General features: G+C 70.6%; 49 protein-coding genes. 19 read left to right on the forward strand and 30 right to left on the reverse strand.

The genetic code is table 11. The annotated features are described in order from the left end of the window. The coding region (locus tag ACGFH8_RS29545) for an FG-GAP-like repeat-containing protein (RefSeq protein WP_393373473.1) at positions 1-300 on the forward strand (300 nt) is incomplete at its 5' end. Positions 301-372: 72 nt separating this feature from the next. Then, positions 373-1,035: a M15 family metallopeptidase gene (locus tag ACGFH8_RS29550; protein ID WP_393373475.1), complete on the forward strand. Its 663-nt coding sequence runs from the start codon at positions 373-375 to the stop codon at positions 1,033-1,035. A 243-nt stretch (positions 1,036-1,278) separates the two neighbouring features. Here the strand turns inward: ACGFH8_RS29550 and ACGFH8_RS29555 are convergent, their stop codons facing one another. The 7 genes from ACGFH8_RS29555 to ACGFH8_RS29585 all read right to left on the reverse strand — a co-directional run bounded on the left by ACGFH8_RS29555 (position 1,279) and on the right by ACGFH8_RS29585 (position 6,984). Next, positions 1,279-1,809: a hypothetical protein gene (locus ACGFH8_RS29555; protein WP_393373477.1), complete on the reverse strand. Its 531-nt coding sequence runs from the start codon at positions 1,807-1,809 to the stop codon at positions 1,279-1,281. A gap of 62 nt (positions 1,810-1,871) precedes the next feature. Continuing rightward, entirely contained in the window at positions 1,872-2,279 is a 408-nt protein-coding gene (locus tag ACGFH8_RS29560; RefSeq protein WP_393373480.1) for a biotin/lipoyl-containing protein, read from the reverse strand. 248 nt (positions 2,280-2,527) lie between these two features. Further along, complete coding sequence (locus ACGFH8_RS29565; RefSeq protein WP_393373483.1) at positions 2,528-3,061, reverse strand: hypothetical protein; 534 nt, start codon at positions 3,059-3,061, stop codon at positions 2,528-2,530. Between the two features lie 452 nt (positions 3,062-3,513). Further along, complete coding sequence (locus ACGFH8_RS29570) at positions 3,514-3,762, reverse strand: META domain-containing protein (RefSeq protein WP_393373486.1); 249 nt, start codon at positions 3,760-3,762, stop codon at positions 3,514-3,516. A 734-nt stretch (positions 3,763-4,496) separates the two neighbouring features. Then, complete coding sequence (locus ACGFH8_RS29575) at positions 4,497-5,144, reverse strand: ATP-grasp domain-containing protein (protein WP_393373487.1); 648 nt, start codon at positions 5,142-5,144, stop codon at positions 4,497-4,499. A 31-nt stretch (positions 5,145-5,175) separates the two neighbouring features. Further along, a complete protein-coding gene (locus ACGFH8_RS29580; RefSeq protein ID WP_393373489.1) occupies positions 5,176-6,051 on the reverse strand; it encodes an alpha/beta fold hydrolase in 876 nt (291 codons plus the stop codon). A gap of 402 nt (positions 6,052-6,453) precedes the next feature. Further along, positions 6,454-6,984: a hypothetical protein gene (locus ACGFH8_RS29585; protein ID WP_393373491.1), complete on the reverse strand. Its 531-nt coding sequence runs from the start codon at positions 6,982-6,984 to the stop codon at positions 6,454-6,456. A 229-nt stretch (positions 6,985-7,213) separates the two neighbouring features. Between ACGFH8_RS29585 and ACGFH8_RS29590 the strand changes: the two genes are divergently transcribed. After that, positions 7,214-7,654, forward strand: coding sequence for a VOC family protein (locus tag ACGFH8_RS29590; protein ID WP_393373494.1), 441 nt, complete (start codon positions 7,214-7,216; stop codon positions 7,652-7,654). 18 nt (positions 7,655-7,672) lie between these two features. Here the strand turns inward: ACGFH8_RS29590 and ACGFH8_RS29595 are convergent, their stop codons facing one another. After that, positions 7,673-8,167, reverse strand: a complete 495-nt coding sequence (locus ACGFH8_RS29595) for a GNAT family N-acetyltransferase (RefSeq protein WP_393373497.1) — start codon at positions 8,165-8,167, stop codon at positions 7,673-7,675. 263 nt (positions 8,168-8,430) lie between these two features. Here ACGFH8_RS29595 and ACGFH8_RS29600 point away from each other — a divergent pair, with 263 nt between their 5' ends. Both ACGFH8_RS29600 and ACGFH8_RS29605 read left to right on the forward strand, forming a co-directional pair. Next, entirely contained in the window at positions 8,431-8,634 is a 204-nt protein-coding gene (locus ACGFH8_RS29600; RefSeq protein ID WP_393373499.1) for a hypothetical protein, read from the forward strand. 49 nt (positions 8,635-8,683) lie between these two features. Then, the gene (locus ACGFH8_RS29605; protein WP_393373502.1) at positions 8,684-9,133 is read left to right on the forward strand and encodes a GNAT family N-acetyltransferase; all 450 of its coding nucleotides are present in this window, start codon (positions 8,684-8,686) and stop codon (positions 9,131-9,133) included. Between the two features lie 22 nt (positions 9,134-9,155). On the opposite strand, the gene ACGFH8_RS29610 is transcribed toward ACGFH8_RS29605, so the two are convergent. Next, entirely contained in the window at positions 9,156-10,064 is a 909-nt protein-coding gene (locus tag ACGFH8_RS29610) for an NAD-dependent epimerase/dehydratase family protein (protein ID WP_393373504.1), read from the reverse strand. 55 nt (positions 10,065-10,119) lie between these two features. Continuing rightward, a complete protein-coding gene (locus tag ACGFH8_RS29615; RefSeq protein WP_393373506.1) occupies positions 10,120-11,145 on the reverse strand; it encodes a trypsin-like serine peptidase in 1,026 nt (341 codons plus the stop codon). 172 nt (positions 11,146-11,317) lie between these two features. On the opposite strand from ACGFH8_RS29615, the gene ACGFH8_RS29620 reads away from it, so the two are divergent. Beyond that, positions 11,318-11,902: a hypothetical protein gene (locus tag ACGFH8_RS29620; protein ID WP_393373508.1), complete on the forward strand. Its 585-nt coding sequence runs from the start codon at positions 11,318-11,320 to the stop codon at positions 11,900-11,902. A 116-nt stretch (positions 11,903-12,018) separates the two neighbouring features. Here the strand turns inward: ACGFH8_RS29620 and ACGFH8_RS29625 are convergent, their stop codons facing one another. The 5 genes from ACGFH8_RS29625 to ACGFH8_RS29645 all read right to left on the reverse strand — a co-directional run bounded on the left by ACGFH8_RS29625 (position 12,019) and on the right by ACGFH8_RS29645 (position 19,021). Next, positions 12,019-14,850 carry a PQQ-dependent sugar dehydrogenase gene (locus tag ACGFH8_RS29625; RefSeq protein WP_393373510.1) on the reverse strand — a complete coding sequence of 944 codons (2,832 nt, stop codon included), beginning with the start codon at positions 14,848-14,850 and terminating at the stop codon, positions 12,019-12,021. Positions 14,851-14,936: 86 nt separating this feature from the next. Next, positions 14,937-16,181 (reverse strand): ThuA domain-containing protein, encoded by a 1,245-nt coding sequence (locus tag ACGFH8_RS29630; protein WP_393373513.1) that lies wholly within the window; start codon positions 16,179-16,181, stop codon positions 14,937-14,939. Between the two features lie 401 nt (positions 16,182-16,582). Continuing rightward, the gene (locus ACGFH8_RS29635; RefSeq protein ID WP_393373516.1) at positions 16,583-17,311 is read right to left on the reverse strand and encodes an alpha/beta fold hydrolase; all 729 of its coding nucleotides are present in this window, start codon (positions 17,309-17,311) and stop codon (positions 16,583-16,585) included. Positions 17,312-17,430: 119 nt separating this feature from the next. Continuing rightward, positions 17,431-18,240 (reverse strand): CPBP family intramembrane glutamic endopeptidase, encoded by an 810-nt coding sequence (locus tag ACGFH8_RS29640; RefSeq protein ID WP_393373518.1) that lies wholly within the window; start codon positions 18,238-18,240, stop codon positions 17,431-17,433. Between the two features lie 37 nt (positions 18,241-18,277). Further along, a complete protein-coding gene (locus tag ACGFH8_RS29645; protein WP_393373521.1) occupies positions 18,278-19,021 on the reverse strand; it encodes an SAM-dependent methyltransferase in 744 nt (247 codons plus the stop codon). Between the two features lie 31 nt (positions 19,022-19,052). Here ACGFH8_RS29645 and mug point away from each other — a divergent pair, with 31 nt between their 5' ends. Next, on the forward strand, positions 19,053-19,667 hold the full coding sequence (mug, locus tag ACGFH8_RS29650) for a G/U mismatch-specific DNA glycosylase (protein ID WP_393373600.1): 615 nt from the start codon (positions 19,053-19,055) through the stop codon (positions 19,665-19,667). 37 nt (positions 19,668-19,704) lie between these two features. On the opposite strand, the gene ACGFH8_RS29655 is transcribed toward mug, so the two are convergent. From ACGFH8_RS29655 to ACGFH8_RS29665, 3 genes are read right to left on the reverse strand one after another with little or no spacing between them, the layout of a single operon-like run. Next, entirely contained in the window at positions 19,705-20,193 is a 489-nt protein-coding gene (locus ACGFH8_RS29655; RefSeq protein WP_393373524.1) for a DUF5946 family protein, read from the reverse strand. Positions 20,194-20,226: 33 nt separating this feature from the next. Then, positions 20,227-20,745 carry an SRPBCC family protein gene (locus tag ACGFH8_RS29660; protein WP_393373526.1) on the reverse strand — a complete coding sequence of 173 codons (519 nt, stop codon included), beginning with the start codon at positions 20,743-20,745 and terminating at the stop codon, positions 20,227-20,229. Continuing rightward, positions 20,742-21,104, reverse strand: a complete 363-nt coding sequence (locus ACGFH8_RS29665) for a metalloregulator ArsR/SmtB family transcription factor (protein ID WP_393373529.1) — start codon at positions 21,102-21,104, stop codon at positions 20,742-20,744. The genes ACGFH8_RS29660 and ACGFH8_RS29665 overlap by 4 nt, the downstream gene beginning before the upstream one ends. An 89-nt stretch (positions 21,105-21,193) precedes the next feature. On the opposite strand from ACGFH8_RS29665, the gene ACGFH8_RS29670 reads away from it, so the two are divergent. Beyond that, complete coding sequence (locus ACGFH8_RS29670) at positions 21,194-22,294, forward strand: calcium:proton antiporter (protein ID WP_393373532.1); 1,101 nt, start codon at positions 21,194-21,196, stop codon at positions 22,292-22,294. Positions 22,295-22,310: 16 nt separating this feature from the next. Here ACGFH8_RS29670 and ACGFH8_RS29675 read toward each other — a convergent pair whose 3' ends face one another. From ACGFH8_RS29675 to ACGFH8_RS29685, 3 genes are all read right to left on the reverse strand, one after another. Continuing rightward, entirely contained in the window at positions 22,311-23,567 is a 1,257-nt protein-coding gene (locus ACGFH8_RS29675; protein WP_393373535.1) for an RNA polymerase sigma factor, read from the reverse strand. Positions 23,568-23,570: 3 nt separating this feature from the next. Next, positions 23,571-23,963 (reverse strand): YciI family protein, encoded by a 393-nt coding sequence (locus tag ACGFH8_RS29680; RefSeq protein WP_393373603.1) that lies wholly within the window; start codon positions 23,961-23,963, stop codon positions 23,571-23,573. A gap of 333 nt (positions 23,964-24,296) precedes the next feature. Next, on the reverse strand, positions 24,297-24,659 hold the full coding sequence (locus tag ACGFH8_RS29685) for a hypothetical protein (RefSeq protein WP_393373538.1): 363 nt from the start codon (positions 24,657-24,659) through the stop codon (positions 24,297-24,299). 160 nt (positions 24,660-24,819) lie between these two features. Between ACGFH8_RS29685 and ACGFH8_RS29690 the strand changes: the two genes are divergently transcribed. After that, entirely contained in the window at positions 24,820-25,563 is a 744-nt protein-coding gene (locus ACGFH8_RS29690) for a neutral zinc metallopeptidase (RefSeq protein WP_393373540.1), read from the forward strand. A gap of 120 nt (positions 25,564-25,683) precedes the next feature. Next, positions 25,684-26,334, forward strand: a complete 651-nt coding sequence (locus ACGFH8_RS29695; protein WP_393373605.1) for an HAD family hydrolase — start codon at positions 25,684-25,686, stop codon at positions 26,332-26,334. Between the two features lie 51 nt (positions 26,335-26,385). Here ACGFH8_RS29695 and ACGFH8_RS29700 read toward each other — a convergent pair whose 3' ends face one another. From ACGFH8_RS29700 to ACGFH8_RS29715, 4 genes are all read right to left on the reverse strand, one after another. Beyond that, on the reverse strand, positions 26,386-28,941 hold the full coding sequence (locus ACGFH8_RS29700; protein ID WP_393373542.1) for an ABC transporter permease: 2,556 nt from the start codon (positions 28,939-28,941) through the stop codon (positions 26,386-26,388). Then, the gene (locus ACGFH8_RS29705; protein WP_393373545.1) at positions 28,941-29,708 is read right to left on the reverse strand and encodes an ABC transporter ATP-binding protein; all 768 of its coding nucleotides are present in this window, start codon (positions 29,706-29,708) and stop codon (positions 28,941-28,943) included. Before ACGFH8_RS29705 ends, ACGFH8_RS29700 begins: the two co-directional genes overlap by 1 nt. Positions 29,709-30,056: 348 nt before the next feature. Next, positions 30,057-30,743 carry a response regulator gene (locus ACGFH8_RS29710; protein WP_393373546.1) on the reverse strand — a complete coding sequence of 229 codons (687 nt, stop codon included), beginning with the start codon at positions 30,741-30,743 and terminating at the stop codon, positions 30,057-30,059. A 217-nt stretch (positions 30,744-30,960) separates the two neighbouring features. Beyond that, positions 30,961-31,875, reverse strand: a complete 915-nt coding sequence (locus ACGFH8_RS29715) for a RecB family exonuclease (protein WP_393373549.1) — start codon at positions 31,873-31,875, stop codon at positions 30,961-30,963. Between the two features lie 77 nt (positions 31,876-31,952). On the opposite strand from ACGFH8_RS29715, the gene ACGFH8_RS29720 reads away from it, so the two are divergent. From ACGFH8_RS29720 to ACGFH8_RS29730, 3 genes are read left to right on the forward strand one after another with little or no spacing between them, the layout of a single operon-like run. Continuing rightward, a complete protein-coding gene (locus tag ACGFH8_RS29720) occupies positions 31,953-33,107 on the forward strand; it encodes a M50 family metallopeptidase (protein WP_393373552.1) in 1,155 nt (384 codons plus the stop codon). Continuing rightward, positions 33,104-34,102 (forward strand): tRNA (adenine-N1)-methyltransferase, encoded by a 999-nt coding sequence (locus ACGFH8_RS29725; RefSeq protein ID WP_393373554.1) that lies wholly within the window; start codon positions 33,104-33,106, stop codon positions 34,100-34,102. The genes ACGFH8_RS29720 and ACGFH8_RS29725 overlap by 4 nt, the downstream gene beginning before the upstream one ends. A gap of 46 nt (positions 34,103-34,148) precedes the next feature. Then, on the forward strand, positions 34,149-34,721 hold the full coding sequence (locus ACGFH8_RS29730; protein WP_355029057.1) for a hypothetical protein: 573 nt from the start codon (positions 34,149-34,151) through the stop codon (positions 34,719-34,721). 52 nt (positions 34,722-34,773) lie between these two features. Here the strand turns inward: ACGFH8_RS29730 and ACGFH8_RS29735 are convergent, their stop codons facing one another. Beyond that, positions 34,774-35,067: a ferredoxin gene (locus tag ACGFH8_RS29735; protein WP_357254249.1), complete on the reverse strand. Its 294-nt coding sequence runs from the start codon at positions 35,065-35,067 to the stop codon at positions 34,774-34,776. Between the two features lie 178 nt (positions 35,068-35,245). On the opposite strand from ACGFH8_RS29735, the gene arc reads away from it, so the two are divergent. The 6 genes from arc to prcA all read left to right on the forward strand — a co-directional run bounded on the left by arc (position 35,246) and on the right by prcA (position 41,523). Further along, positions 35,246-37,030 (forward strand): proteasome ATPase, encoded by a 1,785-nt coding sequence (arc, locus tag ACGFH8_RS29740; protein WP_393373558.1) that lies wholly within the window; start codon positions 35,246-35,248, stop codon positions 37,028-37,030. Between the two features lie 330 nt (positions 37,031-37,360). Then, positions 37,361-38,878, forward strand: coding sequence for a depupylase/deamidase Dop (gene dop / locus ACGFH8_RS29745; protein WP_357375010.1), 1,518 nt, complete (start codon positions 37,361-37,363; stop codon positions 38,876-38,878). A 104-nt stretch (positions 38,879-38,982) separates the two neighbouring features. Beyond that, positions 38,983-39,198, forward strand: a complete 216-nt coding sequence (locus ACGFH8_RS29750) for a ubiquitin-like protein Pup (RefSeq protein ID WP_184186930.1) — start codon at positions 38,983-38,985, stop codon at positions 39,196-39,198. Between the two features lie 6 nt (positions 39,199-39,204). Continuing rightward, positions 39,205-39,876 carry an endonuclease VII domain-containing protein gene (locus ACGFH8_RS29755; RefSeq protein WP_393373562.1) on the forward strand — a complete coding sequence of 224 codons (672 nt, stop codon included), beginning with the start codon at positions 39,205-39,207 and terminating at the stop codon, positions 39,874-39,876. Beyond that, positions 39,795-40,634: a proteasome subunit beta gene (gene prcB, locus ACGFH8_RS29760; protein WP_393373564.1), complete on the forward strand. Its 840-nt coding sequence runs from the start codon at positions 39,795-39,797 to the stop codon at positions 40,632-40,634. The genes ACGFH8_RS29755 and prcB overlap by 82 nt, the downstream gene beginning before the upstream one ends. Before the next feature lie 61 nt (positions 40,635-40,695). Next, a complete protein-coding gene (prcA, locus tag ACGFH8_RS29765; protein WP_393373567.1) occupies positions 40,696-41,523 on the forward strand; it encodes a proteasome subunit alpha in 828 nt (275 codons plus the stop codon). Positions 41,524-41,657: 134 nt separating this feature from the next. Here the strand turns inward: prcA and ACGFH8_RS29770 are convergent, their stop codons facing one another. Genes ACGFH8_RS29770 through rfbD form a run of 4 tightly spaced genes read right to left on the reverse strand, consistent with a single transcriptional unit; the run spans position 41,658 to position 44,914 of the window. Further along, complete coding sequence (locus tag ACGFH8_RS29770; RefSeq protein ID WP_393373569.1) at positions 41,658-42,968, reverse strand: lipopolysaccharide biosynthesis protein; 1,311 nt, start codon at positions 42,966-42,968, stop codon at positions 41,658-41,660. Continuing rightward, positions 42,965-43,666, reverse strand: a complete 702-nt coding sequence (locus ACGFH8_RS29775) for a glycosyltransferase family 2 protein (RefSeq protein WP_393317807.1) — start codon at positions 43,664-43,666, stop codon at positions 42,965-42,967. The genes ACGFH8_RS29770 and ACGFH8_RS29775 overlap by 4 nt, the downstream gene beginning before the upstream one ends. Continuing rightward, positions 43,659-44,030 carry a DUF2304 domain-containing protein gene (locus ACGFH8_RS29780; protein ID WP_393373572.1) on the reverse strand — a complete coding sequence of 124 codons (372 nt, stop codon included), beginning with the start codon at positions 44,028-44,030 and terminating at the stop codon, positions 43,659-43,661. The genes ACGFH8_RS29775 and ACGFH8_RS29780 overlap by 8 nt, the downstream gene beginning before the upstream one ends. Next, positions 44,027-44,914 carry a dTDP-4-dehydrorhamnose reductase gene (gene rfbD / locus ACGFH8_RS29785; RefSeq protein ID WP_393373574.1) on the reverse strand — a complete coding sequence of 296 codons (888 nt, stop codon included), beginning with the start codon at positions 44,912-44,914 and terminating at the stop codon, positions 44,027-44,029. Before rfbD ends, ACGFH8_RS29780 begins: the two co-directional genes overlap by 4 nt. Between the last annotated feature and the right edge of the window lie 91 nt (positions 44,915-45,005).

A 45,005-nucleotide genomic window follows, 5' to 3' on the forward strand; every position in this document is an offset into this window, starting at 1 on the left:
GACGGCGACGCCGACCTGCTCGCTCGCAATTCCTCGACCAAGGATCTGCATCTGTACCGGGGCAACGGTTCGGGTGGGTTCCAGTCCGGCACCGGTACGGCGATCAGCAACAACTGGGCCAACTTCGACCTGATCTTCTCCGTCGGCGACTTCGACCGCGACGGCGACGGTGACGTGCTGGCCCGCAGCTCCTCGACCAAGGACCTGCACCTGTACCGGGGCAACGGCTCGGGTGGGTTCCAGTCCGGCACCGGCACGGCGGTCAGCAACAACTGGGGCAACTTCGACCGCCTCTTCTGACCCGCACCGTAGGACGGGCCGCCGGGCTGTCGCCGGGCGGCCCGTCCAGCCGTATCCGAGTGGAGGACCGCTATGCCCCTGTTTCTGTCGGACCCCGCCGGGGGTGCCCGGCCCGTTCGCCTCGCCGAGTGCGGCGATCCGCTGATCGACGTCGCCGCGGTGGGCGCCCTCGCCGGATCGGCCCGGAACGGTCCCGGTCCGTACCTGCGCGGCGCGCTCGTGGACCGGTTGGTCGCCGCGCAGACCCTGCTGCCGCCGGGCCTGCGGCTGACCGTGGTCGGCGGCTGGCGTCCGGCCGGCGCCGGGCCGTGCCGCGTCGGGCGGGACACCCGGCGGCTCCGTCGGGCCGGACTGGTCGACCGGATCTCCCGGCGGGCACCGGTACAGGTCGACCCGCACCTCACCGGCGCAACCGTGGATCTCACCCTGCGTGATATCGCTGGCGTGGAGTTCGAACTGGGCAGCGGGCTCTACGCCCGGCCCGAGGAGTGCGACGGTTGTTGCCACACGGCCTCGCCGCAGGTGCCGCCCGAGCCGCGTGCCCGCCGGTTGCTGCTGGTCCAGGCGCTGACCACGATGAATTTGGTCAACTATCCGTCCGCCTGGTGGCACTGGTCGTACGGCGATCTGCACTGGGCGACGGTCACCGGTTCGGCGGTCGCCCGCTTCGGGCCGGTGCCGGGCCCGGTGCCGCCGACCGATTCCACCGGGACCGCCGTCCGTGCCACCGGGTAGCCGGTGGAGGAGGGGTTGCCGCGACATCCCCTTTCTGCCCCAGTCCGCCCGCAACCGCCGGTCCCGGTGCCGGCTGGCTGCGCGCGGTGGCGCCGACCGCCCATCCCCGGGATCAGTACGACGCCAACTCCAGCAGCGACGGAGGATGACCAACGTTGACCGACTGCGTCGCAGGTCGGGCGGCGTGACGCCCGTTTTGGTCGCCTCTGAACCGGGGCGTTGGTGTGCCGCCGTGCGTGCGTGTCAGTCAGGGGTTGAGCCGGCCGGCGCAAGGATGACCCGGTGAGTGTGATCTAGATGCTGGCTGACGGTGTACCTGCCGGTGGCGCCAACCTTCGGGGCCTGGCTGTTCCATTCCAGGGCTGACGAGCAATCTGCGAACCGCACCACGTACTCCCGGTTCGAGGTGAAGACGTGAGTGACGGTCGCGGTGACCACGGAGCCGATGGGGAAGCGCGTCTTGATGCACAGCCACTCCCGGTGGCTCAGGCTACTTGGCAGATAGGTCCGTGAGCGGAACTGCTCGTCGAGAGGAAGAAGACGGACCTGACCTGGCGTGTGCTGGAGAACCTCGAACGTCATCACTGCGCCAACGGGAGGCCAATCGGCCGGCTCGTGCGGTAAGACCACGACGTCGACGAAGCCCTCTGGCTCTTGGCCCAGATCCACCAACAACCCGATCGCTCCGGGCCTCGGTATGCGGACGACCTGACCCACGACGTGCGTGCCGACGGGGAAGCGACGGCGAGCCGTGTTGAATTGGTTCAACTCCACGCGCGGAAACCTCCTCGACCGCCCTGGATCCATGTCCCCGACGGGCAGAGCCTGCAACCGGCTCAGAACTCTATCTGCTGCTCGGCCACCGCTGACGGCCTCACGGCAAGCAGCGGATATCCGACCGGAACCTCATCGCCCTCGCCAACGAAAACAGCCGCAACCGTGCCGGCGGCTGTGGCCGGGATTTCTGTATCGACTTTGTCGGTCGATACCTCCGCTGCCGCGTCACCAACCTGCACCGGCTCGCCCACGTGCTTCATGATCCGGACAACTGTTGCGGTCGTGACTCCGTCGCCCAATTGAGGCATCTCGACCGCCACTGTATCCCTGGGCAGATCTGGCCACGCCGATGCGTCCACGGCGGCTCGCGGGAGGCGACGCCTGCGAGCATCGATTGCTAGGTTGATCACAGCCGCGAGGCCGACCAGTGGCGCGACGACGTTCCACACCTGATGCAGCAACCTCATACCGCAGATTGTGTCTGGTTCCTCGCATCCGCTGACAGTTCAGCGAGGGTGCCCCTGCCCCTGCTTGTGGCCTCCGGGGCCGGGCCGCTCGACGAGGACCAGGTCCAGGCCGTCGAACGCATGCTGGCAATCAGCGCCGGTCTGAGCCCATCGACCCCACAGGGTGAGTGACCAATCGATGCGACCGGCTGTAGCAGAGATGCCGAAGTCGGCGGGGACGGTCCGATCTGGACCGTCCCCGCCGGGGATCATTCGGGGATGATGAATTGGGCGGTGCTGGTGGTGTCGTAGTTGACACCGTTCTTCTCGGCGTGGTGGATGCAGTTGATCGTGACCGTGCGGGACTGGACGGGTACGCCGGTGACCGGGACGGTCGGAGACCAGAAGGTCACGTCGACGAGGGCGCCGTTGTTCTCGGAGTCGTAGTCGTGGGTGGAGTAGTTGAGCACGGTGGCGGAACACCGGACGTTTATGTAATTGGCGTCTACCCGGTCGTTGCCCCAGGTCGCGAGCCGGGAGTAGCCGCGGACCTTTATGCCACCCTGACGCAGTGGCCAGCTTCCTTCGTGGCCGGTGTCCTCCAGCTGGATGACTCCCTGCAGGTTGTAGGCCGGAGAGGGTGGCGTGCCGCCGCCGCCACCCCCGCCGCCGTCACCGCCGCCGCCACATTCCGAATCGATGGGGCACTCGGGGACCCACGCCTGCGCCGGCACGGCGGCCGCGCCGATGAACGCGAAGCAGGCCAGCAGGGCAACTCCCAGCGTGGAAGCGCGTCTGAGCACGTCATCTCCTGTCAGCAGACGCCCGGGTATGTCACCCAGGGCGAGCGATTGGACGCGTAGAGTATGGCGCGGTATCAGGGAGCGCGATAGGCATTGCGCGCGACGGCGCCGCAGATTGACCCTTGTGTGTTCAACGGTTGTCGTCGGACTAGCCCTTGCCGGTCAATGGGATCTCGGCACACCCTCGATCGTTGTGCAACATCATCCTTGGCGGGAAACGGCGTCAGCCGAATTACGAATTGACCGATCAGCATGCGTTGCGGAGTGGGCGGAACGGCCTGGGGTGGTGGGATGAGTCGACTCTCTCGGGGAGCGAGTTCCGGGTTTGGGTCGGTCGAGCGTCTGGCAACGTCGGCCCGATCGATGAGTCCGGCTCGGTTGATCAGGTGGCGGGCAACCTCGCGGACCGTGGTGATCAGAGCGGTGGCGATGTCTCGGCTCTGGGACGGCGCTCAGTTCGTGGGGGACAGTCGGCCGGTTTCCTTGCCCTGAGCGTCGAGGAGCACGAGAACCTTGCCGTCGTGACCGGCTCGTCTGGCCGTGGTGACCCAATGTCCGATCGGCACGCTGTCGGTGCAGAAGGCCAGCGTGGCTGCTCTCGTGGTGGCGAGCAGGGTGCCGCCGGCAGCGGTGATCCACCGACCGCTCTGGTCGTTGCAGCCGTCGGATCCGTGCCACTCACCGTCCGCCGTGAACTCCACGTACGCCGCCCTGTGCCCGCTTCTGGGTGCCCAACGACCCGCCGGCTGCCGTTGGTCCACGGGCACGAGCGTCGCCGGTAGTGCGACGGCGGGGGCCAGGTTCCGTCGAGCCTCGTCGGTGACCACTGGCGGTGCAAGGACGGAGGCGTCCATGTCGGGCTCGGGGGTCGGTGTAGCCCCGGGGATCAGCCGGGCGACCGGTTGCCGCCGGCGGTCCAGAAGGAGAGGTAGCCCTGTGCCGTCGAAGCGGTAGGCGGTTACGCTCCGCAGCCACCCAGGTGTCTCTCGGCTGGCCTTCTCGCAGCCAGGGGTGCCTTCGACGACGGCGCTGGAAGCCGACCAGACGTCGGCGAGGAAGACACCTTCGCTGTTGGCCCGCCAGTTCCCGCCCAGAGTGCCGCAGTGTGTGCCGAACAGGTGTAGCTCACTGTCTGCGAGCCGCAGGATCGCGCCCGCGCCGGGGTCAGCGACGTCGACGAGTGTCCAGGAGCCGATCAGCCTCTCCGGTGCCAATGGCACCACTGCCCCCGTGGTGCCGGAGATCGGCGGTCCGGGGTCTGGGGAATCCCGCTGGCCCTGCCTCGCGCATCCGGTGAGGAGCACCACCACCGCAACCACCGTCGCGAGGCGTCTCCGGTGTGCCTTGTGGCTTCTCATGGTGAGGTCTCCCGGTTCCTCCGGCCACGATCGGGCCGGGGCTCGACGGCACTCGGCGAACAACAGACGCGCATCTTCTAACAACGGCTGGTAGGGAGGAAAGTTGCCGGGACGGGGGCTGCACGCACTGACATCGGCCCCACATCCACCACGATGGCGGTCGGGAGTGTGTGCCCGAATCCGGCCAGCAGGTCGGCTCCGAAGGCGAGCGCGTCGGCTGTCGCGGGGCCGAGGCGCAGGCGCCCCTGCTCGGCGTACTGACTGCCGGCGTGGACCGCGCCGTCGAGCAGGTGCAGCCGGTACTCGGCGACGAAGTCGACGATGTCGCTGACGAGGACGGGCGTCTGTCGGTCGACGGCGTCGGGGCCCGGCAGACGGGAACCGTCGGTATAGATCATGGCCCGGATGCTCTTGTCGTTCGGCGACTTGACGAATGCGGGTCGACGGAGTCCGTAGGCTTCGTCGATCGTGATCAGGGTGATCTCCCGGCGCGTGAAGTCCCGGGGCAGCCCAGCGAGCCAGTCGTGGGGGGCCTCCAGCGGGGCGATGCCGAGCAGTGGGGCGACGGCGTCGGCGAAGGTCGGCCCGGCGTGCAGGTGGTCGGCGTGCGTACCGGCGGGCACCTCGAAGGTGGGAAGCCGCACGGTGGGCAGCCCTCGCCGATGGGCGGCCTCGCGCAACCGCTGAGCCGACGCCGTCAGTCGCGGTGGCAGGACGAGTGTCACGGACGAGGATCCTGCCGCACCGCGCTCCGGATCAGGGATTGTCGAGCACGAACGTCCGCATGAGGTCGGCGCATTCGGCCGCGTGTGTCTCCAACAGGAAGTGCCCGCCGTCGTAGATGTGAGCGTCCATCCGCTGGAGAGCGCGGTGGTAGGCGAGGACCTCCTCGACGTCGAAGAACGGGTCGTGCCGTCCCCAGAGGACGAGCGCCGGCGGCTGGTGGGCACTGTGGTAGTCGGCCAGCTCGGCGAAGCGGGCGACGTGGTTGGCGTAGTCGGTGAACAGCGCGAACTGGGCGTCGATGTTGCCGGGTCGTCGCATCCGCTCCCAGTCGAGGTGCCACGACTCGGGAGGTTGCAGCGTGCGCACGCCCTCGGGCAGCCCGGCGAGGTACTGGTCGCGGGTCCCGGTGAAGGTCAACCAGTCCGGCAGTGCGGCCCGCCGCTTGTCGGTCGGGTCGGCCCAGTACGCCTTGGCGTCGTTCCACTGCTCGCCGAGGCCGTCGGAGTGCGCGTTGCCGTTCTGGACGATGAGGCCGCGGATGCGGTCCGGGGCGCGGGTGGCCAGGTGGTATCCCACAGGTGCGCCGAAGTCGTGCAGGTAGACGAAGAAACGCTCGACGCCGAGTTGGTCGAGCAGGCTCTCGATCGTCCGGGAGAGGTTCTCGAAGGTGTAGTCGTACTCGTCGACGGTTGGTGACGACGACATGCCGAAGCCCGGGAGGTCGGGTGCGATCACGTGCGCGACGTCGGCCAGTGTGGGCATGACCTCGCGGAAGGTGTGCGACGAGCTCGGGAACCCGTGCAGCAGCAGTACGGTTGGCTGCCCGGTCCGCCCGGCCTCGCGGAAGAACACCTCGAGGCCGTTGACGTCGGCCTGTCGGTGGCGGACCTTCTGGATGGCCTGCATCGCGTCCTCCTCCTGGAACGGGGTGGCGAGGCGTCGATCGGGGTGTGCATCGAGCGGCGGCGACGCCCATCGTGCCCGGCCCGGCCGACACTGCCGATCCAACCCAACCTAGTGATGAGTCGTCGCGTCCGTACCCGTTCCCCGCGACGGAACAGCAGACCGCGGACCGCCACCGGGGGCCGCCGGGTGGGCAGCCGCGAGTGGGCCACTGTGTTCGACCAGTTCGGCGTGCGCGGTCTGCTGATTCCCGGAATTTCTGGTACGGCCAGCCGCCGGACGTCGACAATCGGGCGACGACAATGATCCTGCGGTATTCCACCACCTGTTTCCTTGGGGTCCAACTGTCCCCGATCAGTGGTGTCTGCCCACAACCCCGTCGCGCAGACTCCGGAGGGTGACCACCTATCCTGCGAAGAAGAAGAACGGGAATCTCGGTGCCGTCGGTATCGCCGCCGCCATTTCCGTCTTGTTGTGCTGCGGCGTCGGCACCATTGGCGCGCTCACCGACGACGACAATGACAAGAAGCCCGTTGCGGTGGCCACCGCGACCGCTTCGACGGTCCGCGACCGTATTGTCGACAACGCGACTGTCACCGCCGGTCCGACGCCCAGCGCAGAGGCGTCCACCACCCCGTCGCCCGCACTGATCCCGACCCCGGGTCCGCAGCGCACCATTGGTGCGCCGACATCCCGGCCGGTCGCCAAGCCGACGACGAGCAAGCCGAAGGCCAAGGCGACGACGCCGGCACCGAAGCCGAGATCGACGACGGCAGCGCCGAAGCCGAAGGCGACGACAACAGCGCCGAAGCCGAAGCCGACGACCGCGAGACCGAAGCCGCCCGCCGTGTCGACTGTGCATCCCGGAGCGTTCTGCTCGACCCAGGGGGCGCGTGGCGTGACGAAGACCGGTAAGCCGATGGTGTGCACGACCACCGCGACGGATGCCAAGAAGCGGTGGCGGGCGGCGTAACCGGCGGAGGCGACGAGGCCCGGCCGCCGAGAATGGTGCCGGGCCTCGTTGGCGGTATGTTTCCCGCGGAGGGTACGGCCGCAGGCCGTGACGATGCGCGCAAGCCGGATAGCGGGCCGAGAACTCCGGGTGACTCCGTCTCCCGGACGTGAGCTGCCGGCACGGCCGCACCACCGAAGGGGAAGATCCGGCATGACGATCCAGCGGATGGACAACGTCCTCATCGTTGTCGACGACCTTGACGCGGTCATCGCGTTCTTCGTCGAACTCGGCATGGAGTTGGAGGGCAGGGGGCCGGTCGAGGGGCGCTGGGTGGAGCGGGTGATCGGGCTTCACGACGTCCGGCAGGAGGTCGCGATGCTGCGGACCCCGGACGGTCACGGCAAGGTCGAGTTGGCGATGTTCCACACGCCGGAGGCGATCAGGGCCGAGCCGACCGACGCGCCCGCGAACACACTGGGCATTCGTCGGATCATGTTCGCCGTCGACGACGTCGAGGACGTCGTCGCCCGCCTGCGGACACACGGGGCCGAGCTGGTCGGAGAACTGACGGAGTACGAGAACATCTTCCGGCTCTGCTATGTCCGTGGCCCGGAGGGCATCATCGTCGGTTTGGCCGAACACCTCAGCTGAGGGCCAGCACGGCGAGCGTCAGGCGTGGATGTCGGCGACCATCGTGTCCGCGTTCTCGAACGACTCGACCGTGCGGAACCCCTCGGCGGCGTAGAGACGCGCGGCGATGTTCGCACGCTCCACACTCAGCGACACCCGACGGATGCCGCGTGCGCCCGCGGCGTCCAGGACCGCGCGCAGCAGCTTCCGGCCCACACCCCGACCCCGCCACGACTCCACCACGCCGATGGTCAACTCCGGCACGTCGTCGCTCACGTACCCGTAACCGGGGTCAGCGGCGGTCAGGTGCCGAAACCAGGCCGCGCCGACCGGCTGACCGGCCGGCTCCACCGCGACCACCCCGAAGTCGTCCGGCCGCATCCACCCGGTGACATAGTGCGCCAGCGCCGGGTCGGCCAGGATCCGCTCGCGAGACCAGTCGCGCTCCGGCAGCCAGTTGATGGCCTCCACCAGCATGTCGACCAGGAGCGGGAGATCGGTCGGAGTGGCGGCGCGGATACCGACGTTCTGCACCGCCGCATCCTGCCACGCCACACCCGCCGCCGCTGACGGCGCGGGTGGGCGGCCTCCTCCGGTTGGCCCACCCGGCCGAGCGGACGTGACCCGCTGAGCTGAGCGGTCGTACGACCAACTGATGAGGCCTCTTTCGTTCCCGCTGTCGATGGCACGGCCGAATCTCGGCGCCAGAGTGGATGTGGATGTCGCCTCGCTGTCCGCGGTGCCCCGGCCGCCGTCGACGGCCGAGGTCCGACACCCATGTCGAAAGGGGTCTGCTCGTGAGCGGGAAAGAGGAACAGAACGGCAGGTGGGCGCCCTGGTGGGTCTACCTGTGCGTCATTCTCGGCAGCAACTACGTGAAGCAGTATCTGGTTCAGGACCTGCCCGTGGCGGTCAACGCCGCGATCACCGTCGTGCTCGTCGGCACGCTCTTCGTGGTCATCACCGCGGTGTATCGCGGTGTGCGGGGCACCGACCGTTAGCGGCGCCTGCGCGGGCCGGCGCTCCTGGCGTTCTCGTTACGCTCAGGGCATGTTCCGTGCTGCTCGGCCCGATGACTTCGCGCAGATCATCCGTCTCTACCGGCAACTCAACCCCGACGATCCGGTGCTCGACGATGGATCCGACGAGGTGGTGTTCCGACAGATCGTGGCCACACCGGGGCTGCGCCTGTTCGTTCTCGAACTGGACGGGGTCGTCGTCGCCACGACGTACCTCAATCTGATCCCCAACCTCAGCCGGTCGGCGTCGCCGTACGCCGTCATCGAGAACGTGGTCGTCGAGGAGTCGCGGCGCGGCACCGGGCTCGGCCGGCAGATCATGGCCGGCACGCTCCAGGCCGCCTGGGACGCGGGCTGCTACAAGGCGATGCTGATGACGGGCTCGCGTACCCCCGCGACGCACGCCTTCTACCGCGCCTGCGGGTTCTCGGCCGACGTCAAGACCGCGTACCTGGCGCGACCGCCGGCAGCCGAGAGCTAGGACCGCCCTTGTGCGACACGCCCTAGACGGGGAAGGTCTCGCGCAGCGCGGGGTCCAGTGACCGGCCGGTCGTCGGTTCGACGAACAGCTCGGCGACCAGGAGGTCCGCGAGGTGCGCCACGTTGATGCCCGACTCCTTGCCCGCGAGGCCCTGCAACGCGCCGCCGAGTCGGAACGCGGCCTTCGCCGCGCCGGCCGGCAGTCGGCGCACCCGGCGGCGTCGGCCGACCGCCTCGGCGATGCGCCCGATCATGTCGTCCCAGGTCAGGTTCTCGTCGGCGACCGGAATGTCCGCGCCACTGGCCTGTTCCAGGGCGTCCGCCGCGGTCTCGGCGACGCTGCGCGCCGAGACCGCGGCGCTTCCGCCGGTCGGCACCACCAGCGGGGTACGGGACCGCGCCCACCGGTCCAGCGGCGCGGCCCAGTTCGGCAGCCGGTCGCCGGCCCGACCGAAGACGAAGGGCAGCTCGAGGACGGCGACCGGCAGATCCGGACCGGCGGCCGCCCGTCCCTCCCGGGCCTGCTCGACACGGCACCGGATGTACGTGTGTCGCTCGGCCAGCCGCCACTGCGGATGCAACCTGTCGAAATAGGTGTAGTACGAGCCCATGACGACCGCGCGGGTGAGACCCTCCTGGCGGGCGGCGGCGCACAGGCGTACCACCGGTTCGACGTTGTCGCGGCGGAACTCCGGGTAGATCGGCTTGGGCAGCGGCCGCTGCTCGTCGGTGCGCGTGGCGTACACGACACCGTCGTGACCGGCGAGCAACGGCCGCAGGTCCTCGATCGAGGCGGACCCGGCATCGAGGAGGTGGTCGACCCCCGGCTGGGCGGTCCGCGCCACAGTGGTGGTGGCGTGGCCGCGCTCGCGCAGCACGTCCACGACATGAGCGCCGATCAGGCCACTGCCACCCACCACGAGAATCCGCACGGTGCATCGTCCACTCTGGACCGGGTTCCTTGTCAAGCCACCGAACCGGTGCCGGTCACTGCTTGTTCTTCGCGACGTTGTAGATGTCCAGGACGTCGTCGTCGAAGTAGGGGCCGTACATGTTGCCGGAGAACTTGTACGACATCACCGAGTTGACGTACCCGAATCGAAGGTCGTTGTCCCAGGCGCGCAGGAACGGGCCGCCGCTGGAGCCATGGTTGAGCGGGCAGTTCTTCAGTTTGATCCGCTGCGCCCCGGCGGCCTTGAGGGCGCCCTGGGCGTAGTACTGCGACAGACCGTCGTACGGGGCCTCGCCCGGGTAGCCGAGCAGCATCGCCGTGAGCGTCTTGGACTTGTTGACGCTGAGTCCCTGCCCGCCGGTGACGTGCACGAGTCGGTCGCCGTTGAGCGGGTGCATGGTGACGAAGGCGAAGTCCCACCAGAGGTAACCCCAGTCGACCCAACCCTCGACGGAGGTGAACTCCTTGGCGAACCAGAGGCCGTGCAGTGCGACGCCGTCGGTGTACTCCGGCGCGTACGCCCAGTTGTCGTACCAGACGGATCCGCCGTTACCGGGGTGTACGCAGTGCCCGGCGGTGGAGACCATGTTCGCCTGCGGGTTGTTGATGGTCCCGCCGGAGCAGAAGAAGTCCTCGTCGTTGTGGGTGAAGAAGACGCGACCGACGCCGGGGGAGGCGTTCACCGACTGGGTTTGCGCGCCGGCGGCGGTGGCGTGCACACCGGCGGCCAGGGACCGGGACGTCGCGGGCGTGGCCACGTCACGTGCCGCACCGATCCGGCCGGGACGGTCGCTGGCCTCCCGGTCGAAGGTGTCGGTCCCCTCCGGCATGGGGGCGGGTCGTGCCGCGCGCATGCGTTCCGGCGTCCAGTAGGCACGGCCCGCCGCCGCCGCGGTGTCCGCGTCGGCGGGCACCCGTCCGTGGATGGTGGCGCGCGCCTCGGTCACGGTCGCGGACGGGGTGGGCGCGGCCGCCGCGTCCGCCTGGGCCGGCGGCTGAGCGACGGCCAGACTGGCCAGGAGCATGACGCCCACCGAGACGAAGCCGAATTTCCTGCGCACGAGACCCCCTGAGGTTGGCGGTCGGAGCCACTACGCTCCGACGTCGTACCGCCCACGTTAGGCGCGGGCGGTCCGTCCACCGTGGTCCTGTCGTGTACGTTCGGTGACGGCTGCCTGACTGCGAAACGAGTCGCGTCGTGCCTGAGAAAACTTCACGAATCCGGGGTGGGGAATGTCTGAGCCGCGCGCCTTCTGGCTGGACGAGCAGTTCGACCGCGAGCACGGCACCGACGGGGGTGGCCGCTACGAGGCCGAGGTGCGCAGGCGGCTCGACGACTTCGCCGACACCTGGGGGGACATCTCGCCGGTCGGGTTCGCGGCGACCGCCTGGCGGGTCGCCGCCGAGCTGTCGCCCGGCTTCGTCCGCTGGCATCGGCGGATCGTCTCGGCGACCTGCGCGAGAAGCCCGTGGGACGGCAGCATGGTCTGCGCCGTGACGGTGATCTCCCGCTGGCCTGCCGAACTCACCTGGACCAGGCAGTGGCAGCGTGACCGCGGCTGGCGTGACTGGCCCCAACTGTTCGGCCAGTACACGACCCCGACCGAGCAGGATCAGACCCGCAGCCCGCACCTGCGGGCGATGCTCCAGGTCGACGCACCGGTGCCGCTCGACCATCTGCCGCCGGCCCCGGACGGTCCGGACGACGACGTCGCCACCGCGGCGCGCCGAGCCACGGTGGTCCTGGCCCGAGAGCTGAACGACCTGCTCGCACCGATGATCGGCCAACTCGACGCCGGGGTGCCCGCGGACTCCTAGGCGCCCGGGTCGACGGCCGCGACAACGAGAACCGGGGCGGACGGTGTGTTCACCGCCCGCCCCGGACTCTCCCGACGTTCGCCGGCCCGGCCGCCGACCAGGCCGGGCACCGCTGCTCAGCCGGTGGTCAGGATGAACCTCTCCCAGGCGCCAACCGACGTACGGTTGGCGATCAGGGATCCGGCCCCGGCGTTCTCGGCGCACACGATCTGGTTGTTGACCGTGGCGCGCAGGCTCACCGTCCCATCCGTGTTGCTGATGAGCTGGAACGTCTCCCACGAACCGATCGACGCCGCGTTGGCGACCAACGGGTTGGCGCCTGCGTTCGCGGCCGAGACGTAGAGCCCGTTGGCGCGCGACCGCAGCGCGATGTTGCCGTTGCCGGCGTCCACCCGGTCGAACTGCTCGGTGCTGCTGACGCTGGCCTTGTTGGCGATCAGCGCGGTGGTGCCGACCGCCGACACGTACTGGCTGTTGACCTGCGCCCGGATGGTGCTCACCGGCGTGCTGCTACCGGTGCCGGTGGTGAAGGTGAACGCGTCGACGTCGAACAGGTAGCCGGACCCGCCCTTGAACACCAGGTACAGCGTGGTCGACGCGCTCGGCGGGTTGCTGATCGTGGCGGACGAGTCGACGAAGGTCTCCCAGTTGCCGGTCACCGGCACCGTGACGGTGCCCAGCAGGGTGCCGGTGGCCGACCCGGCCCGGACCTCGATGGTGCCACCGGCGCCGGCCGACGACGCCCGCACGGTGATGCGGTTGGCGTTGGCCAGGTTGTACGGCTGGTAGGAGATCCAGTCGTTGTTCTCGATGAACCCGGCGGTGCGACCACCCTCGGCGTTCGTGTGGTCGGTCGCCTGGACGCCGGACTGGGCGCTGAAGTGCTCACCCTGCCGGTGCTTCGGCTGCAGGGTCTTGATGCTGTGCGTGGTGAGCCCACCGTTGTCGGTGTAGGCGGCGTCGAAGACTCCGTAGATGTTGGCCGCGGAGTCGTGCTCACCGTCCGTCGGGACGGTGATGGAGCCACTGCACCCGTTCTTCGAGGTGATCTGGTGGGCGTGGCTGTCGTGGCCCAGCGCGTAGGTCAGGCTCACCTTGGTGCAGTCGATCGTGCCGTCCTGCGGGTCGCTCACCGAGATCTGGTACGACACGGTGTCACCGAAGGTGAACAGCTGCCCGTCGGCGGGCGTGGTGAGCGTCACCGTCGGCGCGGTGTTCCCCACGGTGACGACCAGGCTCGCCGTGCCGGACAGGCCGGTCGGGTCGGTGACCTTCAGGGTGGGGGAGAAGGTGCCGTTGGTGGTGTACGTCTTGGTGGGGTTGGCCGCCGTCGACGTGGTGCCGTCGCCGAACGTCCACAGGTAGCTCAGCGCCCCACCCTCCGGGTCGGAGGAGCCGGCCGACGAGAAGTTGACGGTCAGCGGGTTCGACCCCGAGGTCGGGTTGGCCGAGGCCACCGCGATCGGGTTGCGGTTGCCACCACCGATGTACTCGATCCGGAAAAGCGCCTGGTTGTTCGAGCCGGTGCCGTAGTCCAGCACGTAGAGCGCGCCGTCCGGGCCGAAGGCCATGTCCATGACCTGGGTGCCGCTCCACGGGAAGCTGGAGATCTCCCCGCGCGAGCCGTCGGAGTTGACCTTGATCGGCTTGATCCACCGGCGGCCGTACTCGCCGGCGAAGAACTGGCCGTCCAGCGACTGCGGGAACTTGATGCTGGAGTTGAGCGAGGCGTTGTACCGGTACACCGGGCCGCCCATCGGCGACTCCGAGCCGCTGCCGAACTCCGACGGGGAACCGGAGTCACCGGCGTACTTGATCCAGGCCGGCTTCGCCGCGGGCAGCGTGCCGAGGCCGGTGTTGCGGAACGAGTTGTTGGTCGGCCCGCCCGTGCAGTTGTACTTGGACTGCGACGGCCCGGACGGGAAGGTGTATTCGTTGTACGTTTCGGTGCTGCTGTTGCTGCCCGTGCAGTACGGCCAACCGAAGTTGCCCGGCGCCGCGATGCGGTTGAACTCGACCTGACCCGAGGGGCCACGGCTGGAGTTCGTGGACCCGGAGTCGGGACCGTAGTCGCCGAGGTAGACCACGCCGGTCGCCTTGTCGACGCTCATCCGGAACGGGTTACGCAGACCCATCGCGTAGATCTCCGGACGGGTGTTTGCCGTGCCGGGGGCGAACAGGTTGCCCGACGGGATGGTGTACGTCCCGTCCGCCTGCGGCGTGATCCGCAGCACCTTGCCCCGCAGGTCGTTGGTGTTGCCCGCCGAGCGCTGCGCGTCGAACTGCGGGTTGCGGTTGGTCCGCTCGTCCAGCGGCGCGTAGCCGGACGACTCGAACGGGTTCGTGTCGTCGCCGGTGGTCAGGTACAGGTTGCCGGCGCCGTCGAAGTCCAGGTCACCGCCGACGTGGCAGCACTGCCCACGGTCGTTGGCGACCTGGAGCACGATCTTCTCGCTGCTCAGGTTGAGCGTGTCGTCGCTGTTGAGGGTGAACCGGGACAGCCGCAGGTGCCCCTTCCACCGGTCCCAGTCCGACTGCGAGCCCGTGGTGGGGGCGTCCCCGGACGGGGTGCTCAACGTCGGCGAGTAGTACAGGTAGATCCACCTGTTGGTGGCGAAGTTGGGGTCGACGGCGACGCCCTGCAACCCCTCCTCGTCGTGGGTGTAGACCGACAGGGTGCCGGAGGTCTTGGTGTTGCCGGCCACGTCGGTGACCCGCAGGACGCCGTTGCGGGCGGTGTGCAGCACCGAACGGTTGGGCAGGACCGCCAGGGACATGGCCTCACCCAGCTCGGCCGAGCCGGTGGCGAGTTTGACCTGCTGGTAATCGGAGGCGGGGATGACCGCCGCCTGCGCGGCGGAGGGTGCGGCCACGGCCAGGGACACACTCGCGACGGTGGTGACCGCCGCGATGAGTGCCCGGGACCAGCGCCGGGGGTTCGAAAGCATGATCGTCCTTTCTCGACGACCAGGGCCGGGCGTGCGGGGGCGCACCACGGCCAGGTGGGGGTGGTGAAGAGCGCGTCGAGACGCGGTCAGTTGCTGGTGGCGAGGTCGAACTTCTCCCACTGACCGATGGAGGTCCGGTTGGCGATCAGCGGGGAGGCGCCACCGTTGTCAGCCGCGACGTAACGGTTGTTCACCGTGGCCCGCAGGCTCACCGTGCCGTCGGAGTTGCGGACGAGCTGGAACGTCTCCCAGGCGCCGGCGCTGGCCCGGTTGGCGATCAGCGGGGAGTTCCCGGAATTCTCCGCCGCGACGAACTGCCCGTTGCTCTTGGCGCGCAGCGCGACGTTGCCGTTGGCGAGGCTGACCAGGTCGAACCGCTCGCTGGTGCCGACGGAGGTCTTGTTGGCGATCAGCGCGGTGCTGGCGTTCGGCGCGCTCACGAACTGGTTGTTGGCGCGGGCCTTCAGGGTGGAACCGCTGGCGGTGGGCGGCGGAGTGGTCGGCGGGGCCGTCGTCGGCGGAGCGGTCGTCGGCGGAGCGGTCGTCGGCGGCGTCGTCGTCCGCGGCGAGCAGTCGGCGCTCACGGAGCCCGCGGCGACCTGGAGGCCGCCGAGCAGCATCCGGGTGAAGTTCGGGTCGGTGTACGACGCCTCGGTGTGCCCGAGGCCGGTGTACCAGGCCCGACCGCCGCCGTACGCCTTGCACCAGGTGATCGGGTGGTCGCCGTTCATGTTGCCGCCGCTGTAGGACGACTCGTTGAGGCTGGCGAGAACCCGCGCGCTGGACCGGGGGTTGGTGCGGTAGTTGTACCACTCGTCGGAGCGGGTCCAGGTGGCCGGCAGGTGCGCCGTCGACGGGTTGGTCTGGTCCTCGATCTTCACCGTGGCGGTCTGGATCGCCGGGTGCGAGTCGAAGTACGCCCCGACCAGGCTGCCGTACCACGGCCAGCTGTACTCGGTGTCGGCGGCGGCGTGCACGCCGACGTACCCGCCGCCGGCGGCGATGTACGACTCGAACGCCGTCTGCTGGCTGGCGTTGAGGACGTCACCGGTCGTCGACATGAAGACCACCGCCTGGTACTGGGCCAGGTTGGAGGTGGTGAACTGGCCGGCATCCTCGGTCGCCGTCACGGTGAAGCCGTTGGCCGAGCCGAGCTGCTGGATCGCGGCGATGCCGTTGGGGATGGCCGAGTGGCGGAAGCCGGCCGTCTTGCTGAACACCAGGACCTTCGTCAGCGGGGCTGCCGAGGACGGTGTGGGAAGGACTAGCAGGCTGGCCATCAACACGGCCAAGCCGATGACGAAGGCCAACAAGCGGGGACGGGAACGCATGGTCTTGCTCCTCTGCTGAGCGTCGACCTCAGGCTGTGCACGGGGGCAGGCCGGGGCCGCAGTGGCGGTGGTGCGGAAGCCGGGCCGCCGATGCTCGGCTGAGGTGGTGCGGGGGGTGGTGGGGTGATGGGGGACGGGGCACCGCGCCAGGCGGGCCAACCCGACCGGCACTGTGGACGGTCAGATTGTATCGACTGGCATCGCTGACGCAGTAAACCTCCGATGTCTGGCCCTCGTCAAGCCCACCCGCTCCGGCCCGGGTGCCTGGCACCACTGCCGGGGCAGGCGGTGCGGCCCGACGCGTGGCCGGCGGCAGGTACGCCCACCATGACGAGAACTTCGCCCCGGCCAACCGCACGGCGCTGCCGGTTTACCCACCAACCCCGCTTCGCGCCGGGCGGTTAGCCTCGGCTGTCGGACGCGCTACCGCGGGTGCCCCGGGTCGCCATGAGGATGAGGTCGGCGATCGTCTCCGGGTGGGTGACCATGGCAAGGTGCGACGATTCGACCTCGATCGTCGTCGCGTCCATGCGTTCGGCCAGGAACCGTTCCAGCTCCGGCGCGGTCGTGCGGTCCTGCGTGGAGATCGAGTAGTAGCAGGGTCGGTCCCGCCAGGCGGCCGTCGTCGTGCGGCCCTGGAACAGGTCAGCGGCGATCGGCCCCTGCACCGCGTAGAGGGCGCGGGCGCGGGCCTGGTCGACCCCACCGGCGAAGTCGGCCAGGAAAGCGCTCTCGCTGAGCTGTGCGTACCCGTCGTGGTGCACGAGACCGGCGTTCGCCGGCGGCGTGGGGTACTTCGCCGCGAGCGCGGTGAAGTCCTCGCCGGCGTCCGGCGCGCGGGCCGCCACGTACACCAGGGCGGTGACCCGGGGATGGTTGCCGGCGTCGCTGATGACCGTGCCGGCCCAGGAGTGGCCCACCAGCACCGTCGGCCCGTCCTGGCGGTCGAGGGCACGGTTGGTGGCGGCGACGTCGTCGGCCAGGGAGGTCAGCGGATTCTGCACCGCGGTGACGGTCAGCCCGGCCCGCTGGAGCAGCGGGATGACGTCGGACCAGGAGGAGCCGTCGGCGTACGCGCCGTGGACCAGCACGACGTTGCGCGCCTGCGTGGCCGGGGACTTGTCGCTCATCTGGAACCTCCGCGGGCGGGGCGACGCCGTGCCACCGCTGGGTCGTCGACGACAGCTCTCGCCTGCCACTCTTCCCCAGGACGGTCCGGCCGGTGGGCGAAACGCCGACGCTCGCGCCCTCAGCGCACCGGATCGGGTACGACCGCCCGCCAGTCGAGGCGCTCGCGGTAGTGGTGGCGGACGACAAGCCAGCCGACCGAGAACGGGATCGCCCCCATGGCCACGGCTCCGAGGACGGCCGACCCGGTGACGTCGAAGACCGCTCCGACGTCACCGAACAGCTGGGCGACCGTCTGGAAGGCGACGTGGAAGCCGATGCTCGCCCAGATGTCGCCGGTGGCGGCACGGAAGGCGCCCAGCAGGAGGGCGAAGACGAAGAACAGCGCGAGCCGGTCGACGGACCGGGCGGCCCCGACGAGGAACCCGAACAGGGTGAACAACACCGCCTGCGCGATCACCGCCCGGCCCGCCGACAACCGGGTGGCGAGGTTGTGCTGCAGGTAGCCACGGAACACGAGTTCCTCCGGCAGCGCCTCCTTCAGCCCGACGAGCACGACCAGCAGCGCCGCCACCCGCAGGGTGTCCCCGACGGATGTCCGAACGCTGATCTCGACCCAGCCCAGACCGAGGCAGAGCGCGAACCCGCCGGCGGCGGGCACCAGCCAGCAGGCCATCCCGAGCAGCAGGCGCCGCCAACCGGCCCGCGGCGAGGGCAGTCCCAGACCGGCCCAGGGGCGTCGGTCGAGCCGACGGCGGGCAACCACGACCAGGGGTACGACGAGCGCCGTGGTGAGGACCGCCCCGATGGCGTGGGTCGGGCGGTCGTAGTCGCGGTCGAGCAGCGCCCCGAGCGCCAACCACACCAGCACGGCGCCCGCGTAGACGACGAGGATCCGTCCGGGCAGGGCGACGCGACGGCTGGCGTTCACCACCGGCAGCGTAGCCAGCGGCGGCAACACGGGCCCGTCAGCGGCCGAGGACCAGGTAGGCGAGACCGAGGGTGCCCCGGTAGCCGGCGACGTACTCGCGCAACCTGTCGTCGAGCTGTGTGCGGACGTCGGCCGCGCGGGGATCCTCCGGGTACGTCAGCAGCCACTCCTGGCGGCCCGCGAGAAAGGTGGACTCGAAGTCGTCCCACTCCCGTTGGTCGGCGGTGCTCAGGTGCAGCACCCGCCAGCCACGTTCCCGGGCGGCCTCGACCAACCCCGGGAGGGTCACCACGTCCGGGCCGAAGATCTCCTCGACCTCAGGTGTCGGAGGGTGCTCCCAGTACGCGTCACCGAACAGGAGCCGGCCACCGGGTCGGACCACGGCGGCGAGCGCGTCGAGCGCGGGTCGGGTGCCGCCGAAGGCGTGCGCCGATCCGATGCAGAGGATGCGGTCGGCCGGCTCCTGCCACGCCGCCGCCTCTCCCATCACGAATGTGACGTGTCGGTTCAGCGACCGATCGGCGGCCAGTCGCCGTCCCCGTTCCAGGACGTCGCCGTCGGTGTCGACGCCGACGCCCCGCGTCGCGACCGGGCCGGACACGCCCCCGGCCGCGACCGCCCGCAGCAACAGCTCACCCCAACCGCAGCCGAGATCGAGGACCCGCGCGCCGGGGCGGACGTCGAGTCGTTGCAGCAGCAACGCCGCGTGCTCCGGGGAGAGCGGAGTGTTCCAGCGCATCCGGGCGTGGCGGCTGACGGCGAGGTGGTCGGCTGACTGCATCCGTTGAGGGTGCCACGTCGTGATCGTCGGCATGCGCCGTGCCCGGGCCCCCGCGTACGGCAGGATCGCAGGGGTGGACGCGCAGCGGCCGGGGCCGTTTCGGCGGCCGACCCCGCAGGAGGTGGCGGCGGCGGCCGGCCGGGGCCTGGCCGACGTGATCGGCCCCGGCCTGCGCGTGCTGTTCTGCGGCTTCAACCCGGGTCTCTACTCCGCCGCCGTGGGGCTGCCCTTCGCCCGCCGGGGCAGCCGGTTCTGGCCGGCCCTGCACGGTGGCGGTTTCACCGACCGGGAGCTGCGCCCGTGGGAATCTGACGAGTTGCTGCGCCAGGGGCTGGGCATCACCAGCCTGAGCAACCGGGCCACCGCGCGCGCCGACGAGCTGACCTCGGCCGAGCTGGTGGCCGGGGTGACGGGGTTGGCGGTGAAGGCCGAGCGGTACCGGCCGCGGTGGGTGGCGATTCTCGGGGTGACCGCGTACCGGATCGCCTTCGTCCGGCCGAAGGCCGGGCTGGGTCCGCAGCCGGATCGGCTGGGCCCGGCCCGGGTGTGGGTGCTGCCCAACCCCAGCGGGCTGAACGCGCACTTCCCGCTGCCGGCGTTGACCGCCGAGTTCGCCAGGCTGCGGCGCGAACTCGACCCCGGGTAGCCGTACCGGTGGATGTCGTTGTCGCACCGGTGCCGGCTCACCGCGACGTGGCGGGCATCGCGGCATGGAGGTCGGCGAGCGTCGCGACCGCCCAGCTGCCGACGGCGTCGGGGTACTCCGACTCGGCTCGCTCCGTCACGTCCTGGGCGGTGACCGACCACGACACCGGCCAGCGCGCGTCGATGTGTGAACGATCGGTCGGCGCCGAACGGATGACCTTCTGCGAGCCGGCCGCGAAGCGGCCCATGCCGCGACGCAGGTACGCGATCGGAGGCGGTGCGGGACCGGTCATCTCGTCGACCGCGGCGTGGAGGCGGTCGAGCGTCTCACGGGTGAGCCGGGACGGATGCTGAAGCTGGTACGTGGCCACGGCGAAGAAGTGCGCGCGCATCCCCGCCTCCGGCTCGAGAGTGGGCAGCACGCGGGTCTCGATCTCGAGTAGCTCGTGCAGCCGCGTCCAGCAGTCGCCGCTCGTCGGCACCGCGCCTCCGCACTCGGCGCAGCGGTCGGTGCGCGTCGGTTTCACAGGTGCCCCTCCTCGCGGGTGAACCGCTGCCCGTCACTGCCGGCTCTCGTCCACGACCAGCCCGGCGAGCCCCTGGTAGTAGGGCTGCATCGCGGGGTGGTAGTCGTCGAACTCGGGCCGGGGTGAGCCGTCCCGGGAGGCGACGAGCATGTCCAGGTAGTACTCCCAGCCGGCGCCGACCTCGGCGATGCCCTCCACGCTCGTGAGGTGCTGGACGAACCGCAGCTCGGTGGTGCCGTCGGTCTGGGTGAGCGCCAGCTCCAGCCGCCAGGTGCCGTAGCTGTCGATGAGGGACACGGCGAGGCGTCGCTGCGGCTCGCACGCGTCGATGTGGACCTCGGACCAGGGCTGCTCCTCCTCGAAGGCCATCTGGAGCCGGATGGTCCGTCCGGGCGCGGCGTCGCCCTCCCACGGGCCGTACCAGCGGGCCGTGCGGTCCGACTCGGTCAGGCTGGCCCAGACGTCCGCCGCCGGGGCGCGGAAGGTCCGGGTGAGGACGAGGTCGTAGCCGGTGGCGGTGCGAAACAGGCGTCCGGCGGGCGTACGGGTCATGCCGTGTGCTCCCTTCGATGCTCCGCCGGGCCGCTGCCGCGGCGCTCTCGGCGGGTGCGATAGATCTCGGTTTCCAGCGCGTCGAGGTGCCGCTCCCACCTGTCGGCGCGGGCGAGCCCGGCGAGCCAGTCGGTCAGCGGGGCGAGCGGGCCGGGGTCGAGGCGGTAGATCCTGCGTCGGCCGACCAGCTCGTCGCGGACCAGCCCACTCTCGCGCAGCACCCGCAGGTGGCGGCTGATCGCGGGCCGGCTGATCACGAACCGCTGGGCGATGTCGCCGGCGGAGAGGGGTTCGTCGCGCAGCATGGTCAGGATGTGCCGTCGCACCGGGTCCGCGATTGCGGCGACCACCTCGTCCACACCGAAAGCGTAACCCATGGGTTACGGATCTGCTGACCCGCTGCGTCGATGGTGGGCACATGATCAGCTGTCCTGGCACTCTGTACGGCATGGCCACCCTGCTTCGCTCCCGGATGACCGACTGGACCGTCGCCGTACCCGTGCTCGCCGTGCTGGTGCTGCTCGTCACCTGGGGGCGGAGCCTGCCGGGGCCCGTCATCGTGGTGGTCGCGGTGCTGCTCGGCGGTGCGGTGCTCGCGGCCGTGCACCACGCGGAGGTGGTCGCCCACCGGGTGGGGGAGCCGTACGGCTCACTGGTGCTCGCCGTCGCGGTCACCGTGATCGAGGTGGCCCTCATCGTCACGCTGATGATCAGCGGACCGGAGAAGACCCAGTCGCTCGCCCGCGACACCGTCTTCGCCGCCGTCATGATCACCTGTAACGGCATCCTCGGCCTGTCCCTGCTGCTCGGGGCGCTGCGCCGGCGCGTCGCCGTGTTCAACCCGGAGGGCACCGGCGGTGCGCTGGCCACCGTGATCACCCTGGCCACGCTGAGTCTGGTCATCCCGACCTTCACCACGGCCCGGCCCGGCCCGGAGTTCAGCCCGGCCCAACTCGCCTTCGCCGCCGTCGCGTCGCTGGCCCTGTACGGGCTGTTCGTGCTCGTGCAGACCGGCCGGCACCGCGACTACTTCCTGCCGGTCGACAGCCAGGGCCGGGTGATCGACGCCGAGGAACACGCCAAACCGCCGACGACCCGCGCCGCGCTGATCAGCCTGGGGCTGCTGCTGGTGGCGTTGATCGCGGTGGTGGGCGACGCGAAGATCGTCTCGCCGACCATCGAGGCGGGTGTCGCGGCCGCGAACCTGCCGCACGCGTTCGTCGGTGTGATCATCGCCCTGCTGGTGCTGCTGCCGGAGACCCTCGCCGCCGCCCGCGCCGCGCGCCGCGACCGCGTCCAGATCAGCCTGAACCTCGCCCTCGGCTCCGCGATGGCAAGCATCGGCCTGACCATCCCGGCCATCGCCATCGCCTCGATCTGGCTGGACGGCCCCCTCCTGCTCGGCCTCGGCGGCACCCAGCTCGCCCTGCTCGCGCTGACCGCCGTCACCGCGGTCCTCACCGTCGTGCCGGGCCGGGCCAACGTGCTGCAGGGCGGCGTACACCTGGTGCTGCTGGCCGCGTTCGTCTTCCTCGCCGCGAGCCCCTGACCGTCCGCCCGCCGGCTCAACCGGCGGGCGGCGGGTCGCCCGCGAGGCGGTCCGCGCGGGCGTTCAGGTAGCGCTGCTGCGCCAGGTTCGTCGAGCGCGCCGCCGCCATCCGGTACGCCTCCCGCGCCGCGACCCGCTCACCCACCCGCTCCCACAGGTGCGCGCGGGCGGCCGGCAGCCGGGGGTCGTCGGCCAGCCGCGCGTCGTCGGCCAGGTCGGCGAGCAGCGCCAACCCGGCCGACGTGCCCCGACTCATCGCCACCGCCACCGCGTGGTTGAGCGCCACCACCGGATTGTCGGAGATGCCCAACAGCACCTCGTACAGGGCGGTGATCTGCGCCCAGTCGGTCTCCCGCGCGCTGGGTGCCTCGTCGTGCACGGCCGCGATGGCCGCCTGCACCCGGTACGCCCCGACGCCCCCGCGCGGCAGCGCCTCGGTGATCAGCTCGACCCCCTCGGCGATCTGGTCGGCCCGCCACCGGCTCCGGTCCTGCTCGGCCATCGGCACCAACTCGCCGTGCGGGCCGAGCCGCGCCGGCGCCCGCGCATCGGTGAGCAGCATCAACGCGAGCAGCCCGGTGACCTCGGGATCCTCGGGCAGCAGCCGGTGCACCAGGCGGGTCAACCGGATCGCCTCCGTGGTCAGGTCCGCGCGCAGCAACCCGGGGCCCGCCGTCCGGGCGTACCCCTCGGTGAAGATCAGGTACAACACGTGCAGCACGGCGGCGAGCCGGTCGGCGCGCTCCGGGCCGCTCGGCGGCGCGAACCGCAGTCCACTGTCGCGGATCCGTTGCTTGCCCCGGCTGATCCGCCGGGTCATCGTCGCCTCCGGCACCAGGAACGCACGCGCCACCTCGGCGGTGCTCAGCCCGCCCACGGCGCGCAGCGTGAGCGCGATCTGCGACGCCGGCGACAGCGCCGGGTGGCAGCACAGGAAGAGCAGGATGAGCGTGTCGTCCGCGTCCGCCGGCTGCTGGTCAGCCGCCGGAGCGCGCCACTGCTCCGGCAGCACCCACCGGGCCACCGTGTCCTCCCGCCGTACCCGGGCCTGCTCCCGGCGCAGCAGGTCGGTCAGTCGGCGGGACGCGACGGTGATCAACCAGCCGCATGGGTTGTCCGGTACGCCGTCGCGCGGCCAACCGCCCGCCGCCGCGATCAGCGCCTCCTGCACCGCGTCCTCGGCGGTGTCGAAGTGCCCGTAGCGTCGTACCAGCGCGCCGAGGACCTGCGGCGCCAGCTCGCGCAGCAGGTCCTCGACGGATCTCTCCGGCATCGGTCAGCCGGCCAGGTCCTCGATGCCCTCCAGCACCGGCCGCACGTCCACGTACCCGTCGGGTGCGCTGGGGTCGACAAGTCCGGCGGCGATCTCGGTGGCCCGGTCGAAGCTGGCGCACTCCACGATCGTGTAACCCGCCAGGACCTCCTGCGTCTCCGGGTAAGGGCCGTCGGTGACCACGGGTGCGCCCTCGCGTACCCGCACCCGGCGCGCGTGCACGGGCTCGCTCAGGCCCTGGGCGTCCACCAACTCCCCGGACTCGGCCAGCGCCTGGTGAAAGGTCTCCATGTGCTTGTGCATCGCCGCGATCTGCTCGGCCGACATCGCGGGCCGGTCGGAAGCCCGCCCCGACAACACGTCGTAGTCCTGCTGCGAACCGTAGAGCAAAATCATGTACTTCACGGGTGTCCCCTCCTGTCTCTGGTGCCGCCGCGGCACCGCTCACCAGAAACGTCGAAGCCCAACCCCCAACCCAGACAACCCCCACCCACCCAACCTCACTCCACCCGATTCGATCCGTTGATCATGAGGTTATAGCTCCGACACGCCGACGCGGGTGGCAATAACTCCATGATCAACGGGGGAGATGGGGGTGGTGGTTCGGCGGGGGCGACGGATGGGCGGCCGATCGGGACGCCCACGGCCGGCAGCAGCGCTACGAGGCCGAGCGACACGGCGACCAGGGCGACACCTGGCAGCGCGGCCGCGAGGCCGGCGGCTGACGGTTCACTGCCCGTAGGAACGGCGGAGGCGGTCGTTGACCAGGTAGTTGAGCCGGTGCCGCAGGTACCCGAGTGTGCTCTCGCTCGGCACCTCCCCGTCGGTGGTGAGCGTCCACCGCAGGGCGCACTCCGGGCCGGGTGGGTGGGCGGCCAGGTCGAAACGGATCCGGTCCAGCGGCCGGTGCGGCCACAGCGACGACCAGATCAGCAGTACGGGCGCGTAGCCGGCCAGCACCCGCGGCGGCACCTCGTCGTCACGTAACTCCAACCAGGGCCGGCTACCCACCTCGTACGGGTCGCGCAGCGAACGCCACACGACGGGTGGCGGGGCCGGCTGACGGCGAAGGCGGCTGCCCAACTCGTGCATCACAGCCCTCCTCGCCGGACGGCCGCACCCGGCCCCACCTTCATTCTGGCCGTACGGCACCGTGAACCATCCGCAGCCGGCGCACGTGAATCCGGTGACGGGCGTTTCGGGCACCTTGTCGGGGTACTACAGCGCGAGCACGGATGTCTGGGGAGGCACAGTGGGCACACGGTCCGGACGCGACGCCCGGGGCCCGGTGGGGGCCCTGCTGATCGCCGCCCTGCTGTCGCTCGCCTGCGCCGGCGGAGGGCTGGCCGAGCCGGAGGGTGAGCGCCCCGCGCCGAAGGGGTCGTCGGCGGCTCCGGCGCCGAGCACCACCCGGGCCGACAGCACCACGAGCGTGGCCGAGTTCAAGCAGGACGTCGCCGACGCGCAACAGATCGCGGAGCGGTACTGGGCGGCCCAGTTCAAGGAGTCCGGGCAGCGGTTCCAACCGATCCGACGGATCACCCCGTATCAGCGGGCGGGCGAGGTGACCTGCGGGGGCGAGCCGCTGCCCCGCAACAACGCCGTCTACTGCTCGCAGGGCGACTTCATCGCGTACGACGTCGCCTGGTCGGTGGCGGCGTTCCGCCAGGTCGGCGACGCGTTCGTGTTCTACCTGCTCGGCCACGAGTACGCCCACGGCGTCCAGGTGCGGCTCGGCATCAACTACAGCTTCACCATCCAGCAGGAGTTGCAGGCCGACTGCATGGCCGGCGCGTACCTCGGCGACTCGGTGCGCGCCAAGACCCTGACCCTGGCCGAAGGCGACCTCGACGAGTTCCGCGAGGGGCTGGCGGCCGTCGGCGACGACCCCGACCAGCCGTGGTTCGCGGAGGGCTCGCACGGCACCGCCGAGCAGCGCACCGACTCGTTCTTCCGGGGCTACGAGCGCTCCCTGGCGGCCTGCGACCTGGGCTGAGCGGGTTGCCGGGATCACGTCGGTGCGCATCGCGGCCACCAGCGGGGTTGCGGCCTGGCAGGATCGCCGGTGTCGGCCACGACCCTGGAGGATCCGCTGAGCAGCCACCACCCCGCCGCCGTGCTCTTCGACATGGACGGCACGCTTGTCGACAGCGAGAAGCTGTGGGACGTCGCGTTGGAGGAACTCGCCCGGGAGTACGGCGGGGAGCTGTCCGAGGACGCCCGGCGGGCGATCATCGGCACCAGCATGGCGGAGTCGATGCGGCTCCTGCACGACGACCTGGGGCAGCCCGAACGGGACCCGGAGATCAGCGCGGCGTGGATCAACGCCCGGATCCTGGAGTTGTTCCGCGGCGGCCTGCCCTGGCAGCCCGGCGCGTACGAGCTGCTGCGTGCCGTCCGCGCGGCGCAGATCCCCACCGCGCTCGTCACCTCCAGCCCCCGGGCGCTCGTCGAGATCGCCCTGGACACCCTGGGCCGGGACAACTTCGACACGGTGGTCGCCGGCGACGAGGTCGTGGCGGCCAAACCACACCCGGAGCCCTACCTGACCGCCGCCCGCCTGCTGGGTGTGCCGATCGAGCGGTGCGTGGCGATCGAGGACTCGCCGACCGGGGTGGCCAGCGCGCTCGCCTCCGGCGCGGCGGTGCTGGCCGTACCGGCGGAGGTGGCGCTCGCGCGCACTGCCGGCGTACACCAGGTGCAGAGCCTGACCGGCGTGGACCTGGAGCTGCTCGCGGCGCTGCTGGCCGACCGGGCCGCGGCGTAGCGAGAAAAAGGGGGCCACGGCGTCCGCCGAGGCCCCCTTTTCCGTTCCTGCTCAGTCGTGGGCGATCGCGCCCAGGACGTTGATCCGGGCCGCCCGGATGGCCGGCAGCACCGCGGCCACCACGCCGATGATCGCGGCGAGACCGAGGAAGACACCCATCTGCCCCCAGGGCAGGATCAGGTCGGTGATGCCCTCGTCCTTGAGCGCCTCGACCACCGCGGCGCCGAGGCCGGTGCCGACCGCCACGCCCAGCAGCGCGCCGAACACGGAGATCACCACCGCCTCCACGGTGATCATGCCCATCGTCTGGCCCCGACGCAGGCCGATCGCCCGCAACAGACCCAACTCGCGGGTCCGCTCCAGCACCGACAGCGCCAGGGTGTTGATGATGCCGAGCACGGCGATCACGATGGCCAGGGCCAACAGGATCTGGATCATCGTGAGCAGCCCGTCGAGCTGACCGGTCTGCTGCTTGATGAACGCGTCCCGGTCGGCCACCGACACCTCGGGGCTGTCCGCCAGCAGCGTCTCCACCTGGGGCTGCACGTCGGCGACCCGGGCACCGGGGGCGAGCTGGATGAAGCCCTGGATGGGCTGCGGGATGGTGAAGTCCTTCGCGGCCTGCAGCGGCAACGTCACCGGGTTGGTCAGCTGCGACGACTCGTAGATGCCGCTGATCGTGTACGTCCGCACCTCACCCCGGGTGAGCTGGGCCTTGACCGTCGAACCCACCGACCAGCCACGCGAGGTGGCCGTGTCCGAGCTGGCCAGCATCTGGGTCGGCCCGAGCCGGTCGATGTCACCGGCGGTGGCCTTCGCCCCGAAGATCTGCCGCAGCGACGTGATGTCACTGCTCGCCGCGACCCAGGTGCTCTCGCCGTCGAGCTTCGCCATGTCGCCGTACTCGCCGTCGACAAGCTGCACGCCGGGCAGGGTCTTCGCCTTGTCCAGCACACCCGGGTCGAAGCTCGGCGGACGCGGGCCGCCCTGCTGACCGGAGATCACCAGCTCGGCCTTGATCGTGTCCTGGGCGAGCGCGCTGATGCTGCCCTTGGCCGAGTCGAGGATCACCGTGACGCCGGTGACAAGCGCGATGCCGACCATCAGTGCGGCGGCGGTGATCGCGGTGCGGCGCGGGTTGCGCCCGGAGTTGAGCCGGCCCAGCTTGCCCGGCACCGACCAGGAGAAGATCGCGCCGAGCAGGTTCACCACCGGCCGGCTGATCAGCGGGGTCAGCAGCGCCACACCGATGAAGGCGAACAGCACCCCACCGAGGATGGTGGGCAGCGTGCTGCCTCGGGCGTTGCCGCTGAGCCCGAGGAACAGCAGCACCGCGCCGATGCCGGTGACCACCGACCCGGCGATGGTGATCTTGGTCAGTGGCCGGTCCGGCGTGGCCACGTCCTGCATGGCCGCGATCGGCGGGATCCGCGCCGCCCGCAGCGCCGGCAGCAGGGCCGCCACCACCGTGATGACCAGCCCGACGGCGAACGAGCCGATCACCGCGGCCGCCGGCACGCCGATCCCGGCCAGGGTCAGGCCACCGGCCAGCTTGCCGAAGAGGAACGCCAGCAGCGCCCCCACCCCGATGCCGGCAGCGAGGCCGAGCACCGAGGCGATCAGCCCCACCGCGATGGCCTCCAACACCACCGAGCCGATGATCTGCCGCCCGCTGGCCCCGATGGCGCGCATCAACGCCAACTCCCGGGTGCGCTGCGCGACGATGATCGAGAAGGTGTTGAGGATCAGGAACGTGCCGACCAGCAACGCCACCGCGGCGAAGCCGAGCAGGATCTTGTTGAAGAAGGACAGGCCCTCCTTCAGGCTGGCCGACGCGTCCGCGGCGACCTGCTTGCCGGTCTTCACCTCGAAGTCCGGGCCCAGGGAGCGGGCCACGTCGTCACGAAGCCTCTCGTCGGAGACCCCGCCGGCGGCGCTCACGGTGACGCTGCTGAACGTGTCCGGCTGGCCGAGCATCAGCCGCTGCGCCACCGGCGTGGTGAAGAAGACCTCGTTCACCCCGCCGATCGAGTCCCGGTCACCGCTGTAACCCATGATGCCGACCAGGGTGAAGTCGCGCTTCTTCGACTCGAACGCGGTGAGCACGCCGACCTTCTGGCCGACCTGCACCTTCGCCGTCGTGGCCAACGCCTTGTTGAGCACGATCTCGTCCTCGGCCTGCGGCGCGCGCCCCTCCCGCAACCGCATCAACTCGCTCTCGCCGATCCAGTTCTCGCCCAACTGGGGCGGACCGAACGACGTGATCACCTTGCCGTTGCTGCCGATCACGCGAGCGCCGTCGGCGTTGACGATGCCGGTCGCCGAGGCCACCCCCGGCACCTGCTTGACCCGTTCCACCACGGCGGCGGGCAGCGGGGCGTTCGTCTGCTCGCCCTCCATCTCGCTGAGCTCCACCTTCGGTTTCGCCGCGACGTTCACGTCGATCTCGGAGAAGCCGTCGGCGAAGACGGAGTCGAACGAACGGCCCAGCGTGTCGGTCAACACGAAGGCGCCGGAGACGAACATCACCCCGAGCACCACCGCCAGACCGGACAGGATCAGCCGGACCTTGCGGGCCAGCAGACTCTTCAGTGTCGCCCGGAACATCAGTTGCCCACCTCGGCCGGAGTGTCCAGCTTCTTCATGGTGTCCAGCACCGTGTCGGCGGTCGGCTCGATCAACTCCGAGACGATCTGCCCGTCGGCGAGGAAGACCACCCGGTCGGCGTACGCGGCGGCGGTCGGGTCGTGGGTGACCATCACGATCGTCTGGCCGTGCTCACGGACCGAGCTCCGCAGGAAGTTGAGCACCTCCGCGCCGGAGCGCGAGTCCAGGTTGCCGGTCGGCTCGTCCGCGAAGATCACCTCCGGGCGGGAGACCAGGGCACGTGCGCACGCCACCCGCTGCTGCTGCCCACCGGAGAGCTGCGCCGGCCGGTGGTCCAGCCGGTCCTTCAGACCAACCGTGGTGATCACCGTGTCGTACCAGGCCGGATCCGGCTTGCGGCCGGCGATCGACAACGGCAGCAGGATGTTCTCCTTGGCGGTCAACGTGGGCAGCAGGTTGAACTGCTGGAAGATGAAGCCCACCTTGTCGCGGCGCAGCTTCGTCAACCCCGCGTCGCCCAGCCCGGTGACCGTCGTCTCACCGATCGCCACCGTCCCCCGGGTCACCGAGTCCAGGCCGGCCAGGCAGTGCATCAGCGTCGACTTACCCGAACCCGACGGCCCCATGATCGCGGTGAACCGGCCACGTTCGAACTCGGCGCTGACCCCCCGCAGCGCGACGACCTGGGCCTCGCCGCTGCCGTACACCTTCCACACGTCGTTCGCCCGGGCCGCGGCCTGCGCCTGCTGGCCTACCGTCGCGGTCACGTCATCTACCTCTTCCGTCTGTCCGTCTTCCCACGCCGCCCCCCGATGGTCCGGCGTGACTGTTCCATCATCGGCGCTGCTCACGCCCGTTCCGTCCGCCCCTGGGGGGACCCGGCGCGGATTTCCCGCTGCGGGTGGCCCCCGATGTCGGATCAGGGTTGCCCCTGACCCGACGACCGATCGACAGACGACCGGCGACAGCGCCGACACCGACACTGCCCCCTGACGTCACAGGAGGGTCAACCGCGCCGAGCCGTCTCCGGTCACGGTAGGTGACCACGGCAACCGCGCCGTCCCCCCGCGGAGGGATTCTCGAGTACGCCGGGTGGGGTAGCCGCCGGCCGCCGGCTACGCCCTGGGGCGGATCAGACCCGACTCGTACGCCAGCACCACGGCCTGCACCCGGTCCCGTAGACGCAGCTTCGTCAGCAGGCGCCCGACGTGGGTCTTCACGGTGGTTTCGCTCACCGACAGCACCGCCGCGATCTCGGCGTTGGACAACCCCCGGGCCACCTGCACCAGCACCTCGCGTTCCCGGTCGGTGAGCGTGTCGAGCACCGGCGCGGGCGTCGCCGCCGGATCGGGCAGCAGGTCGGCGAAGCGCTCCAGCAGCCGCCGCAGGATCCGCGGCGCGACCACCGCGTCCCCGCCGGCCACCGTGCGGATCGCCGCGATCAGCTCCTCGGCGGGCACGTCCTTGGCCAGGAACCCGCTGGCACCCGCGCGCAGCGCCCCCACCACGTACTCGTCCAGGTCGAACGTGGTGAGCACCAACACCCGCACCGGCAGCCGGGAGTCGACGATGGCCCGGGTCGCCGCCACCCCGTCCATCCGGGGCATCCGGATGTCCATCAGCACGACATCGGGCAGCAGCCGCCGGGACAGCTCCACCGCCTCCACACCGTCGCCGGCCTCGGCCACCACGTCCAGGTCGCCCTCGGCCCCCAGCACCATCCGGAAGCCGGTACGCAGCAGCGGCTGGTCGTCGGCGAGCAGGATCCGCACCGGCCGCGCCGAGGCCACCCGATCCGTCATCTCGTCTCCCGTTCCGCCGGCGTGGTGCCCGCACCGCCCATCCTCGCGTACGGCGGACGGTGCGTCGCGGACCACGGTAGAGGCCACCCCGCCGCGGTGTCCCCATCGAAGCGGCACCGCTTCGGTCGGGTCCGCCCAGCGGGCCGCGGAGCCCGCGAACGGGGTCAGCGACCGGCCGGACACACCGCGCCGGGCGCGAGCGGCCCGCCGCGGGTCGTCACTCGTCGGCGCCGGGCACCACCGGCGCGGACCGGGCGTCGCGCAGCGGATCAGCGGTCGCCGCCGCCACCGGGAACGGCGGCGGGGTGCCGCCGAAGCTCGGGCACAGCGCCTGGTGACTGCACCAGTCACACAGCCGGCTCGGCCGGGGCCGGAAATCCTGCCGAACGGTGGCCTGCTCGATCGCCCGCCACAGCGCCACCACCGTGCGCTCGAAGCGGACCAGCTCGTCGGCGTCCGGCGTGTAGTCCAACACCTCGGCGTCGCGCAGGTAGAGCAACCGCAACACCCGGGGCACCACCCCCCGGGTGCGCCACAACACCAGAGCGTAGAACTTCAACTGGAACAGCGCCCGCGCCTCGAACGCCTCCCGTGGCGCGCCCCCGGTCTTGTAGTCGACCACCCGCAGCGCGCCGTCCGGGGCGACGTCGAGCCGGTCGAGGTAACCCCGGATCAACAACTCGTCGTCGACCACCGCCGAGATCAGGCTCTCCCGCTCGGCCGGCTCCAGCCGGGTCGGGTCCTCCACCGCGAAGTAGCCCTCCAACAGCCCCGCGGCCGAGCGCAGGAACTCCACCGGACCGGCCGGCTCCGCGCCGTCGAAGATCCCGGCCAACTCCGGCTGCTCGGTCACCAGCCGGTCCCACTGAGGGGCCACCAGGTCGCCGGCCGCCGCCGGCGTGCGGCCCTGCGCCGGCAGGTCGAACAGACGCTCCAGCACCGCGTGCACGAGCGTGCCCCGGGCCTGCTCGATCGTGGTGCGCTCGGGCAGCCGGTCGATGCTGCGCAACCGGTAGAGCAGCGGGCAGGTCTTGAAATCCGCCGCCCGCGACGGCGACAGCGAGGCCCGCACCGTCGGCGGCGCCTGCGCCGGGGAGGAGGACTGGGAGGTGGTGACCGGTTCCGCCGTCATGTCGGCAAAGGTTAGGGCACCGGTGTGACACCGACCGCCGCCCGCCCCGTACGGCGACGGTCCGTAGCATCGTGGCGATGGAGCAGACATCCCGGCCGCCGCGCCGACCCGACCGGCGTCTCGGCCTGAACGTCGGCCGGGTGTTCGGGGTGCCGCTGCACCTCAACGGCTCCATGGTCCTGTTCGCGGTGCTCATCGCCGTCCTGTACGCCGAATTCGCCCGCCGACAGCTCGACCTGCCGCAGCTCAGCGGCTACCTGATCGGCTTCGGGTTCGTGGTGTCGTTGCTCGGCTCGGTGCTGCTGCACGAACTGGGCCACGCCCTCACCGCCCGCCGGTACGGCATCGGTGTGCGCGGAATCACCCTGGAGCTGCTCGGCGGCTACACCGAGATGGACCGCGACGCCCCGTCCCCCCGCGTCGACCTGCTGGTCTCGCTGGCCGGCCCGGCGGTGTCCGCGGTGCTCGGCGTCCTCGCGGTCGCCGCCACCCTCGCCCTGCCCGAGCGGACGGTGGCACACCAACTCGCCTTCCAACTCGCGGTCAGCAACGTCATCGTCGCGCTGTTCAACAGTCTGCCCGGGCTGCCGCTCGACGGCGGCCGGGCGCTGCGCGCCGCCGTGTGGGGGCTGACCCACGACCGGCACCTCGGCACCGAGGTCGCCGGCTGGGCCGGCCGGATCGTCGCGGTCGCCACCGCCGCCCTGGTCGGGCTCCTCACCGTGGCCGACTACCTGTCGCCGCTGGCGCTGCCGCTGATGCTGCTGGTCGCCGTCACCCTGTGGCGGGGCGCCGGGCAGGCCATCCGGGCCGCCCGGGTCAGCCGCCGGTTCCCGCTGATCGACCTCTCTGAGCTGGCCCGCCCGGTCTGGCCGGTGGCCACCGGAACACCCCTGGCCGAGGCCCAGCGTCGACGCGCCGAAGGCGGGCAGCCCGCCTCAGCCCTGCTGGTCACCGACTCCACCGGACGGCCGGTGGCGCTCGTCGACCCGGCCGCCGCCGACGCGGTGCCCGTCGACCGCCGACCATGGCTGGCCGTGGACGCCGTCGCCCGAGCACTGGGCACACTTCCCGCACTGGCCGTCGGCTGGGACGGCGAGCGGGTGATGGAGGCCGTACAGACCCACCCGGGCGCGCAGTACGTGGTGACGTCAGGCGAAGATGTCGTCGGCATTCTGCACATCGCGGACCTTGCACAGCTCCTCGAACCCAACCGGAAGATGACACCGTGACCGCAACTCCCTCCACCGTCGGAGCCGACCCCACCACCCCGGCGCTGACACCCGTGCACCGTGGGCCGTTCCGGCCCGGCGACCGGGTTCAGCTGACCGACCCCAAGGGGCGGATGCACACCGTGACGCTGGAGCCCGGCAAGGAGTTCCACACCCACCGCGGCATCCTGGCGCACGACACGCTGATCGGGCTCCCCGACGGCAGCGTCGTGACCACCGCCGGTGGCGGCACCGCGTTCCTCGCGCTGCGGCCCCTCCTGTCGGACTATGTGCTGTCCATGCCGCGCGGCGCACAGGTGATCTACCCGAAGGACTCGGCGCAGATCGTCGCGATGGGTGACATCTTCCCCGGCGCGAAGGTCCTCGAGGCCGGCGCCGGCTCCGGCGCGCTGAGCTGCTCCCTGCTGCGGGCCGTCGGCACCGAGGGTGAGCTGCACTCGTTCGAGCTGCGCGACGACTTCGCCCAGATCGCCAAGCGCAACGTCGAGGCGTTCTTCAACGGTCCGCACCCGTCGTGGCACCTGCACGTCGGTGACGTCGCGCAGTGCCAGGAGACCGGCTTCGACCGGATCATCCTGGACATGCTGACCCCCTGGGAAACCCTCGACATGGTCGAGCGGGCGCTGGTCCCCGGCGGAGTGTTCATCGGCTACGTCGCCACCACGCCGCAGCTGTCCGAGCTGGTGGAGGCGCTCCGCGAGCGCGGCGGCTGGACCGAGCCGCGCGCCTGGGAGTCCCTGGTGCGCGACTGGCACGCCGAGGGCCTCGCCGTCCGGCCCGACCACCGGATGATCGCGCACACCGCGTTCCTGGTGTCCGCCCGCAAGCTGGCCCCCGGGGTCACCGCGCCGCCGCGTCGCCGCAAGCCCAGCAAGGGCACCGAGGCGTACGCGCAGCGCCGCCAGGACCTGCGCGCGGCGGAGGCGGCCCGCCAGGCCGCCGCCCTGGCCGCGGACGCGCAGTCCGACGGTACGGGGGAGATGGACAGGCCGTGACCATCGAGCTGGCCGGCGGCATCGCCGAGCAGGGGGAGGCGCTGGTATGAGCCGACCGGGCTACGGCGGCGGTGACCTCCCCGCGGTCTTTCCCGACTGGTCGCCCTACCAGGATCTGGAATCGGCGGCACGGGCCTATCTGCGTGACCCGGACGTCGCCCTGGAGGCGCTCGGCGGCGTGCTGCGCGGCGCGTCGGTGCTCGGCTTCACCCTGGAACGCTTCGTCAACGAGGTCAACGGCGTGTGGCAGGAGGTCGTCGTCTGCGACGGCAGCCGGCTGATCCTCTGGCACGGCGAGGACGTGCCGCCGGAGGAGGGCCCACCGGGCTCGATGACCTCGTCGTTGCGGGTCGTGCCGGTCTCCACCGTCACCGAGGTCGGCTGCCGGAGGCGGCTCAACCGCGCCGACAGCGGCGAGATCAGGGTCGACAGCATTGACGTCTACCTGCTGCTCACCTCACTGGACGAGGCGCCACCGAGCGAGGAGATGGTGGGCACCCCACGGCACGACGCGCTGCGCTTCGGCAAGACCCTCGACGACGGCGGGGCCGGGCAGATCGCCCGGTTGGAGGAATTCGCGCGGCTGGTCGCCTCGGTGGTCGGCCGTCCGATGCTCTGAGACGTGACCCATCCGGACCCGGCCGGGCCACGTGGCCCGGCCGGCGGGTGGCTCAGTCTTCCTCGGCGTCCGGACCGGCGACCTCGACGCCGTCGCCGCGCACCACGTGGATGCAGTCGCCCGGGCACTCCTTCGCGGAGTCGATCACCTCGAGCCGCAGGTGCTCGGGCACGTCGACGCGGCTGCCCGGCGCCGCCAGCAGCTCACCGTCGGCGCCCTTGACGTACGCCAGACCGTCGATGTCGAACTCGAAAACCTCCGGTGCGTACTGCACGCAGAGCCCATCACCCGTGCACAGATCCTGGTCCACCCAGACCTGTAGCTGATCGGTCGCGACCTCGGTCACCGGCGCACCCCCCATGTTCTCCCGTCCTACACTCCGACGGTACCCGAACGCCGGTAACCGCCCGTCAGGCCACCCTTGGCGATCAAGGTTCGGTGACGAGGGTGTTGCGTGGGACCGAATCGGCCTCATAGCGGCTAGTGTTAGGGCAGAACGTTCAAGCCCCCCGGGGAGGTGGGACGTGGCAGCACGCAGCGACGACGCGGACTCGCGCGCCGCACGGTGGGAGAAGGAAGCCCACGATCTCTCCACGCAGGTCGCGTTCCTTCAGGAGGAACTCGCTCTGGTGCGGCGTAAGTTGACCGAAAGCCCCCGACACGTCCGGCAGCTCGAAGAGCGGCTGGCGGCCACCCAGGCACAGTTGGCGCGGCTGACCGAGAACAACGACCGGCTGGTGAGCACCCTCAAGGAGGCTCGCACGCAGATCGTGACGCTCAAGGAGGAGATCGACCGGCTCGCGCAACCGCCGAGTGGCTATGGCGTCTTCCTGGCAAAGCACGACGACGGCTCGGTGGACGTCTTCACCGGCGGTCGCAAGCTACGGGTCGCGGTCTCACCCTCGCTGGACGTGGGTGACCTGCTCCGTGGCCAGGAGGTCCTGCTCAACGACGCGCTCAACATCGTCGACGCGTTCGGCTATGAGCGGGTCGGCGAGGTCGTGATGCTCAAGGAGATCCTGGAGGGACCCAACGGCGGGCCGGGTGACCGGGCGCTCGTGGTCTCACACTCCGACGAGGAGCGCATCGTGCACCTCGCCGAGACCCTCATCGGCTCCGCGATCCGGGCCGGCGACTCGCTCATGATCGAGCCCCGCTCGGCGTACGCGTACGAGCGGATCCCGAAGAGTGAGGTCGAGGAGCTGGTCCTGGAGGAGGTGCCCGACGTCGACTACGGCGACATCGGTGGCCTCCAGTCGCAGATCGAACAGATCCGCGACGCGGTGGAGTTGCCCTTCCTGCACGCGGACCTGTTCCGTGAGCACCAGCTCCGCCCGCCCAAGGGCATCCTGCTCTACGGCCCGCCCGGCTGTGGCAAGACGCTCATCGCCAAGGCGGTGGCCAACTCGCTCGCCAAGAAGATCGCCGAACGGCAGGGCAAGGAGAAGCACACGAGCTTCTTCCTCAACATCAAGGGCCCCGAGCTGCTCAACAAGTACGTCGGCGAGACCGAGCGCCACATCCGGCTGATCTTCCAACGGGCACGGGAGAAGGCCGGCGAGGGCACCCCGGTGATCGTGTTCTTCGACGAGATGGACTCGATCTTCCGGACCCGTGGCTCCGGTGTCTCCTCCGATGTGGAGAACACCATCGTCCCGCAGCTGCTCAGCGAGATCGACGGCGTGGAGGGGCTGGAGAACGTCATCGTCATCGGCGCCTCCAACCGGGAAGACATGATCGACCCGGCGATCCTGCGCCCCGGTCGTCTCGACGTGAAAATCAAGATCGAGCGACCGGACGCCGAAGCGGCAAAGGACATCTTCTCCAAGTACATCCTCTCCGGGCTGCCCCTGCACCCGGACGACCTGGCCGAGCACGGGGCCGACCCCCAGGCCACCGTCGCGGCCATGATCGACGCCGTGGTGCTGCGGATGTACTCGGAGACCGAGGAAAACCGCTTCCTCGAAGTCACCTACGCCAACGGGGACAAGGAAGTCCTCTACTTCAAGGACTTCAACTCCGGCGCGATGATCCAGAACATCGTCGACCGGAGCAAGAAGATGGCCATCAAGGAGTTCCTCACCTCCGGCCGCAAGGGGCTGCGCCTGCAGCACCTGCTCGACGCCTGCGTCGACGAGTTCCGCGAGAACGAGGACCTCCCCAACACCACGAACCCCGACGACTGGGCGCGCATCTCCGGCAAGAAGGGCGAGCGGATCGTCTACATCCGCACGCTCGTCTCCGGTGGCAAGGGCGCCGAGGCCGGCCGGTCCATCGAGACCGCCAGCAACACCGGCCAGTACCTCTGACCGCCAGCGGCGGCACCGGACCTCGTCCGGTGCCGCCGCTGCGTGCGTCCCACCAGCGCGTCCGGGCCCCGCGATCCGGCCGCGCCGCCCCCGCGGCACACCGTGGCTCGTCGTGGCCGACCCGGGCCCTCAGCAGGCTATCGACGCACATCCACGGGATCAACGGCCGCCATACGCCGGCCGCGCGTGCTGCCCACCCGGACCCGCCACGGCACGGTGGCCGCGCCGCGCCGACCGGCAGGGCCGCGCGGTAGGCCACCGCGCAGACTAGTCTCGATGGTGTGAGCGGCGGGTACGCCGGCTCCAGGGGCGAGCGAAGCGAGTGGTCGCATGACGGTACGTCGGATCATGGGCACCGAAGTCGAGTACGGCATCTCCGTGCCCGGACAGGCCGGAGCCAACCCGATGGTCACCTCATCACAGGTGGTCAACGCCTACGGGGCACGCCCCGAGCTCAACCGGGGTGGTCGAGCCCGCTGGGATTACGAGGAAGAGTCGCCGCTGCGCGACGCCCGCGGATTCACCTACTCCGGGGCCGCCTACGACCCCGCCGAGGCCCTCGCGGACGAGGACCTCGGCCTCGCCAACGTGATACTCACCAACGGGGCCCGTCTCTACGTCGACCACGCCCACCCCGAATACTCCACCCCGGAGGTCACCACCCCCCGCGACATCGTGCGCTGGGACAAGGCCGGTGAGCGGGTGATGGCCGAGGCGTCCCGCCGGGCCGCCACCATCCCGGGCAGCCAGCCGATCCACCTCTACAAGAACAACACCGACAACAAGGGCGCCAGCTACGGCGCGCACGAAAACTACCTGATGCGCCGGCAGACCCCGTTCGCCGACATCGTGGCGTACCTGACGCCGTTCTTCGTCACCCGCCAGATCGTCTGCGGCGCGGGCCGGGTCGGCATCGGCCAGGACGGCGGTCAGAGCGGCTTCCAGATCTCCCAGCGCGCCGACTTCTTCGAGGTCGAGGTGGGCCTGGAGACCACCCTCAAGCGGCCCATCATCAACACCCGCGACGAGCCGCACGCCGACGCCGACAAATACCGCCGCCTGCACGTGATCATCGGCGACGCCAACCTCTCCGAGATCTCCACCTACCTCAAGGTCGGCACCACGGCGCTGATCCTCAACATGATCGAGGAGAAGGCGCTCGGCGCCGACCTCGGCATCGCCGACCCGGTCAGCGAGTTGCGGGCGGTCAGCCACGATCCCGGCCTGGCACACCTCATGCGACTGCGCGACGGTCGCCGGCTCACCGCACTGGACCTGCAATGGGCGTACCTGGAACGGGCCCGGTCCTTTGTCGACGACCGCTACGGCACCGACGCCGACGAGCAGACCGTCGACGTGCTCGACCGCTGGGAGAGCGTGCTGGACCGGCTCGGCCGGGACCCGATGCTCTGCGCCGACGAGCTGGACTGGGTGGCCAAGCTGCGGCTGCTCGAGGGTTACCGGGAGCGGGAGAAGCTCGGCTGGGGCTCGCACAAACTGCAACTCGTCGACCTGCAGTATTCCGACGTCCGGCCGGAGAAGGGCCTCTACCACCGCCTGGTCACCCGAAAGGCGATGAAGACGCTGCTCACCGACGACGAGACGCGCACCGCGATGACCGAGCCGCCGGAGGACACCCGGGCCTACTTCCGGGGCCGCTGCCTGGCCCAGTACGCGTCCGAGGTCGTCGCCGCGAGCTGGGACTCGGTGATCTTCGACGTGGGCCGCGAGTCGCTCGTCCGGGTGCCGATGATGGAGCCGGAGCGGGGCACGCGGGCGCATGTCGGAGCGTTGTTCGACCGCTGCGCCAGCGCGAAGGATCTGCTGGAGACGTTGACCGGCGGGTGAACGCACGTCCTAATGCCCGCCGCGTGCCGCAAGCCGGCGCGCGGCGGGCTTTTCGTCGCCCGCGCGAGGTAAGTTCATCGCAGACGATCGTGGAGGAGGCAGCAATGGCCACTCATGACAGCGGCGGCCAGTCGCAGTCCGGCAAGTCCCGTCAGGGCGAGGAAGTCGAGGACGTCACCACCGAGGCCAACCCCGAGGTGGCCGAGCGGCACGCCGAGATCACCGAGGACGTCGACGACCTCCTCGACGAGATCGACTCCGTCCTCGAAGAAAACGCAGAGGAGTTCGTGAGGGGCTACGTACAAAAAGGCGGTGAATAGAGGCATATGTCCGTTTTGCCGGGCTCCCCGGACAAGGTGTGCCCGCAGTGCAAGAGGGTGCTGCCCAGCACGGACTTCCACCGAGACCGTCGCCGGGTAGACGGTCTCGCCTTCTACTGCAAAGCCTGTGCCGCTCTCCGGTCCGCGGCGAGCCGGCGTAAGCGGGGCATCGCCCCGCAGCGACGGTCGCCCACGCCGGTCGGCGAGGGTCTCAAGTGGTGTCCGGACTGCGAGGAGATCAAGCCGTTGGAGGACTTGCCCACCGCCACGACCAGGGCCAGCGGCCGGCACAGCTACTGCAAACCCTGCCATAATGCCCGTGTCAAGGAGACCGCTCAGCGGCTGTACGGGGGTAACCGCGAGTACCACCTGCGGCGGCGGTACGGCGTCGGGGAGAAGGAGTTTCAGGAGCTCCTGGCCGAGCAGGGCGGGGTCTGCGCGATCTGCGGCGGCGCGGACCCGCAACATCTGGACCACGATCATCGCACCGGATGGGTGCGCGGGATACTCTGCTTCAACTGCAACGGTGGTCTTGGCGAGTTCCGTGACAGTCCCACGAGGCTGGCCAGGGCAATCACGTACCTGAGAGGAACCACGTGGCAGCGGGCTTTGATCCATCCGGGCGTCTACCAGATGTGTTCACCAACGCGGGGACGTCCTCCTTCACGACGTTCCTGAGTCGGGTGGCCCCCGAGATGCTGCCCGGCCGGCGGCCGTTGCCGCCGGGCATGGCAGCGGACCTGGCGCCGCACGCGACCACCATCGTGGCCATCTCGGCCGCCGGTGGCGTCGTGATGGCCGGCGACCGGCGGGCCACCATGGGCAACCTGATCGCCCAGCGTGACATCGAGAAGGTGCACCCGGCCGACGCGTACTCCCTGGTGGGTATCGCCGGCACGGCGGGCATCGGGATCGAGCTGATGCGACTGTTCCAGGTGGAGCTGGAGCACTACGAGAAGATCGAGGGCGCGATGCTCTCGCTCGACGGCAAGGCCAACCGGTTGGCGTCGATGATCCGCGGCAACCTGGGCGCGGCCATGCAGGGCCTGGCCGTGGTGCCGCTGTTCGCAGGCTTCGACCTGGCCGCCGCCGATCCGGCGCGGGCCGGTCGGATCTTCAGCTTCGACGTGACCGGCGGTCCGTACGAGGAGACCGGCTACGACGCCATCGGCTCCGGCTCGCTGTTCGCGAAGTCGGCGCTGAAGAAGCGGTTCCGCGCCGGAGTGTCGATCGACGACGCCACCCGTCTCGCGGTCGAGGCGCTGTACGACGCGGCCGACGACGACACCGCGACCGGCGGACCTGATCTGACCCGTCGGATCTATCCGGTGGTGATGACCGCTACCGCCGAGGGCACCCGCCGGTTGACCGACGCCGAGACGGCGGCGATCGCCGAGGGCGTGGTCGCCGGTCGGATGGAGAACCCGGGCGGTTGAGCCCCGTCCACCCCCACCAGTCAGCAGTCGTCAGCACCGCGCCGTAAGGAGAACCGCCGCCGTGGCCATGCAGTTCTACGCCTCGCCCGAACAGATCATGCGCGACCGCTCCGAGTTGGCCCGCAAGGGCATCGCTCGGGGGCGCAGCGCGGTGGTCCTCAGCTATTCCGGCGGGGTGCTCTTCGTCGCGGAGAACCTCTCCAGCGCCCTGCACAAGGTCAGCGAGATCTACGACCGGATCGGGTTCGCCGCGGTCGGTCGGTACAACGAGTTCGAGAATCTGCGCCGGGCCGGTGTGCGGATGGCCGACCTGAACGGGCTCAGCTACGACCGGCGTGACGTCACCGGGCGGGCCCTGGCCAACGCGTTCGCGCAGACGCTCGGTGCGATCTTCACCGAGCAGTCGAAGCCGTTCGAGGTGGAGATCTGCGTGGCGGAGGTCGGGGCGACCGCGGACGATGACGAGCTGTACCGGTTGACGTACGACGGCTCGGTCAACGACGAGCCGGGGCGGATGGCCATGGGTGGCCAGGCCGAGGCGATCACCGGTGTGTTGAAGTCCCAGCACCGTGCGGACATGTCCCTCGCCGAGGCGGCCCGGGTGGCGGTGCAGGCGTTGAGCACGGTTGGTGGTGAGGGTGGCGCGGCCCGGACGATCGCCGCCAACCAGTTGGAGGTGGCGGTGTTGGACCGTCACCGGGTGGGGCGTACGTTCCGCCGGATCACCGGTGCGGCGCTGACCGCGTTGCTGGACGGCGACGTGTCCGCCGAGCAGCCGGCGGAGGCGGGTGGCCCGGACACTCCGGCGCAGCCCACCACCGAGTCGCACAAGCCGACGACGTCGGCGGCGTCCGCGGACCTGGAGGACAAGCCGGCGGACGGCAAGTAACACCTGTCGGATTGCGGTGGGCGGCCGGGTGTCAGGGCCGCCCACCGCAGCATGTCCAGCGCCTGCGGTGTGGCCGGGTCATCCCCGCGCGCCGTGGGTCGGTCCGACCACGATGCGCGGGGGTGCGGCCCGGATCAGACCCCTCCGGTCACTCCCGGCGCGGCGGCCTCGAAGGCCGGGGCGTGGGTGGGTGCTGCCGGGCGGGTGGCGCGGGTGCGCAGGAGCACGGCCATGACGGCGGCGACCACGACGGAGCCGATGGCGTAGCCGAGCTCGACTCGCAGCGCGGTGGAGACCGGGGCGAGCGTTGCGACGACGAGGGCGGCCACGCCGATGGCCCAGGCGAGTGCCTGTGCCCGGTGCCGGTTGAGGGCCAGCAGCGCCTGGCCGAGCACCATCGCCCACAGGTAGGCGAGGGTGGCGACGGCGAGCCACGCGAAGTCGGCGTGGCCGAGGACGCCGGGAGCGTCGAACAGGATCTGCACCAGCCGTGGGCCGAGGAGCACGGCGAGGACGGCGCCGGTGAGGCCGAGCGCGCTGACGATGCCCAGGGCGCGGCGCAGCAGGCTGTGGAACCCGGTGAGGTCGCCGGTGCTGGCCGAGGTGGAGAGGCCGGGCAGCAGCGATGCCTGCAGCGAGGCGAAGACGAACAGCGGGATCCGGACCAGCACCAGCGCGGAGAGCAGCGCGCCGGCGGTCGCCTCGTCGGATGGGTCCAGCACCTTGACGTTGATCACGCCGATGTTGACCACGACCTGGGCGAGCAGGCTGGAGGCGGTGAGGAGGCCGAGGCCCCTCAGCAGGGTCGCCCAGGCGACGGGGGTGCCGCCGCCGACGGCGCGCAGGACTGGTGGTGCGGTGAGGATGGCGCCGGCGACGGGAGCGATGACGAGCACCGCGCCGTACCAGACGGGGTTGGTGACGCCGTTGAGGCCGAGGACGGTGACGAGCACGATCCGCAGGCCGCCGTCGATGCCGAGTTGGGTGCCGTACCAGGGGAACAGTTGCAGGCCGGAGAGGATGCCGCGGGTGGTGTGCGCGACGGCGAGTCCGGCCAGCGCGCCGATCAGGACGGTGACCATGGTGCCGTCGCCGGCGAAGAGCCGGTCGGCGAGCGTCTCCCGGAAGACGATGATCAGCGCGACCACGGCGGCGAGCAGGCCGGCGGCCAGGGCCGCCCCCCGGGCCAGTACCGGCCCGGGGGGGAGGCCCTGGCTGTGCCGTGCGGCGACGAGTCGGGCGACCTCCTGCTCGACAGGCATGAACAGGCCGATGCCGAGGGTGAAGACGATCGTCCAGAGCACGGAGAGGGAGTTGTAGTCCGCCTCGGTGAGACTGTGCCCGGCGACCGCCAGGTGGACGTAGGAGGCGAGCCCCAGCAGGGCGAGGCCGGCGCCGACGGCGACGGTGCCCGGTGGGACCAGACTCAGGAGCCGGCGGATCACCGGCGAATGAGCGCCAACGTGAGGACGGCGAACGCGCGGCCGAGGTAGATCATGGCCTTGGCGGGGGAGTGGCTGGGGGTGCCCGCCATCCGCTTGCGCATGGCGACCGGCACCTGGCGGATGGTGTAGCCGCGTCGGGCCGTGTGCACGAGCGTCTCCACGGTGTCGCCCAGGTATTCGACCGGGTACCAGGTGGCGAACATGTCGATCACTCGACGGTTGGCGGCCCGGAACCCGGAGGTGGTGTCGGTGAGCTTGGTGCGTGCGACGCGGGACAGCACGCCGGAGAGCATGACCATGGCCCAGCGGCGGGGGCCGCGGACGTTGTAGTCACCCTCGCCGGCGAACCGGGCGCCGATCACCAGGTCGGTCTCGTCGAGCAGGTCGACGAGCTTCGGCACGTACCGGGGGTCGTGTTGGCCGTCCGCGTCGATCTGGATGGCGACGTCGTAGTCGTGGTCGCGCGCGTAGCGGTAGCCCACCCGCATGGCGCCGCCGACGCCGAGGTTGTACGGCAGTTTCGCGACGAGGGCGCCGGCGGCGGCGGCGACCGCCGCGGTGCGGTCGGTGGAGCCGTCGTCGATGACGATCACGTCGACGCCGGGCAGCTCGCCGCGGACCTCGCCGACCACGTCGGCGATCGAGCCGGACTCGTTGAGCGCCGGGATGATGATCAGGACCCGCTTGCCGTTAACCATCGGTGCGCACCAGTTCGTGTCGGGCCGCCCGGTCCGCCTCGATCTCGGTGCGGAGCAGGGCGAAGTCTTCTGCCAACGTGCGGGTCTCTTCTTCCAGGGCGCTGACCTCCCAACTGAGGTGGACGCACACCAGCAGCAGGAAGATGATGCCGAGGAAGAGCACCAGGCTCACACCGGAGGCGACGCCGAGCAGTTCGGCGACGTTGTCCAGCAGGCGGGGGAAGAGCGACAGGGGGATGACGATCACCAGCACGCCGAGCCAGAGCATGCCGTACTTCTCGCGAAGCTGTCGACGGCGCAACAGCTCGACGATCGTGGCGAGCAATATCAGGCCGGTCAAGCCGGTGACGAGGGTGAGCTTCATGCGACCTTCCACGGAGCGGGCGGAGCGGGGGAGGCGAACGCGTCGGCCAGGGTGGTGTGCCAGTCCGGCAGCGACGGCAGGCCCGCGGCCGCCCAGCGGCTGTGCGCTAGCACACTGTACGCCGGGCGGGGAGCAGGAAGAGGATACCGGTCGCTGGTGGTGGGTCGGATCCGGTCCGGGTCGAGACCGGCCAGGGCGAACGTGGCGCGGGCGAGCCCGTACCAGGTCGTCTGGCCGGTGCAGGTGCTGTGGTAGATGCCGGGGGCGGCCCGGCCCTCCAGGGCGGCGTCGGCGAGCGCGACGAGCCGCTCGGCGAGCCGGTAGGACCAGGTGGGCTGGCCGTGCTGGTCGTCGACCACGGTGATCTGTTCCCGCTGGCCGGCGAGCCGGAGCATGGTGGCCACGAAGTTCGGCCCGTGCGCGCCGTACAGCCAGGCGGTGCGGACCACGTACCCGTGGTCGGGCAGCAGGTGGGCGACGGCCTGCTCGCCGACCAGCTTGCCCCGGCCGTAGGCGTTGACCGGCGCGGTGGGCGCGTCTTCCGGGTAGGGGGTGTGCGCGTCGCCGGCGAGGACGTAGTCGGTGGAGACCTGGATCAGCCGCGCGCCGCTGGCGGCGCACGCCGACGCGAGATTCTCCACGCCGGTGCCGTTGATGGCGGTGGCCGCCGCCTCGTTGGTCTCGGCGCCGTCAACGTTGGTCCACGCCGCCGCGTTGATCACGATGTCGTGTTCGGCGACGGCCGCCCGGACGGTGGTGGGGTCGGTAATGTCCAGGTCGGCGCGGCCGGCGGCAGTCACCTTGAGGTCGGGCCGGGTGTGCAGCACGGTGACCAGGTCCCGGCCGAGCATCCCGCCGGCGCCGGTGACGAGTAGCCGGGTCATGCGGTGGGTGTGGTCTTGAGGGGTTCCCACCAGGTGCGGTTGTCGCGGTACCAGGTGACGGTGTCGGCGAGGCCGGCGTCGAGGGTGATGC

The organism is Micromonospora sp. NPDC049175 (assembly GCF_043197345.1).
Lineage (GTDB): Bacteria > Actinomycetota > Actinomycetes > Mycobacteriales > Micromonosporaceae > Micromonospora.

Excerpts from the sequence above, each read along its gene's own strand:
- ACGFH8_RS29550 (WP_393373475.1), top strand. The coding sequence starts at position 373 with ATGCCCCTGTTTCTGTCGGACCCCGCCGGGGGTGCCCGGCCCGTTCGC.
- ACGFH8_RS29560 (WP_393373480.1), bottom strand. The coding sequence starts at position 2,279 with ATGAGGTTGCTGCATCAGGTGTGGAACGTCGTCGCGCCACTGGTCGGC.
- ACGFH8_RS29580 (WP_393373489.1), bottom strand. The coding sequence starts at position 6,051 with ATGCAGGCCATCCAGAAGGTCCGCCACCGACAGGCCGACGTCAACGGC.
- ACGFH8_RS29590 (WP_393373494.1), top strand. The coding sequence starts at position 7,214 with ATGACGATCCAGCGGATGGACAACGTCCTCATCGTTGTCGACGACCTT.
- ACGFH8_RS29605 (WP_393373502.1), top strand. The coding sequence starts at position 8,684 with ATGTTCCGTGCTGCTCGGCCCGATGACTTCGCGCAGATCATCCGTCTC.
- ACGFH8_RS29620 (WP_393373508.1), top strand. The coding sequence starts at position 11,318 with ATGTCTGAGCCGCGCGCCTTCTGGCTGGACGAGCAGTTCGACCGCGAG.
- ACGFH8_RS29625 (WP_393373510.1), bottom strand. The coding sequence starts at position 14,850 with ATGCTTTCGAACCCCCGGCGCTGGTCCCGGGCACTCATCGCGGCGGTC.
- ACGFH8_RS29630 (WP_393373513.1), bottom strand. The coding sequence starts at position 16,181 with ATGCGTTCCCGTCCCCGCTTGTTGGCCTTCGTCATCGGCTTGGCCGTG.
- ACGFH8_RS29635 (WP_393373516.1), bottom strand. The coding sequence starts at position 17,311 with ATGAGCGACAAGTCCCCGGCCACGCAGGCGCGCAACGTCGTGCTGGTC.
- ACGFH8_RS29645 (WP_393373521.1), bottom strand. The coding sequence starts at position 19,021 with ATGCAGTCAGCCGACCACCTCGCCGTCAGCCGCCACGCCCGGATGCGC.
- mug (WP_393373600.1), top strand. The coding sequence starts at position 19,053 with ATGCGCCGTGCCCGGGCCCCCGCGTACGGCAGGATCGCAGGGGTGGAC.
- ACGFH8_RS29660 (WP_393373526.1), bottom strand. The coding sequence starts at position 20,745 with ATGACCCGTACGCCCGCCGGACGCCTGTTTCGCACCGCCACCGGCTAC.
- ACGFH8_RS29670 (WP_393373532.1), top strand. The coding sequence starts at position 21,194 with ATGGCCACCCTGCTTCGCTCCCGGATGACCGACTGGACCGTCGCCGTA.
- ACGFH8_RS29675 (WP_393373535.1), bottom strand. The coding sequence starts at position 23,567 with ATGCCGGAGAGATCCGTCGAGGACCTGCTGCGCGAGCTGGCGCCGCAG.
- ACGFH8_RS29680 (WP_393373603.1), bottom strand. The coding sequence starts at position 23,963 with ATGATTTTGCTCTACGGTTCGCAGCAGGACTACGACGTGTTGTCGGGG.
- ACGFH8_RS29685 (WP_393373538.1), bottom strand. The coding sequence starts at position 24,659 with ATGCACGAGTTGGGCAGCCGCCTTCGCCGTCAGCCGGCCCCGCCACCC.
- ACGFH8_RS29700 (WP_393373542.1), bottom strand. The coding sequence starts at position 28,941 with ATGTTCCGGGCGACACTGAAGAGTCTGCTGGCCCGCAAGGTCCGGCTG.
- ACGFH8_RS29710 (WP_393373546.1), bottom strand. The coding sequence starts at position 30,743 with ATGACGGATCGGGTGGCCTCGGCGCGGCCGGTGCGGATCCTGCTCGCC.
- ACGFH8_RS29715 (WP_393373549.1), bottom strand. The coding sequence starts at position 31,875 with ATGACGGCGGAACCGGTCACCACCTCCCAGTCCTCCTCCCCGGCGCAG.
- ACGFH8_RS29720 (WP_393373552.1), top strand. The coding sequence starts at position 31,953 with ATGGAGCAGACATCCCGGCCGCCGCGCCGACCCGACCGGCGTCTCGGC.
- ACGFH8_RS29730 (WP_355029057.1), top strand. The coding sequence starts at position 34,149 with ATGAGCCGACCGGGCTACGGCGGCGGTGACCTCCCCGCGGTCTTTCCC.
- dop (WP_357375010.1), top strand. The coding sequence starts at position 37,361 with ATGACGGTACGTCGGATCATGGGCACCGAAGTCGAGTACGGCATCTCC.
- ACGFH8_RS29750 (WP_184186930.1), top strand. The coding sequence starts at position 38,983 with ATGGCCACTCATGACAGCGGCGGCCAGTCGCAGTCCGGCAAGTCCCGT.
- ACGFH8_RS29755 (WP_393373562.1), top strand. The coding sequence starts at position 39,205 with ATGTCCGTTTTGCCGGGCTCCCCGGACAAGGTGTGCCCGCAGTGCAAG.
- ACGFH8_RS29775 (WP_393317807.1), bottom strand. The coding sequence starts at position 43,666 with ATGGTTAACGGCAAGCGGGTCCTGATCATCATCCCGGCGCTCAACGAG.
- ACGFH8_RS29780 (WP_393373572.1), bottom strand. The coding sequence starts at position 44,030 with ATGAAGCTCACCCTCGTCACCGGCTTGACCGGCCTGATATTGCTCGCC.
- rfbD (WP_393373574.1), bottom strand. The coding sequence starts at position 44,914 with ATGACCCGGCTACTCGTCACCGGCGCCGGCGGGATGCTCGGCCGGGAC.